The following is a 57,671-nucleotide window of genomic DNA, read 5'->3' as shown; positions in this document are numbered from 1 at the left end:
ACAGGGAAGGTCGGAATTAACGGTGGATTTTTTTATGGCAATCAGCTGTTAAGCATCGGAGTCGTAAATAGTATTCCGGTTAATAAGGAAATTGGCAATTTCGGAACGGGTAGCGAAAACGTAAAATATGCGCGAGGCACACTCGTCTGGGATGGCGCTTCTGATTCATTAAGCGTTCAGGTTGCAAGCCAAGCGTCCGAGATAAAAGTGAAGGATCACACACGTTTCTGGGCACAAGGCGGCATTAGCATGAGCTTAGGCGATGATGCGCATTGGACCCAGCAGTCGGTTAAGGAGAATGCGCCGTTCCCAGATGACAATCGCTTGCGATCGGCAGCGGTGTACGATCAAGCAGGGGCATTATATTTAATTGTTAGCGAAACGAAAAACTCGCTTGCCGTATTTAGAGAAGCGATTATATCAACCGTTGGTGATGGAAAGCTGGTTGACGGCATATTTCTAGATGGTGACGGGTCGTCCCAGCTTTTTGGCAGCAAGGCATCGTTGCCTGGGGATAACAGACCGATTGTACAAATGATTCGAATCGTAAAATGAGTTGAGATAAGATAAGGAGCAATCAGCATGAATCAACAGCAATTGCCGATTGATCAGGTATTGCCGGAACTGCTATTGGCTCTGCAAAGCGGTGTGAATGCGGTGCTGATCGCAGAGCCGGGGGCCGGAAAGACAACACGAGTTCCGCTTGCGCTGCTTGATCAGCCATGGCTGGGAAGCAAAAAAATAATAATGCTTGAGCCGCGCAGACTCGCCGCACGTTCAGCCGCTCAGTTTATGGCAAAATCACTTGGCGAGCAGGCTGGTGAAACGGTTGGTTACCGGGTGAGACTAGATTCTCGGGTTAGTTCGCAAACACGCATTGAAGTGGTGACCGAAGGTGTATTAACGCGCATGCTGCAGGAGGACCCCGCACTCGAGCAGGTTGGGGCGATCTTGTTCGACGAGTTCCATGAACGGCACTTGCATGGCGATCTTGGCTTAACGCTTTGCTTGCAATCACAGCAATTGCTGAGAGATGATTTACGCCTCGTTATTATGTCAGCAACGCTGGATGCAGAGCCGATTGCCGAGCTGCTTGAGGGTGCACCAATTATTAGAAGTGAAGGCCGGGTTTTCCCTGTTGAGACACAATACATGAGAGCAAGGCTTACGGGACCTATAGAGCCCCACATGGCACGAACAATTATGGAAGCGCTCCGTTCGTTTGATGGAGATGTATTAGCGTTTTTGCCAGGTGTTGCTGAGATACGCCGCACAGCCAGATGGCTGATGGAGAGCGGCGTATCTTCATTTGCTCGAGTAGAGGAACTGCATGGCAGCTTGCCGCTCGAGCAACAAGATGCGGCTGTTGCTCCATGTGCTGAGGGCGAACGCAAGGTTGTGCTTGCGACTTCCATTGCAGAATCAAGTCTGACCGTTGAAGGAGTTAAGGTTGTGGTAGACAGCGGCTTAATGCGAGTTCCCCGGTTTTCTCCAAGAACAGGCATGACTCGGCTGGAAACATTGCCGGTTTCGATCGCTTCTGCGGATCAGCGCCGAGGGAGAGCTGGACGGTTGGCTAAAGGTGCTTGTTATCGGTTATGGACAGAGCAAGAGCAAGTTTATTTGCCGAAACAGAGTACACCCGAGCTGCTTGAGGCAGATCTTGCTGCCCTTGCCCTTGAGCTAGCCATTTGGGGAATAAAAGATCCGCTGGAGCTTAATTGGTTGACGCCGCCGCCTGCAGCTGCTTATGAGCAAGCGGTTGCTTTGCTGAAAGAGCTAAACGCAATAGATGGTTACAGTAAACCAACAGCCGCGGGAGTGAAAATGGCACAGTTTGGTTTGCATCCGCGGCTCGGTTCCATGATTTTGCAGGCTTCAGAGCTAGGTTCTGCACGACTCGCATGTGATGCAGCAGCTTTGCTAAGCGAACGTGATTTACTTCCACAGGAGCGCAATGTAGATGTGCAGCTACGGTTGGATTTGTTATATCAGCTGTCCGGAAAAGATGGCAAACTGCTGATGGGCGGCAGCTCCGAGCATCCCAGCAGAGGCGCAGTACGGCGAATTATCGCGCAAGCGGATCAATGGGAGCGGAAATTGTCAGCGCAAACCGCTGCCGAGACAGCTTCTGAGAAGAAAGCTCAGCACAAGTCGCCTATTCCGATTGGCATTTTGCTGGCATTTGCGTATCCGGACCGAATCGCTCAAAGGCGCAGCGATGGCCGATACTTATTAGCTAACGGCAGAGGAGCTGTATTGCCTGAACTTCAGCCGCTATCGCGTTCAGCTTATCTTGCTGCTTGCGAGCTCGATGATACAGGCTCCGAAAGCCGGATACGGTTAGCGGCTGAACTTCATCTAAGCGATATCGAGCATTATCTAAGTGGCTATATAACAGCTGAAGAGGTCGTAGAGTGGGATGCTGCTGCACAAGCTGTTCGTGCAAGGAAACGATTGCGACTTGGCAGTATTGTGATGAAAGAAAGCATTCTTCAGAAACCGGATGAACAACTTGTTGCGGATGCTTTGATTTCTGCGATTCAGGAAACTGGATTTGTAATGCTGCCAATGAGCAAGCAAGCGCAGCAGTTGAAAGCAAGGATGAAGCTGATGGCGCAGGCTGGCGATGATTGGCCCGATGCTTCAGATGAAGAGCTTCTCGGCACGCTTGATGAGTGGCTGAAGCCGCATCTATTCGGGATGAAGAGCCGTGCTGATTTACAAAAGCTCTCCATGCATCAGCTGCTTGAAGGCAAGCTTAGCTGGAAGCAAAAACAGGAGCTTGATGAGCAGGTTCCTACCCATATCGTTGTACCTAGCGGTTCTCGTATACCGATAGACTACAGTGATCCGGAGTCGCCAGTGCTTGCCGTAAGGTTACAGGAGCTATTCGGTCTAACGGATACACCACGACTAGCAAGGGGCAGATTGCCGGTTACACTGCATCTTTTATCTCCGTCGCAGCGACCGGTTCAAGTGACGCGTGATTTGCGCAGCTTTTGGGAGAATACGTATTTCGAAGTAAAGAAGGATTTGAAAGGACGTTATCCGAAGCATTATTGGCCGGATGATCCTTACACAGCGATGCCGACGAATCGAGCGAAGCCGAGAAACACATAAGGGACTCAGCTGTTTCTGCCTAAGCATGAGAAATCTCCCTATTCTGAGAGGATGTGTGCCAAAGCAATGATCATTTATTTAGTCATACTATATTTGCTGTTTATAAATATTTACACGTTTGCGCTTATGGGCTTTGATAAGAAAAGCGCTAAGAAGCAGCGCAGGCGTGTTCCCGAAAAACGATTGTTTTTGCTGAGTGCTATTGGCGGTGCAGGCGGAACATGGCTTGCGATGAAAAAATGGCGTCATAAAACAAAACATCGCTCGTTTACAGTAGGAATTCCTTTTCTGTTTGTCTTAAATATATTGCTCATTCTAGGAGCTGCCAAGCTTATTGGAATGACTGTAAACTCTTGATTGCTTTGAGAAGCCTTCCTATGGTATATTGGGGCTTCTCTTTTTTTTCTTGCACACCACAAACTTAGGAGGTAACTGACATGACCGTTCAAAGTGCCTATCAAGAAGAGCAGGATCGATTAACCGAGTCGCTGAATGATATTGTAAATCAGCTTCAAGAAATTGGTCCACGCTACAAAGGCGATGATTTCACAGAGCAAATGCTCGATTTACAGCAAGAGGAACGTAGACTTAGACTTGAAATATCGAAGCGTGAGCCTTATTTCGGCCGCATTGATTTTCAAGAGTTGCCAGTGGGCGAAACAAAGCCCTTATATATTGGAAAAGCCGGCGTGGCAAAGCAAGGCAGCAATGAGCTGCTTGTCATCGATTGGCGTGCGCCAGCAGCAAGCTTGTTTTATTCCTTCACAGGCGGAGAAGCGCCAGCTTCCTATCAATCGCCTGACGGAGAAATTGAAGGATATGTCCATTTAAAGCGAAATTTCATGATCCGCCAGGGAGAAATCATTCGTCTGGTTGATAGTTATGTACGCGGCCAAGAAGAAGGCTCGGTAACGGATGAATTCCTTTTGTATCGCTTAGGAGAGAACAAGGATAATAAGCTGCGTGATATCGTTTCTACGATTCAAGGCGAGCAAGACCGTATTATTCGTGCGGATCGTAACAAAGCGTTGTTTATACAGGGCGTCGCGGGAAGCGGTAAAACGACCGTTGCGCTGCATAGACTTGCTTTCTTGCTTTATCAGTACGCCGATCGGATGCGAGCGGAGCGAATGATCATCTTTGCGCCTAACCGAATGTTCCTAGACTACATATCCGGTGTATTGCCAGAGCTAGGTGTGGGTGATATTCAGCAAACGACATTCAGTGACTGGTCTCTTGAGCTGCTGGAAAAAGCAGTAACCGTCAGCGATCCTTCCGATACGATGGCTTATTGGTTCGAAGAACGCAGAACCGCTTCAGAAGTGGAGAATGCATCCGGGCGCTTTAAAGGGAATCTCGATTTTAAAGCCATTATAGATGAGCGGATCGCTAACTTTGAGCAACGAATTGTGCCAACGACATCTTTTATGCCAATTGATGGGCTTGAGCTGTCGCCAGAGCAAATCCGCGAGTGGTATGATACCGATTATGGCGAAGAGACGCTCATGAAGAAACGGGATCGACTTGTTAGTCGGATTCGTCGCTGGATGGAGTCCGAGCTGAAGATGAAGCGGATTGTTGATAAAAAAATAAGAGCGAAGGCGCTCACTAAGTTTAATAGCTACACCAAAAAAATTCCGGCCTATACCTCTTTACAGCTATATGCTTCGTTGTTCAGCGGAAAACTGCTTGAGAGCCGTATTCCTAAGGTTATCGCAGCTGCAACTGCCGAACGATTAAAAAAAGAAATGGCTGCTGCGGAGGATTTGGCACCGCTCGCCTATATCCAGCTTCAGCTATTTGGATTGCCGAAGCAGTTTTTCGATCATATCGTTATAGATGAAGCACAGGATTATTCTCCGTTTCAGCTGGAAGTACTTCGGCTGTGTCAAAGAACAGCATCGATGACCGTGCTAGGCGATTTGCAGCAAGGTATTCATGCCTACGCAGGCGTACAAAGCTGGACAGAGCTTACCGCTTTGTTTAATGAAGAGCAAATTGACTTTTATGAGCTCAATCGAAGCTATCGTTCGACAATGGAAATTATCGAATTTGCCAACAAAATTTTAGGAAGCATGATCGGCGAAGTCAAACCTGCAGTGCCTGTTTTCCGAAGCGGAGATGCCGTTCTTGCAGTGCCAGTTGAAAACGATAATTGGTTAGCTTCCATTGAAGGCACTATCCGTGAATGGCAATCGAAGGCGGAATATGAGACGATTTCTGTCATTGGCCGTACAGCGATTGAATGCGAAGAAATTTATAACTTCTTGATTAAGCAAGGTTTGGACGCTTCGTTAGTGCAGAGCAAGCAGCCTGCATATGGCGGCGGCCTGTCTGTCGTACCTGTCTATTTGTCCAAAGGTTTGGAATTCGATGCTGTTCTTGTAGCAGATGCGAGCGAGGAAGCTTATTCTGAGCTTGATGCGAAGCTATTGTACGTCGGATGCACGCGCGCCTTGCATAAGCTTAAGCTGTTTTATCGCGGAAAACTCACATCACTGCTGGGCGACGAAGCTTAATTTCGATATAATAGGCAGCAACATAACGTCTATCCGGAGGCTACTTATTTATGAACTGGGACGAATGGCTGCCGCCAGTATGGCTCTCTTTGAGAGTATCTATTATGGCTAGCATTATCGTTGCCATTATTGGAATGCTCGTAGCAAGCTTCATGTCACGGCATTCTTTTAAAGGCAAAAGTACTGTAGAAACCTTCTTCATGCTTCCGCTGGTCCTGCCCCCAACCGTCGTTGGGTTCATTCTTCTCATTACGCTTGGACGAGGGAGCTGGATCGGTAAAGCATACGAGTGGTTATTTGCTCAACCTATCGTTTTCTCATGGATCGCCGCGGTTATCGCGGCGGTCATTGTTGCGTTTCCGCTCGTTTATCAGACGATGAAGGTTGGTTTTCTTTCCGTCGATCGCCATCTTGAGGAGTCTGCACGTTCAGCAGGAGCCAGTGAGCTGCAGGTACTGAGATATATCACGCTGCCGCTTGCTAAACGATCACTAACTACGGCATACCTGCTAGGATTTGCTAGAGGCCTTGGCGAGTTTGGCGCAACCTTGATGATTGCAGGAAATATACCAGGTCGCACGCAGACAGTACCTACTGCTATTTACATCGCTGTTGAGACGGGTGAAATGGGAATGGCTTGGGCTTGGACGATAGCTATCATTTCGTTCTCTTTTGTCATGCTGCTGTTTACGGGACGCAAATTGGAACAATAATGTGAAGGACGAATCCGAATCCAGTTTTTCTGCGTATTACTTGCGGAGAAGGAGCGTGCCCGAAGATGTCTACTGTCATGGATTCACCAGAAAATTTGAAATCTGCTTTGCTTGAAATAGAGAAATGGGAAAAAGAACAGAAGGATTTATGGTTTTGGGAAAAGCTTGGGCGTTTGCCATTTATGCTGCTCGACAAAATTACTCCAAAGTTTATACAGGAAAAACTTGGACTTGCAGTGGATGAGATCGGAAGCTATATTCAAAATGGCGGGAAATATTTGATTTCGGAGCGTTCGGTTATTGAGAAACTGCATCATAATGCGGCTCAGAACGATGTGCTTCTTGGAGCCGATCATGAAGAGACGACCATTGACGATGTGGCTAATATGCCGTTGTCTATTTTAAACTTAACTGCTGAGCAATTGGCATCCAGTCGCTCGAAAATGGCCACGCTTCAAGGGGCAACGACAGGAATTGGCGGCATTTTTACATTAGCGATCGATATTCCAGCCATACTCGGCTTATCGCTGAAGATCATTCAAGAAATTGCGATTTGCTACGGGTTTGATCCAAAAAGCAAGGAAGAACGTGTATTTACAGTTAAAGTAATGCAATTTGCTTCTTCAGATATTGTAGGAAAAAATGCGATACTTGATGAGCTCAGTGCTTATGAGGAAGTGAACCGAAGCAATCAAATGCTGTCGCAGCTGCAGGGCTGGAGTGAAGTGGTTGCTGTTTATCGGGACAATTTTGGCTGGAAGAAGCTATTTCAAATGATACCTGTGGCAGGCATGTTATTCGGAGCGTTCATTAATCGGGGCATGTTGAATGATGTTGCAGAAGCAGCAACCATGCTGTACCGGAAACGCAGAGTATTAATAAAGCTGGGGGAAAACGAGGCGAAAGCATAATGACGACGAGCAGCATGAGAAAGACCATAGCCGAGCAAGCGATTGCTTTTCTAGGTGAAGCGTATTATGAGCTTGGAAAAACCGAAGAAGAAGCGAAGCGGCGAATTGATGAAGTGCTGAAGCAATTAGAGGATACTGGTTATTATATACATACGTATGAAGAGCTAAGGCATGGTGCAAAGATGGCGTGGCGGAACAATAACCGCTGTATCGGTCGATTGTTTTGGCAGACGCTGGAAGTATTCGACGCACGCGATATAGTGGATGAGCTAGATGCTGCAAAACGAATCTTCCAACATATGAGCTATGCAACAAATGGAGGCAGGATTAGGCCAGCTATTACGATTTTTCCGGCCAGCCACTCCCAAAATAACGTAAGAATTTGGAATCATCAGCTCGTACGTTATGCAGGTTACAGCGAGGGGGAAGCTATTATTGGCGACCCTGCCTCCGCAGCCTTTACAGCTGTTTGTGAGAAGCTGGGCTGGAAGGGTGAAGGTACTCGATTTGACGTGCTTCCGCTAGTCATTTCACTTTCAGGGAAATCGCCTAAATGGTATGAGCTGCCTAAGGAGAACGTGCTAGAGGTTGCGTTGACGCATCCTGAGAATCAGGAGTTCGAGCAGCTCGCATTGCAGTGGTACGCCGTTCCTTTTATATCTGATATGGAGCTTGAAATAGGTGGAATTTTGTATAAGGCTGCTCCTTTTAATGGATGGTACATGGGTACTGAAATCGGAGCGAGAAACCTATCGGACACCAGTCGCTATAATCAGCTGCCGAATGTTGCAAAGCTTTTTCAATTTGATATGTCAACGAATACTTCGTTATGGAAGGACCGTGCTTTAACGGAGCTAAATGTAGCTGTACTGTATTCATTTAAAAAGCAGGGCGTCAGCATTGTTGACCATCATACAGCATCGGAGCAGTTTCTACGTTTTGAGAAGCAAGAGCAGGAGCAGGGGAGAGCAGTGACCGGTCGTTGGTCATGGCTTATTCCCCCGATGTCACCCGCTACCACAGGCATATGGCATCGCAGCTTTGATGATACGGAACGAACGCCTGCTTATCGAGCGCAAGCTGCTCCATATTAAGCAAATAATGTATGAAATGTAGTAAGATAAATAGAGGAATGTTAGTTCATGAATTGGGCTAATCTCCTCTATTTTTTTATTTTAAGCATGTGATGTCGAATTTTGAGATGAACTGGCTTTTGCAGAGAAAATGATGAAAGCCTGATTGTTTTAATAGGAGACAAAAAAATAAGGAGGCTCTTTATGGGAAAATTTATTAGCCATGTACAGATTCCAGTGAAAAACTTGGAGGATGCAGCTTTATGGTATATTACCAATCTCGATTGTACGTTACATGCTAATTTCGGTGAATTTGCTATTATAGGCTTTAAGGAAGATAAAACACATATCTTTTTATGGAAGTCTTCAGATAAGGAATCATCAACGTTTACAGTTAACGGCGAACCGTTTCCGAGCATTGGTTTTCAGGTAGAGGATATGGATGAGCTTTGCAGAAAGCTATCTGAAGCTGGCGTTAAGGTACATGGTGACCCAAAAGCACCGCCAGGTGAGGAAGGAAGAAGGTTTTTGAAATTTTTTGATCCTGATGGCAATATGTTGGTCGCACATACTATCTAGGAATGTTAATTTTGGTAAACTGTAATCAACTGATAGACTTTTATTAGCTGACGTTAAATGATATTTGAATCATACATTTGGATGAGCAGGCGCTAATCAGCCTGCTCTTTTTATTGGCCATAACGATTTCTAATAAGAACTTTCATCTAGCAAATCTTTGCAGGAGATCCTCAAAAATCAAGCAACATAAAATTATTAATATACGTCGAAGTAGATGTGTGTACTTTTAATTTGACTGTTAGAGAGGCAGGGGTTCTTGTGCAAAAGCTTTTCTGCTTGGTATTGTTTATTGCGGTTTGTCTATCTGGTTGTTCCACAAAGTCTGATCCCGCAGCGTCAGACCGAACTTCCGAAAATACTGTACTTGAAGAAAATTTGCCATTTGCACAATTGCCAGTGAATGAAATAAAGGAAATTGTTATCTTAAAACCTGATGGCATAGATTTAGAGCCATTGCCTAAACCATTAGCGACTCTTACCGAGAAAAATGAATTTCAAGCATTTTCAGATGCAATAAAAGATGCGGTTAGAGCTACAGGGGAGGTTGTTGCTATCGGACCAAACTACGACATTATCGTAAAATATGCATCCTCTGAGCAACGATTTCGATACTGGAATAGCAAACCTCTAAAAATGATTACAGATCTTGAAGTACAAAAGTCATATTTCTTAAGTGAAGAAGCGATCAATCAAATTGATGAGTTAATCAACAAGCGGCTGACAAACGGTGTAAAGGATTAGGCTGATAATGATCTGAACAATTAACTGAACGAGGCAGCCGGTAGGATGACAGCCTTGCCGTGCTACTTTGAGGTTTAGTTCGATTTATTTTAAGGGGAAGATGGAGGCATTACAAAGGTGAGGAAAAATATAAATATCGTACTAATCGGTATGTCAGGAGCGGGTAAAAGCACTGTAGGTGTGCTGCTTGCAAAAGCTTTAGGAATGGATTTCATCGATACAGATCTTGTTATTCAACAACAAGAAGGTAGGTTGCTGCAAGAAATAATTGATCATGAGGGTATCGACAAATTTATGGAAATCGAAGAGAAAATAGTTTCTGTACTGGAACTGGAAAATTGTATTATTTCTACAGGTGGAAGTGTTATCTATTCAAATAAAGCTATGAATGCCTTGAAACAGGTTGGGCATATCGTTTATTTGCATGTCCCATATGAAGAGATTCAAAGGCGACTCATAAACATAGCAACTAGAGGGATTGTAATGAAGAAAGGAAATAGCCTGAAGGACGTTTATGAGGAAAGAGTGCCGCTATACATGAAGTATAGTGATAGAACTTTTGATTGCTCAAATAAGGATATCGAACATTGTGTTAGTGAAATTTTAGAGAGCATGCAGAAATAAAGGAACGAAATCTCGCACCCAATGTTTACTAAATATTACATAAATATTCGTGCAAGGGGAATAAAACAGCTAGAGGCCGTACAGGAGAATTGTATGCATCTCATTTCGGGCCATGCTGAAGAAGATTGCTATATCGTATTTTTAAGCTCTTTCGCCTGTATATCCAGCTGCCGCGCCGCTTCTCCGATGCTCATGAATTCATCGACAGCACGTTGAATGCGCTGCTGGCTTTCCGCAACGACTTCCTGTGAGAGCTTGGTGCCGTTTACGACCTCTTGAACATGGTTTACGATATCTTCTACATACCCATTTACTTCTTTGGTTGCTTCATGGACTTGACCAGCCAGCTTGCGGACCTCTATCGCGACCACATTGAAGCCCCGGCCATGCTCACCGGCATGTGCAGCTTCGATTGCCGCATTTAATGATAAAATATTGGTTTGCGATGCAATATCGCGAATGGTACGAACGATTTTACGAATAAAGCTTGTTTGTTGTTCCAGCAGGTGGAGGACAGTCATATTATCGCTTGCACCTACAGCCACTCTTTCAATTGCCGCTTCCACTTCTTGGCTGTGTGATATCCCTTCTTGGGCACGGCCGAGCAGCTCCTCGGACATTTTTAGCAAATTTTCTGTCATCTGAGAAGTAGCCTGCTCGCGGGCATTAATATCGGTTGCCATTTTTAAAATTGCAATGACTCTGCCTTCTTCGTCTCTGACCGGCATGTAAGTGGCCTCCAGCCAAATTGCATTTCCGGTTTTTGTAGTCCGCAAAATTTTATTCTGAAAGGGTAGTCCATTGCGCAAGTCTTCCCAGAGTTTGGCATACGCAGTGCTATTCACAAATTGTTGCGAACAAAATTGCTTATGCTGCATGCCTGGCATCTCTGTGTAGTGATATCCCATGGCTTGCGCAAAATTTTCGTTTGCCCATAAAACCTTTCCTTGAACATCGAATTCAATCATGGCGAGCGACTGCTCAATAGCTGTAAGAACAGCTCTCTTGTCCAATACCTGGGTAGTCATATGTAGCACGGTGTTCGATTCTGTCATGTAGAGATTCTCCTTCATTCGTTCGAATGCTTATAGTAAGCAAAAATAGCCTTCACAACATTCTACAAACATTATACAAGTTGTGCAAGATATTATTATCAAGGGTTTGAAACGCATTTGGAACATGTTTGAAATTCTATCAGATTCATTTGAGAGATTAATGTGATTGGTTCTCTCATCTGATGTCGAGAAGGGGCGAGATATGCTATTCTAAGTAGATGACATCAGCTTGTTTGGAGGAATTATAAACGTGGATTTTAATATGCAATATTTATCCTTTTTCGTTATTCATACCGATGGTGAAGAGAGTGCCACATCATCAGGAAAACGGTTTAAACATTATCAAACTTTAGAAGAAGACACATATGAAGATAGTGAAATTCAAAGGTTTTTGGATGATGAATTTAAACGGATCGTCAAAAGAAAAGTAGAGCGCAATCCTAACTCAGCAAGCGCGCCAACGAAGATTGGACGATTTATGGTCGAGCCCGGTTATGAACTCGGCAGCAATCAGAACTACAATTTATTTCAGCGGCTGCGTGACGCGGATTCCAAGGAGCGCTTTATCGGCATTGCCGACGAGCTCGTTCGAATCTACATGGATACGAGTGCAGTAAGGGGAGGCGCATTTATTATTGCGTTATCCAAGCTTAATACGTATTTCGATGAGCCGTTTTTATTTTTGCTGAAATGTGATTTTGAGCCTAAGATTGCTCGTATTTCGGATGAAAAAAGCTTAATCTCCCAGGTGGAGATGGCGATATCTGCTCGCAGCATCAAATCGATTCAGTATCCGCATATGCCGGAGGAGGGCATGCTAGAGCATTGGGAGCTAAAAATTCATCAGGCGTCGCACGCTCGATATTTTGAAGATTTCTTAAAATATGTTTCTTATGAGAAGCCTTTGCCTGAGGTCATGGGAGAGCAAGTGGTGGAGATGGTTCATCAATATATTGCGGATAAGTGGCAAGAGGATGAAAGCTCGGAGCGCCGCGAGGAAGAAAATGCGGTCGAGGTGTGGGCGGCAAGTGAGAAGCGCGACCTTCAGGAGTGGTGGACGCCGGAGCAGGTAGAAGTTGCAGCTGCGGCATTAGTTGAGCAGAAGCCGGATTTACCTTTTACATTTAAACTAGGCGACGTTACAGTAAAAGGTCTGCTTGCTGACTTTGGCGACAGCATCCATTTTGCCAAGCATAACGGACGTTACGTCGTCGTAATTGAAGGGGATTCCTTTCAATTCGACAAGGGCATGTCGCCGGTTGAGCTCGTCCAGCCGCTTGATCTGGTTAATGTTATGCCGCGTATCGGAAGCAAGAAGCCTGCTGAGGATGCGGATTCCGGATATAGCTACACCCCTACTGGAGAAGGCACTGGCAATAACGATGATGTTCCATGGTAAGTCATCTAGTACGTATGAAATTTCACTTTGAAGGAGAGGATATTTAAGTGGACAACTTATTTTTTATAGAAATAGGCATGGGATGCGATCTACACGGTCAAAATATTACAAAGGCATCGGTGCGCGCGGTACAAAACGCGATTCATCATAACTCGATGCCCGGACTGCGATCCGTACTGCCAGGAGGAACGCTTGATAACATGAAGGTGCGGGTAAGGCTTGCACTTCCTTGTGATCATGAGCTTCTTGACGTTGAGCAGGTAAAAGCAGTGCTGCCGTATGGACAAGTGACTGTAGAAGTCATACACGGCGGCATGCTGACGACTAGCGGTGTAGTACTGCCGGACAAAGATGATAAAAACGATTTGATTTACATCGTTAATGCATCGGTTGAGGTGGGCTACTAGTAGCATCTCCATTGCAAAAGGGAGAAGACGATGGTTTTAAAGCTTGCACTATTCGTATTATTGCTCGTATTTACAGCTTTTTTTGTCGCGACTGAATTTGCAATTATTCGCATGCGATCAAGCCGCGTCAATCAGATGGTAGCAGAGGGCATGAAAAATGCTAGAGCGGTTGAGCAGGTAACGAGCAAGCTTGACGGTTATTTATCTGCCTGCCAGCTCGGCATTACGATTACGGCGCTTGGCCTCGGATGGTTGGGAGAACCAACGATTGAGCTTATATTGCACCCGTTATTTGATCGGATACATATCGAGGGCGAGCTAAGCTCGGTGCTTTCGTTTGTCATTTCCTTCATCATTGTAACGTACTTGCATGTCGTCCTAGGAGAACTTGCTCCCAAAACGTTAGCCATCATTAAATCGGAAGAAGTCAGTCAGTTTACAGCTCCAATTATCATCGTTTTTTATAAGGTGATGTATCCGTTTATTTGGCTTCTCAACGGATCTGCGAACTCCTTGGTAAGATTGCTGGGCTTAAAGCCAGCGAATGAGCATGAGGCTCATTCCGAAGAGGAAATCCGCATTATTTTGTCGGAAAGCTATGAGAGCGGGAAAATTAATAAAAGCGAGTATGGCTATGTCAACCGGATTTTTGCGTTTGATGAGCGGCTTGCGAGAGAAATTATGGTTCCTCGGACGGATATGGCCTGCTTGTATGTGGATCATACGCGCGCGGAGAACCTCGAAATTATAATAAGAGAGCAATACACGCGTTTCCCTGTGGCCAAAGGAAGCAAAGACAACATCATTGGGATATTAAATACAAAGCAATTTTTTCTCCGCTATGAAACAAACCGAGATATCGACGTAACATCTCTGCTTCAGCCCGTTATGTCGGTTCCTGAAGTCATGCCGATCAATAAGCTGCTCCGCAAAATGCAGCAGGAACGCGTTCAAATTGCAATTCTGTTGGACGAGTATGGTGGAACGGCGGRGCTAATCACCATCGAAGACATCATAGAAGAAATTGTAGGGGAAATCCGTGATGAGTTCGATGAGGATGAAGTGAAAGAAATCGAATATATTGAGCAGCAGCGTTATTTGGTTAACGGCAAGGCACTGATCAGTGATTGGAATGAGATTGCAGGAACTGATCTTGAAAGTGAAGAAGTAGATTCTGTAGGCGGTTGGCTCTTTAATCAGAGGCCCGAACTTCCTATCGGAGAGCCGTGGACCTATGGGAATATGACCTTTATTATTCGTGAACGTGACGACAATCGAATCCGGAAAATCGAAATTCATACCGATTTGATCGAAAATGAAATGGGAACCTACGGACATGCATAGGCTTGTATAGAGTGAGTAATTTTCAGTCTATTTCTAGGAGGAGATTGGGCGTTGGGTGATCTAATTAATGCGATTATTATGGGTATCGTGGAGGGCCTTACTGAGTTTTTACCAGTTTCATCAACGGGTCATTTGATTTTAACAGCGGAGCTGTTGAATTTCACAGGTGATCGAGCGAAAACCTTTGAGGTGGTCATTCAATTTGGCGCTGTGCTTGCTGTGCTTGTGTTATACCGAAATCGGTTTGCGAGTTTACTTAATTTCAAGGTAGGCAAAAATTCGGGTTTGAATGCTCTTCACATCATTATTGCAATGGCACCGGCGGGAGCTTGTGCTGTTTTGCTTCATTCGTTTATAAAAGGCGAGTTGTTCGTTGCTGAGAAGGTGCTGATTGGTCTTGTGGCGGGCGGAATTCTGATGATTATCGCCGATCGTGTACGAAAGAAGCCGACTGCAGAGGAGCTTGATGACATTACCTACAAACAGGCCTTTGCTGTTGGATGTTTTCAAATACTCGCATTATGGCCGGGCTTCTCGCGTTCAGGCTCGACGATATCTGGCGGCATGCTGTTTGGTGTAAGCCAGAAGGCTGCGGCCGAATTTACTTTTTTAGTATCCGTTCCGATTATGGCTGGAGCGAGCGGAATAGACCTACTTAAAAGCCGAGAGTTTCTCACGATGTCGGATTTGCCTCTGTTTCTAATTGGACTAATAGCTGCATTTGTTGTAGGGATGATTGCGGTCGTAACGTTCATAAACATGATGAAAAAAATTAGGCTTTCATGGTTTGCCTATTATCGTTTTGTGCTCGCAGCACTATTTTATTTTATTATTTTATAAATGGAGAGAACACTGATTTTCGACAAAATTATCGAGAATGATTTTCAACTACATATAATGTAGCAAAAATTCGCTTGGATCAACTATCATTAATTTATATCCAATCGATCATTTTTTCTAATATATCCGAGATAATCAGGGCAAATTGCCCTGATTTCTTTGTTTTGTGGATGAATAACGATCTTTTTCCATAAAATTGTAATTTAGGAGCGTGAAATCATCGTTGATGGATTTGTCTGATTATGTTAGGTTAATAATTATTGAAGCACTTCTGAAGCACTAATTTTAAGTTAACTATGAAAACTAATGATGATTTTATGTTTATGAGAGGTGGATATTGTTGCAACTTCAGGTAACGAACAGTCCTTTTAATCAAGAGCAAGTTGACCTTCTGAATCGCCTTGTACCATCACTAACGGAGTCTCAGCAAATTTGGCTGACAGGTTATTTGTTCGCTCGTCAAGCATCAGCAGGTCCGTTAACGATAAGTGCGGATGTGCAGGCTGTCTCCGAGGGAGCAGCAGTTGCGGAAGTTATTTCGGCTATCAGTCAACCAGCGGTTTCCCGTGAGGTAACTGTATTGTTTGGCTCTCAAACCGGCAATTGCCAGCGGGTAGCTACCAGCTTATCGCGCAAGCTGGAAGAACAGGGTCTGCAAGTAACACTTGCGCCAATGAATAAGTTTAAGACGAACAATTTGAAAAAAGTCGAAAACCTTTTTTTGGTTGTCAGTACTCATGGTGAAGGGGAACCGCCGGATAATGCGAAGAGCTTCCACGAGTTCCTTTACAGCAAGCGAGCTCCACAGCTAGAAAATGTAAGCTTTTCTGTCTTGTCGCTTGGCGATACGTCGTATGAATTTTTCTGTCAAACGGGTAAAGACTTTGATCAACGTCTTGAAGAGCTTGGCGCAAAACGTCTTGTTCCTCGTGTAGATTGTGACCTCGATTATGATGAGGCTGTTGCTGGCTGGTCAGCAGAGGTTATCAGCTCATTAAATGATCGTTTGAATGCTGCCTCGGGAACGACTGCAGCTATAGCGCAAACTAGCAGCGAAACAACACCAGAACAATCCGCCTATTCGCGAAACAACCCTTTTAAGGCTGAAGTTCTTGCGAATATTAACTTGAATGGCCGCGGCTCTGATCGGGAAACTCGTCATTTGGAGCTGTCGCTTGAAGGCTCTAATTTACAATATGAGCCAGGGGATAGCCTGGGGATTTATCCGGAAAATCATCCAGAGCTAGTGGATGCGATTATTAAGCAAATGAATTGGAACGCTGAAGAAGTTGTTCCGATCAATAAGAGCGGTGAGCAAGGCTCATTGCGTGAAGCTCTACTTAAGTATTATGAAATTACAGCTCTAACGAAACCGCTGATCACGCAAGCAGCCGAACTGACTTCGAACCCAGCACTTCGTGAACTGCTAGCTCAAGGGCAAGAGCAAGCGCTTAGAAGCTACATTAACGGTCGGGATCTGCTTGATTTATTGCAGGATTTTGAGCCTTGGCAAGGAAGCGCAAAACAATTTGTTGCTATCTTGCGTAAGCTGCCAGCAAGACTTTATTCCATTGCCAGCAGTTTTAAAGCGAATGAGGATGAGGTTCATCTTACCGTGAGAGCTGTTCGTTATGAGTCTCATGGTCGTGAGCGTTATGGGGTATGCTCCGTACATTGTGCAGAGCGTGTACAACCAGGCGACAGTCTGCCGATCTATATCCAACAAAATCCGAATTTCAAGCTGCCTGCGGATACGAATACTCCAATTATTATGATTGGTCCAGGTACTGGTGTTGCTCCATTCCGTGCATTCCTTGAAGAGCGCGAGGAAATTGGAGCAGAAGGAAAATCATGGCTGTTTTATGGTGATCGCCACTTTGTTACGGATTTCCTATATCAGACCGATTGGCAAAGAATGCTTAAAGACGGCGTCTTGACCAAACTTGATGTGGCTTTCTCCCGCGATACGGAAGAGAAGGTATATGTACAGCATCGTTTGCTGCAGAAGAGCCGTGAGCTATTCGAATGGCTTCAAGCCGGCGCTTATGTTTATATTTGCGGTRATGAGAAACATATGGCACATGATGTGCATACGGCTCTATTAACTGTCATTGAGCAAGAGGGCGGATTAAGCGCTGAGCAAGCGGCAGCTTATTTGAATGATATGCAGGATCAACAGCGCTACCAACGTGATGTTTATTAATAAATAGATAACAACAAGAGTACTTGAATGATTGCGAGAGGAGACAGCAACAATGGCGAAAGAGCAGTTGGTAAAACCTATCGGTGGACCGCCAAGTGAAGTTGAGCATATCAAAAGCGAAAGCAACTATTTGCGCGGCGCATTAGTAGAAACGATGAGCAATCCGATTACAGGCGGTTTGCCTGAGGATGACAATCGGTTGTTGAAGTTTCATGGAAGTTATATGCAGGATGACAGGGATTTGCGCAACGAGCGTGAAAAGCAGAAGCTGGAGCCTGCATTTCAATTCATGATCCGGGTAGTACTGCCAAGCGGTGTAGCAACCTCTGATCAATGGCTTGCCATGGATGAATTAGCTCACAAGTACGGCAACGGGACTTTGCGTCTCACGACACGTCAAACGTTCCAAATGCATGGCATTTTGAAATGGAATTTGAAGCCTACGCTTCAAAAAATCAATAGCGAGCTGATGACTACACTTGCTGCCTGCGGTGACGTTAATCGAAACGTTATGTGCAGTCCTAATCCTTTTCAATCGAACCATCATGAGGAAGTAAGCTACTGGGCACGTCAAGTGAATGATCATTTGGCGCCGCGTACTCGCGCTTATCATGAAATTTGGTTGGACGGAGAAAAAGTAATCGATGGTAAAGAGGATGGAGCGGAAGTAGAGCCTATTTACGGACCTGTATATTTGCCGCGTAAGTTCAAAATTGGATTTGCGATTCCGCCATTTAATGATGTAGATGTATTCTCTCAAGACATCGGCTACATTGCAATCGTGGAAGATGGCAAGCTGAAGGGCTTTAACATTTCCGTTGGCGGCGGTATGGGGATGACACACGGCGATACAACGACTTATCCGCAGCTTGGTAAAGTGATTGGCTTCTGTCCGCCCGAGCGTGTTGTGGAGCTTGCCGAGAAGACCGTTATGATTCAACGTGACTATGGCAACCGTTCGGTTCGCAAAAACGCTCGGTTTAAGTATACGATTGACCGTCATGGGATTGAATGGTTCAAAACCGAGCTGCAAAACCGTCTTGGCTGGCAGCTTGAAGAGGTACGCCCTTATCAATTCCAAAATAACGGAGACCGTTATGGCTGGTTGAAGGGAAGCAACGGCAAATGGAATTTGACGTTGTTTATCCAGAGCGGACGTATTGAGGATCAAGAAGGCAACCCGCAAATGACGGGTTTGCGCGAAATCGCCAAAGTTCATACAGGCGACTTCCGCATTACTCCGAATCAGAATCTTATTATCGGTAATGTCAGCAGCCAGAAGAAACGCAAAATTACGGAGCTAGCAGAGCAATACGGACTTACGGACGGTACGCAGCACTCTGCGCTGCGCCGAAGCTCATTATCTTGTGTTTCGTTGCCGACTTGCGGTCTTGCTATGGCGGAAGCAGAACGTTACCTTCCAACACTGATCGATAAGCTGGAGCCGATTATTAATGAAGCAGGACTGCGTGACCAGGAGATCAACATTAGGATGACTGGATGCCCGAACGGCTGCGCAAGACCAGCGCTTGGAGAAATCTCATTTATCGGCAAGGCACTCGGCAAATACAATATGTATATGGGCGCAGGCTATGCAGGTGATAGACTAAACAAGCTTTACCGTGAAAATATCGATGAGACCGAAATTCTCGATACTTTAAAACCGATTATTAATCAGTATGCAAAGGAACGGGAAACGGGCGAGCATTTCGGAGATTTCGTAATCCGCGCGGGTTATGTAAAGGCTGTTCATGATGGTCAACAATTCCATAACTAATTTAAGTATAATTTAAGCAAAAGAAGACTAGGGCGATTTGCCTTAGTCTTCTTTGTTATGAAGAGCACATTGAATCATCGATGAAATAAGATTGACCCTATTCATGAAATGTGTTAATTTGGTAAAAATCATCGGAGTGGAGCGTGCTTATGCCAAAATCAGCGATATTAATTAAACCAACGATCGAATACCGCGACGCGTATATATCCTTTTATGAGGACTGGATAAAGAGCGGTGAAGATATGGTACCGTGGGTCATTGAGAGAGAACCGGAAGATTTTAATGCCATGATAGATTTTTTGTATGCTGAAGATACGGAATCCAAAATATCAAGCAGTGATCGTGTTCCTCATACCACTTATTGGCTCCTAAGTGAGGACAACTTAATTGTAGGAGCGGTTAATATACGGCATCGATTGAATGAAAAATTGCTCAATCAAGGCGGCCATATCGGATATGGCGTTCGTCCATCGGAGAGAAGAAAAGGGTATGCCAATATCATTTTATCAAATACGTTGGAGCTGTTAAAAGATTGGGGCCATCAAAAAGTTCTAGTTGTTTGTGATAAAGGGAATATCGGCTCAGAAAAAACAATTTTAAAAAATGGTGGCGTATTGGAATCAGAATTCGTAGAGGAAAATGGCAATATTATTAAGAGATTTTGGATAGACCTATAATCAATGCAGCTAACTATTCTTGTCAGAAGAAAATAAAGTTCTAGACTGAGAAAATAAAGTGTTAGACTGACGATGCTTCATGAAGCGAACGGGCAGGATAGTGCAAATTAGTGAGTATGTTTACGTTTATTAAAGGAAGAGCCTAAAAAAAAGGGGGTGTGTAATGAAGCGGAAAATTACTGTTGTACTTACTGCATTTGCAATAATTCTAAGTGTATTCTCTATTTGGTACTTGATACCTAAGCAGTACTCAGAGACCATCAATGGTGTATATTATCAATTAGGAACGGAAGGAATAACCGAACGTATAAAAGTACATCTTGATGGGAAATTGCAAAATCATATAAATGGAAAAAGAAGCTTTAAAGGTGAAATTGACTTTGAAGGAAGTAAGGTTCCTCACATTCCTAAAGATAGAACAAAATTAGAGTTGCATTACGATGGTCATAATTTTACAACCATTTTTTCCGCTTTTCGAATCATAGATGATAAAGGTAGAATAGAGCCTAATATTTTTACTTACGGTTGGGTATATACTGATGATAAATTCTCTGAATTTACAATTAAAGTTATGAATGATGATGGCCAGTGGTCCTCATCAAACGGATATATGATTACAGCACCAGCGAAAGACAGCCAGGAAGCAATGAAAAGGTCCCAAGGGTTAATCAAGGAGTTTGAAGAAGAAAGTAGGAAATGATTGAACTAACGAAGAACGATAGTGGAATAACGCAAATGATGAGCAGGCGCTACGGTGGCTGCTCTTCTTATTATGCTAACGGGCAGTTTAGCGTCGTGGAACAAAGCCATATTTTCAGTCAAAGTAGTTTAATTCTTATCTCGAGTTGATATAATTACTCCATGAGGGAGGGATGTAAAATGATTCGGGAAAAATTTAAGTTATGGGTGGAATCTAACAAGAGTGAACTGGCGAGTTTATCCATTTCTACGGAATTTGTGAAGCACGATCTTCCTGAAAGCAGTGTTCCCGACCCTTCTACCGGCATAATTAATGAATCTGATCGATGCATTGGTCAAGTTACTGTCTGGGAATCTAAGCAGATGGAGTATGAGGTTGTTCACATTGGATCGGAAGAAATGATTTTATGGAGATATATTGAGAAGTTACCTGTCGAACCCAATTTTGACGAAATATTAGCTGAGTATTTTCATGTCCTGCAAACAGGATTGAAGCCTGAAGTCCAAAATCGTTAAGTTAACGGGACACGATAGTTGAACAATACATGGATGAGCAGGAGTTGCATAGCTTGATCTTCTTATTAAATAAAATAAGCAGTATTACGCAACAAACTAACTTTCTATAACGTATAGGATTGTGACATGGTATTATTTGTTAATTAGATACCAGTCCACAACTTGTATTGAATATATGCACGAAGTGTGGAGTGTTGAATGGAATAAGGGTTAAACACGCTTTCTATCAGTATAAGGAGGTTATTATGATTAAAAAACTGACTTTGACTTTATTGGCTTCTGCGATACTGATTCTTCTCTCAGTACCAACCCTAGGGTTCGCGGACGAAAAAGATGAGGTTATTGAAAATGGCCAATTGAAAAACAACCGAGTGCTTATACCTTTAAGAGCCGTATCTCAACATATGGGCGCAGCTGTAAACTGGAATCAGGAGCACAAAATAATCACGATCAACAAAGACGATACTGAAATACTGCTTGCCGTCAACTTCACAAAAGTGCGAGTCAATCAGTTGAATGTTGATTTGGATGCTCCGCCCGAGCTAATCAAAAGCACCACCTATGTGCCGTTGCGATTTGTCTCCCAGACGCTCGGAGCCGAGGTAAAGTGGAACCAGCAGGTTAAGCAAGCAACTATTAAGTTGAATGGAAAGAAAATCGTTATAAACATGGAACAACCTTCCATTAAGATTTCAGCCTCCCAAACGTTAACAGGCGCCCRCCTAAAACTTCTGTCCAATATATTAAATGAAGCGAACGATGTGTCTTCCATAAAGCAAATTCAAACTCATTTCAAACCTTACTTTACTGAGAATTTCATCATTTCATCGATTATTCCAAACAAAGGATTGAAAGAAAAACTTTATTTTGAAGAACATACAGGCTCTACTTACTATACAAGCAAAACAACTGCAAGTTTTACACAATCGATCGTCGTTGGATCTGATATATATGCAGATGGAAGAGAACTTTACGTGGTTGATCGGCTAACTAAACTTATTTATACCGATGGGGTATGGAAGGTTGATAATGTAAGATATTCATTAAGAAGTGGATTTCCAAATATATGGATATAATTTGTATTAATCTCACTCATAATGGTTTAGCGTATACCCGCATCTAAAATAACTAATATATATTCGATTCTTCATTAAGCTAATGAGGAACGATAGTTGAACAAACATGGAGTAGATTGCTTCGGCAGCTGCTTCCTTTCTTTGTTAAACTAACGGACTGGTTAGCGTGGCGATGGGTTACATGAGTTTCATAAGCGTGGTAGAATATTCCATATAAACCGAATTGAGAGGGGATTTGGAATGAGCACAAACAACATCCATGAAACCCAGCTCGAAAAGGAACATTCGTACAGTGACGATAATTATGTTGATGAGAACCTTCGCTCTATTCAAAGTATTGAGGGTGGAGGACCAATGAAAAAAATAGATCTAAATTCAATGCCGGGTCCTCTAAAGATCTTCAGCTACTTTGTATTTTCAATTTTAGTGTTAATGGGTGCGGTGGTAGTCTTGATTAGTTTTATTCGTTAAATTTAACAACATCACCACGCTGCTCAACTAACGGGGAATTATAGCTTAACATTCACTATGACGAGGCTGCCGGTATGAATCGGCAGCCTCGTTGAGCTAACGGGAAGTTTTCATCAATCCGCAAGTTTTATTTAAAACAATTTGATAAATGATCGGAAGTGACTAATGAACATTCGTTTGTTGAATGGCTCTGATGCCCAAATGTATAGAGAAGTAAGGTTGCGTGCATTGAAAAATGAACCCGATGCATTTGGATCAACATATGAGCAAGAAGAAACTAAACCATTGGGGCACATTATAGAAAGGATACACCATACAAAAGATCAATTTACATTGGGATGTTTTGACGACAGTAACATATTAGTTGGCATTGTCAATTTTTCACGTGAAAACAGGCTTAAGACGGCACATAAAGGAAACATTTATGGTATGTATGTAGAGCCTCTATTTCGAGGACGGGGGGTAGGTAAAGCCCTTCTATTAGCCTTGATTGAAAGAGCAACAAAAGAATGTGAAGGGTTGGAACAGATTCATTTGACGGTTGTGTCTAATAACAAATCAGCAAAACGCTTATATGTCTCGCTGGGGTTTGAAGTTTACGGTATAGAACCACATGCATTAAAGTTTGATGAACAGTATTTCGATGAAGACCTAATGATATTAAGATTGCGACTTTTAAACTAAAGGGCACGATAGCTCAATGAACCGCCTTTTTAGCAAGGTGGTTTCTTATGGTTAAATTTCAACATTAGAATTAAACATAGCCTTATTAATAAGCTAACGGTCAGGTTAATGGAACGGTTATGTAGAATAAATGGTATTCAAAGCTATGGAAGGTAGTTTCAGATAGGAGATGAGATTGACACTGTGACTCTATTTTATTATATTGCTGCAAGCCGTGAGCTTCCAACAGGCTCGTTTGGACAGAAAAAAACAGTTATGACGATTAATGATTACGTAACGAATGTGAACCCTGCCGCTAAGGATCAACTCAATATGCAAATACTACTGGAGAAATACCCAAAAGGGGACAAACTTATGGATCTCTACTATACTGAAGAGGATGCAGCAGGATTATATATAACCGGTCCCGTAACCAGACAATCCTCGCATCTTTTCCGTCATCCATTTGTTTACCAAGTGAACCCCGAAGGAGGTTCCTTCGAGATCAATGACAAAATTAAACATTCTCACCCCATTTTATACCAGACAAGCAAAAAGTGCTTAGTAGAGCTTTTCGAATATTTACGCCGTAATATGGAAATAGGTGAAGACTTAGAACTGTATTGCTGTTGGGCGCACGGACAGGAGAGATTTTTGGATGCTCCTAAAAAAGAACTCGATCTCGTGATTGAACTATCCACATTTCGATTGGGGAATGAGTTCGAGTGGAAAGAACGTCAGTATATAAGCGTTAAGTAGTGAGCCTAGGTACAGTTTTCCATTAAGCTATCGGGTAACGTTAGTTTAATGACAACAGTGGCAGTCTAAGACTTTATTTATCAAGTCTTGGTCTGCCGCTGCTTTATATTAATGGTGCAGTCTAAATCAAATTTTTCAAAAGCTGACGATTCTTCAATTCAAAAACTCTGCTAAACCAACAACTCCAGTCTAATACTTTATCTTCAACGAAAAATTCTGCTAGCATTTGCAAATCATCAGCTGGTTTCCGTCAGGGTCTTTAAAGCTGAAAAAGTGACCATGTTCAATTTCGCTTACAAGCTCTACATTCTTATCACGCATGAACTGAAAAGCAGCATGGATGTCATCCGTATTAAAATGAAAAATAGGTGTTCTTGAATAAGTATCTTCTGTATAAATTTTACTGTCTAAAACAAGGTTTTGGCCGTTGTTATCTAAAGGAATACAGCATAAATGACCTGCAATGATATCATAGGTTGGCTCCAATTCAAGAATGGAGCAATACCATTCACGAGCTTTTTCAATATCGCTAACCGTAACAAAGATTGCTCCTACTCTATTCATAATAATACCCATCATGAAACACTCTCCTTTAATTTTACATTTATTCTATCATGCTTTGAGGGCTAGCTCACATCATTTCTTCCATTATTATCAAAAAGAGGTTATTCCAATTGCTCGGAATAACCTCTTTAACTTATTGATCGCGAAGCAGCTTCTTATCAAGAATAAATGTGCCAAACGGAAGGAAAGCTGCGATAAACGCTGCTGCTGCCTTGAGAATCGACCAGCGGTGTTTAATCCATACATGGAAGACAGCAAGGATATAAAGAACGAATAAGAGGCCATGAAGTCCGCCTACAACAGTCACGGGTTCTGGAATATCAGCCCAGTATTTGAGGGGCATTGCTATTAAAAGCAGTAATAGAAAAGATAACCCTTCGATGAAACCAACGACCCGCAGACGACCCATTGCGGTTTTAAGCATTAAATAACCTCCAATTAATAAGATGGCGAGCGAGGCTCTAATCCTGCCCACAATAGTTCTACGATTTCGAACGCGGCTTGTTCCACTGTTTTTTCATTATTAATGATTTCTTTACGGTTTCGTACCGTTAACATAGCTGTAAAGACATGAGCAAGCAGCATCGAATCACCCCGTTTGATTTCGCTCTCGTCCATTGCCTTCTGAAATACACTCCCAATTAATTCGTGTATCGCTTGCTCGCTCGTACGAATGCTCGTAATTTGCTCCTCAGTCAAACCGCTGGAAGCTTCCCGCATCATCGTTTCAAACTCAACATGAGCATTGTTCATATGGCGTTCAGCAACAACAAGCATTCTTTCCTTCAGCGACCCGGTGCTGCTAACAATTTTTGAAGTTTGATCATAAGCCATCTTTAGAACAAATTGAAGACATTCCGTGAACAAAACGCTTTTATTATTAAAATAATAATAAACGCTTGCTTTAGTAACCCCGCATGCTTGGGCTACACTTTCTAATGAAACTTTTTCGAAACCTTGCTCCATAAATAAAAAGGCTGCTGTGCGCAAAATTTGCTGCATCGTCTGAATTGAACCTGTGCCTTTGGGCCGGCCTGGTTTGCGTTTTATTTGGTCCTCGCTCATCGACATGCCCTCCATTCATCAAATTGTAATAAATATGAATTGATTAATTAACCTTTCGGTATATATAATTAAATTATCGCTTGAGTTAATTTTAAACGATATTAGTCGTAATGTGAAATGGAGGATTTGTCAAATGATCGAAAGATTAGCAGGAATGGTCGCTGGACGACGTACTAGGTGGATAACATTAGTTGCGTGGATTGTATTAGCCGGGCTGCTAACTGTATTTCTGCCAGCTGTGGGCGACAAAGAAGTAAGCAATGCTCCAAACCTAGAGGCTGACAGCCCGTCCGTTGTCGCTGATCAATTAATAAAGGATAAGTTTCCAAGCTCCTCTGGCATTCCAGCATTGGTGGTCTGGCATCGAGAAGGCGGCTTAACAGAAGCGGATTATGCGCTTATTCAAAAAACGACGCAGAAGATTGTTGAAAATCCGTTGAAAGAGCAAGGCGAGGTTATACCTCTTCATCAAATGCCTTTACCTGCTTTGCAAAAATTTGCTTCAGAAGACGGAACGACACTCGTTCAGCCGATTCAGTTCGGTGAAGCAACAGAAACTGAAGTTTTGAAGGAAAATATTGAGTCCATAAAAGCTATCATCGGAGAAGCATCAGGTAAAGAACCTTTCTCCGTACCTATCCATGATGCAGCTGAATTAAGCGTGCGCGTCAGCGGTCCTGTTGGGATTTCGGTTGATGCAACCGATTTATTCAAAGGAGCGGATGTATCACTGATGATAGCAACGGTACTTATCGTACTAGTCTTGCTGCTCCTTATCTACCGTTCGCCGATTCTTGCCATCATTCCACTCATTGGTGTTGGATTTGCTTATGCTGTTACGGGGCCATTGCTTGGCTTTATGGCAGGTGAAGGATGGATAACGGTAGATGGTCAAGCTGTATCCATTATGACTGTGCTCTTATTCGGAGCAGGTACTGATTATTGTTTATTTTTTATCTCGCATTTCCGTCAAGAACTTACTCGTGAAAGCGACAAAATGAAAGCACTAAAACGATCGTTCAAAGACGCATCGGGTGCTATTGCAATGAGCGGCTTTACGGTAGTTCTTTCTTTGCTTGCTTTGCTTGCGGCTAAGTACGGTGCTTATGATCGGTTCGCAGTTCCATTCAGCTTATCGATCCTTATTATGGGAATCGCAAGTTTGACGCTGGTTCCGGCATTGCTTTCAATTATTGGAAGAGCCTCATTTTACCCGTTTATTCCGCGTACAGATGCAATGGCGCATGCACATGCGGACAAAAAAGGAAAAGTGTACCGTAAGCCGAACACGGAGAAGAAGCTCGGCTCCAAAATTGGAAATCTCGTAATAACGAAGCCGTGGATGGTCGTTATCACCTCTGTATTGATACTAGGAATTTTCGCAAGCTTCTCCAGTCAAATTAAATTTACCTATGATCTGCTGTCTTCTTTTCCAGAGGATATGCCTTCAAGAGAAGGGTTTGAAGTGATTTCGAAGTCATTTACGCCAGGAGATTTAGCACCGATTACAGTGGTTGCTGCGACGGATGGTGCAGTACCTGAGTTAGCAGAAAAGCTTGCTGCTGTACCGCTTGTAGATCATGTTCAGGAGCCGCAGCCGAGCGTTAATGACCCTAATTTACTATCGTATACGGTCATCTTGAATACGAATCCATATTCCCAGGAAGCAATGGAGACGATTCCGTTACTCCGAGCTGCAGCAGAAGCTGCGCTTACGAATGGAAACGTTACTGAGGCTGATCAAAAAGTATGGATCGCTGGCCAGACAGCTACGCAATATGATTCTAAGGTGCTGACGGATCATGATAATAATGTCATTATTCCTTTAGTTATCGGACTCATCATGATTCTGCTGTTTGCTTATTTAAGATCCATTACTGCAACATTATACTTAATCGGCACTGTATTGCTGTCGTATGCAGCCGCACTAGGCTTAGGCTGGGTGATCCTGCATTACATCATGGGCGTTGATGCCATTCAAGGTGCAATTCCGCTTTATGCATTCGTTTTCCTCATTGCGCTTGGCGAAGATTACAATATATTTATGATCTCAAGCATTTGGAAAAAGAGCAAAACGCTGCCGCTGAAGCAAGCCATCAAAGAAGGGGTAAGCGAAACGGGCGGTGTTATCACTTCAGCAGGACTTATTCTTGCAGCTACGTTTGCCGTGCTTGCGACGCTTCCTATCCAAGTGCTTGTCCAGTTTGGCCTCATAACAGCGATTGGGGTGTTAATGGATACCTTTATCGTTCGTCCATTCCTCGTACCAGCTATTACGACTTTACTAGGCAAGAGAGCGTTCTGGCCAGCAAAAGTATCGCTAGTAGAGGAATCCAAGCAAAAGGCAAAAGGATAACAACTAAAAAAGCTGTTTCGATCGTAGCTTTCACTACGGGAGAAACAGCTTTTTTATTGCTATAAATGAAACATTTTCCCAAAAGAAACCGTCTTAACCTAAAGGCATAAATGCCTGCTATAGAGAAAAGGTTGGGGGAGTAGATATGATCAATAAAAAACAGAGACTTTCAGTTGGATTCATTTTCATATTTTTTATTAGCAGCTTATTGATTATGCCATCGAATGTCCAAGCCTGTTCTTGCGTACAACCAGGTACGGTGGAGGAGAGCAAAATCAAAAGTGACGCAGTGTTTGAAGGAACGGCAACTTCTGTTAAAACATCCTCACAATCCTTGTTTCGTTCCTCTGAGAGAGCGGTCAAAGCCAGCTTCCAAGTCAATGAAGTGTGGAAAGGACATGTTGCTCCAACGCTTGAAGTGAAAACGGCTGAAAGCGAAGACAGCTGCGGCTATACGTTTAAAGAAGGAGAACGTTATTTGGTTTACGCAAAAACAACTGGAAAATCGCTACAAGCACTCTGCAGCGCAACATTATTGCATAGTGAAGCAAATGAACATATCAAGCTGCTTGGTATAGGTTCATTGCCGCCGCAGCCGGAGATCCCCTTGCATAAAACGGAAAGCTCATTAACACAAGGCTGGTACATAGGACTTGGCGGTGTTGCTGTTATTTCACTCATCTCCGTATTTTATCGTCAACGAAAACGATCTAAATCAAGAACATAGCAACGATCGTTGTCACAGAGAGACCGATGAGCACTGGCTTTAAATTGCGACGTGCGAGTTCAAAAGGATCTACTCCGCAAATAGCTGCAGCAGGAATGAGCGCCCATGGTATGATTGTACCGCCGCCTACCCAGATTGCAGCAACTTGACCAAGAGCCGTCAAAGTGGCAATCCCGGAGCCTATAGCGTGGCCAAATAGCTGTGCGATCGAGCCTGCAAGCGAAATGCCGGAGAAGCCTGAGCCATCAAGCCCTGTTACTGCTCCGACTACTGTTAATGTAATCGAGCCAACAACACCATTAACGGGAACGACGTGAGCTAGGGCAATACCGAGGTCATTAACTATTCCGTGCGACGCTTCAGGAAGCTTGTCGCCGAACATGGCTAGAAATCCAGAGTCGCCCAAGTAAAAGAAAGCCGCAATCGGTATAACCGGTCCAAATACTTTGAAGCCGAATAGGAAGCCTTCAATTAAATAACTAGTCGTTTTCTCGAACCCTTTGCCGCGGTGTGTCAGCATTGTAATGAACAGCATAATGAGTATGGCTGTTCCGCCAATCAGCGCAGTGGCATCACCGCCTTGAAGCTTAAGCACGAACATGGCTGCCACATCAAGTGCGAATAACAAAGGAATAAGTGCTGCGAGCCAGCGCTTTGTACTCAGTGACAGAGCATTGCGGTCGGCATCGAAGCTTGGGTCGTTTGATGGATCTGGCCCTGCGGCTGAAAGGACAAGTCCATCACGCCATGTACCAAGTTTCTGATCACGTCGCATTATCCAGTAGGCAGCGACGGTTGTGACAACCCCCATGACAATAACTAACGGAATGCTGGCCTGCATGACGGAGCTGACAGGAATACCAGCAGCATCCGCAGTAAGCTTGGGTGCGCCTTGGATGATATAATCACCAGACAAGGCGATGCCATGTCCGAATAAATTCATCGCGACTGCCGCTCCGAGTGCAGGCAGCCCAACACGTAAAGCTACAGGGAGTAAGACGGCACCGATGAGTGCAACCGCTGGCGAAGGCCAGAAGAAAAATGAGGTTACCATCATAATTAAGCCGATTCCCCAGAAGGCGAGCGCGGGTGTTCTAAGAAAACGGGTAAACGGAGATATCATAATCTCGTTTATACCGGTTCGAATAAGGATACGACTCATGGCAACGATGATGGATATAATTAAAATCGTTCCCAGCAATTCTTTTATGGCAAAGATAAAGCTGTTAAAAATACCGCTTACAGAACCGCTTGCCGATGTGGTTGCTAGTATTCCAATTCCTAAGATTCCGGCAATACAAATAAGCGTTGTATCGCGTCGCATCAGCATAAATCCAATGATTGCGATAATAAAGGTCAAATAAACCCAGTGAATCGCCGATAAATGAATATCCATCTCGATCATCTCCTTGTGACATACACGAAACCAGCATGAGCTGTTAATCGTACAGTAATGTATGCATCAACTCGAATAGGCGTTCATCTCGGTAGTAGGATGATTATGACAAGGAGGTTGCTTATGATTAAACGGGGCGTTTCGATAATATTGCTCTCCATAATGCTAATGACATCTGGGTGTGGTATTATTGATCAAGTAGGTCAAACGGTAAATTTTGCAACAGAAACGACGGATTACTTACAAACGTTAACGGATTTCGGACAAGATATGAATACACTTGCAGAGCAAGCAGTGACGGATTTGGACAAAAGAACGGATTTAAAGGAGAAGCTTCTTGCTTTGAAGGAACAGGTTGTCCATTATGAAGGACTGCAGGTACCTGATTACGCAAAAGATATCCATCAATCGATTGCCGATTACAACGCGACACTGCAGCAGGGTATCGATCAAGCTCTAACGAATATTGAGCAGGGTAGAGCTGCTTTTGAATCGACGGGTATTCCAGATACGATCAACAAAATTAACGAGCTGTTAAAACAAATCAATCAGCTCGCACCGTAATGAACGATGAGAAAGGAAGAACAGAAGTGATTAACATCAATGTATTACAGGCCACTATGACGTATTCGAAAGAAGACGGTTACGTAGGCAATGTTCAATTCGGGGTAGAAGGGCATAAGAATGAGTATGAAATTGCACTGCACAGCAAGCGAGGCAAAGAGTGGGGTTATGGCTTGTTTTTCCTTCATGAATCAGGCAAGGAAGAAGAACTGCTGGCACTTGAGGATTTGTTAGAGGAAGATGACGAGCTGTTTGATTTCTTCATCGATACAGCCAAGGAAAAGCTAGTTAAGGAAGAAAAACAGGAATAAAAAATGATTAGAAAAGCTCATGCTAGCACACCGACAGGTGCACTTGCATGAGCTTTATTTGTTAATGACCGCCAGATGTAGTTAAGCCCAAATGACGTATAATTAATTTGCTTTCCTCATTGAGCCCCGTAAATGAAACTTTCTTGTTCAGTTGCTCATATTTGCTTTTAACCTTCGCTATGGCGGTCACAGCAGTTTGATCCCATACATGCGAGCCGCTAAAGTTAATAGTCACATGTGTTGGATCGTCTTTATAATTAAAAAGAGTCACAAAACGACTGGTTGTCCCAAAAAACAACTGTCCGCTTACATGATACGTAAGATTCTTCGAGCGTTCACCTGCGATGGAAACACGGATTTTCGCCATTTTACCAACGAATACAAATGCACTTAGCACAACTCCAGCAAATACGCCTTTGGACAAGTCATGTGTGATAAGAACAATAACTACTGTAACAATCATGATTAGCGCATCGGTACGTGGAACTTTATGAATATGAAATACTGATTTCCAATCAAACGTGCTAATAGACACCATAATCATGACGCCGACTAAAGCAGCCATCGGAATTTTATTGACGACATCACTTAATACCATAATAAGAAAGAGCAGGAACGAGCCAGCTACGAAGGTGGAAAGCCTAGTTCGGCCGCCTGATTTCACATTGATAACCGATTGACCAATTAATGCACAGCCTGCCATTCCGCCAAAGAAGCCTGTCACCATGTTTGCAAGGCCTTGACCGCGTACCTCTTTGTTTTTGTTGCTTGTGGTATCTGTCATTTCATCAAGGACCGAAGCTGTTAAAAGCGACTCCAAAATTCCTACGATGGAAAGTGAGAAGGAATACGGCAATATGATCCACAACGTATGAAGCGAAAATAACGTATCCGGAATATGGAACAGCGGCAATGTACTTTCGATTAAACCTCTGTCGCCAACGGTTTTGAGATCCGCGCCAATGGCAACGGCTATAATGGAAACGATAATAATTGCCGCCAGCGGTGAAGGTATAACCTTTGTGAATTTAGGCAGTGTATAGATAATGACTAATGTTAATGCAACGAGAGCATACATAATCCAAGTAGCACCCACAAAATGAACAAGCTGGGTAGTGAAGATGAGGATGCCTAATGCATTGACAAAGCCGAGCATGACGGATTGCGGAATGAATTGAATAAGCTGCCCTAGCTTGAGCACGCCCATAATATACTGCAATACACCCGCCAAAATTGTAGCAGCGAACAAATACTCGATGCCATGATCTTTAACTAGAGAGACCATCAGTAACGCCATCGCTCCTGTCGCAGCGGAAATCATTCCGGGCCTGCCGCCAACAATGGAAATAATGACAGCGATGCAGAAGGAGGCGTACAATCCAACCATTGGCCCAACACCTACCATTAAAGAAAAAGAGATAGACTCCGGTATGAGCGCTAACGCCACTGTAATGCCCGCCAAAATATCACCACGTACATTTGAAAACCATGATTTTTTTAGTTGTTCAAGCAAAGCAAATAAACCTCCCAAATTGCAGTCATTTGTCTAATTTTACTGACACCAAGAACATAACAAGGACATTGATTGACTTTCCTCTCGCAGAAAAGTCGGGGCCGTTGCACACTGTTCGTTATTATACAACAAATAAAGTGAAAACAACGGGACTCAATGTCTTGAGAAAGCGATTACATCCAGTGAATTCGCCAGTTATCTTGCAATATCTAATTTTCAGGCATTAAGCTAGGAATAGAAAAGAACCACCGCGGCTTGCGATGGTTCTTAAATCACTAACGGCTACATTGGCCGTTCGATATGATCCTTTTGTTGTTTGCTTTTATAATATTTATAAATGATAAAACCAACAACGATGACAATGATGGCATAAATGACCCATATTAAGTATTTGTAAATATGATCAGAGAGGTCTTGTACTTGATCTCCTACGAACGTACCGATAATAAAGTAGATGAGTGTCCATACAAATGCGGATGGGTAAGCGAAGATTGCGAATCTTTTGTAAGGCATGCGATTCATCCCCATAACATAAGGCGTGACATGTCTTAAAAAAGGAAGGCAAAGGCTAAGGCTGATGGCGTAGCCGCCGTACTTTTCACTTAACTGTTCGGATTTAGCGACAAATTTACTTATGTTTTTCTTCTGGCTGAACCAGTTGGACAACTTGCTTCCTGCAAATCTACCGATGCTGTATCCAAAGGTCATCGCGGAGCAAATACCAAGACATGTCATAATAAAAGCGGGTATTGGCGATAACACACCAGATTCCGCTAAGGCTCCGCCAGTCATCACGACTGCTTCATTAGGTATAGGCAATCCGATTAAGCCGAGACATAAAACGAGGAATAAAGCGAAATAACCAAAATCATCTATTATGTTCAATAATAAATCATACACTCGGCAACATCCTAACCTACCAAAAAATAGAATTTTTATTATTCCACTTCAAACATGTTAACATATCCGAATCCGAAAGGATACCATACATACGATTGGTGAGAGGAAAGGATTCAAATTTAACCATTTCGTAACTAATTGCTTTTCAGGAACAGTTACAATAGGGAATAGGTTTTATGTGTATGAAGGGGCGACTATTCTCATGCTGGATTTCCAAAAAAAGGTGGATGCGTTACGGCGATATGAATCGCTATGTTTTACGGTATGCGTCACAATCTTAATAGAAGAACATGCTTCATATAAAACAGCTGAACAGGCTTTATGTCAGCTTTTTGGCGATCATGAATTTTGGCGTACAGCTGAAGTTGATCGATCACAATATATATTGCGGGTTTGTACTAAATTATGCATGCAAAAGAAGGAGATTCGTTTATCGCGAACGTCTTGATTGAAATAAATACGTTGATATTTCATGCTTCCAGCGACCATAATAGAAAGGTCGTGTGAATACTTTTTTTATTTATCATGTTATTCACAGAAAGGATGAACAATGAACGCTAATCAGACTCGGAAAAAAGTAACCATTGCATTATTCGTCGCCACATTTCTTGCTGCCATCGAGGGGACGATCGTTAGTACAGCCATGCCTAGCATTACGGGAGAACTTCAAGGAATCCAGCAGTACAGCTGGATTATTTCGATCTATTTGCTCGCAACTGTTATTACTACGCCTGTTTACGGCAAACTATCTGATCTTTACGGTCGAAAGAAAATTTTTATTATCGGGGCATTGATTTTTCTTGCCGGCTCCATGCTATCTGGCGTAGCGCAATCAATGAATCAGCTTATTATGTTTCGTGCTTTGCAAGGACTCGGAGCAGGTGCGCTCACGACGATACCTTATACGATCATTGGTGATTTATATCCCTATGAACAACGAGCGAAGGTACAGGGCTGGATGTCAAGCATATGGGGGATAGCGGGTATTTCAGGCCCATTGTTTGGCGGTCTGTTGGTCGATTACATATCCTGGCGGGCCATCTTCTATATGAATTTGCCGTTTGGAATCGTTGCTATTTATTTACTCTCCACTTCACTGCGGGAGACATTGGAGAAGAAAAAGAGACATATCGATTATCCTGGCATCATTACCTTTACGATCGCTATGTTCAGCTTCTTGTATGCGATGACGCTAATTCGCGATGCCGATGGTGGCAACGGCGGAAAACTAACGATTAGCGTATTATTCGGTATAGCAGTACTATTTTTCGTCATTTTTGCTCGTATCGAAAAACGTTCTCCAGAACCGATCATTCCATTCCAGCTATTTCGGAATCCGATTATTAGCATGGCGAATCTTAGCAGTTTCTTATTGTGTGTGATCAATGTCGTCATAATATTTTATTTGCCTTTATGGATACAAGGCGTATACGGCAAACCGGCTACCTATTCTGGACTTGCCATGATTCCACTATCCGTAGCATGGCCGCTGGGCTCAATATTAGCAGGAAACTGGATAGCCAAAAAAGGATTGCGCTTCATTAGTGTCGCGGGCTCTTGCTTCTTGTTCGTCAGCAGCATTGGTTTCGCTTTTATGACAGCTTCTACATCCATTGTATTATTTATCATTTATACGTTTTTGGCAGGGCTTTCGTTTGGCCTTTCTCTTACATCCATAACGGTAGCTGTATCTTCAGCTGTCGGCTGGGAGCTTCGTGGATCTGCTGTGGCCAGCAACAATTTCATTCGTACACTCGGCCAGACAATTGGGATTACTGTGTTTGGTTTGCTGCTTCATACCGGTCAAGCTGATCGAATTGAAGCAACGGTTCTTGCAGGAAGCTTGCATACGATATTCATATGGGTAGCAGTATTATCTGTTTTTGTTGTATTTGTATCCATTGGCATGCCTAAGATTAAGCAGCCTGAACAGCAGCAAAGAAATGCTTCTTAGAAAGGTCGATTAAACAGATGAATCCGATAGATTTGGAAGCAAGTAACAACCTGTTAACCGAATGGAAAATGAAATCTGTTATCGTGCTTCAAGGACAAAAGCTGCTTGGCGAATGGTATGAGAGCGGACAGGATTCAATCGGTCCGCTCTATTCTTGTACAAAAAGCATCTTATCCGCGTTGATTGGAATCGCGATTGATAAACATTTCCTTAAGAGTGTGGACGAGCCTATTACGAATTATTTGGGCCATCCGCGGGAAATAAGCGAAGCGCTTAGCCAAATCTCAATCAAGCATTTGCTTACCATGACGCCTGGGTTTGATTGGCCTGACTTTGACAAGCCATATAAAGCCTTGAAAGCAGCGAAAGATCCCATACAATTTGTATTCAATCAGCCGCTGATTTCTGAGCCTGGAACAGCTTTTGCTTATAACTCGGGTGGATCCCATCTGTTGTCTGCGATATTGACTTCAGCGACTGGGATGCCTGCTCTTTCGTTTGCCAAAGATTATTTGTTTGGTCCGCTTGGCTTTCGCAGTGCGAGATGGATGGAACGGGCAGGTATTAATGAAGGCGGAACCGGACTTCAACTGTATGGCAGAGATCTTGCGAAGATAGGCAGTTTATTTGTAGGCAGTGGACAGTTTGACAACGAGCAGCTGCTGTCAGCTTCATGGATAGCAGAATCGACGCAGCTCCATCATCGCGGATTGATGCAGTATGAACCGCCGATCTATGGCGGCTATGGCTATCACTGGTGGTACTCGCCGGAGAGTCACAACGGCCAATGCGATTGTTATTTTGCTTTTGGCCATGGCGGTCAATATTTGCTCATCGCGCCAGAGCATGAGCTTGTGATCGTCGTTCGAAAACAAATAACGAAACGAAATGAGGCAATATGGTCAAGACGCCTTATATTTGAACATATTATTCCGTCTTGTTTAGGAACAAATAAACAATAAACGGTATGTGAATAAATCAAAAGCCGCTCCAAACGCGATTTTTTCGTGCTTGGAGCGGTTTTTGTTCTTTTTGCTGAATTGAATTTTTTAGATGGAACAATAATGTCACATTAATGTTAAGTAGTTCCACGAATTCGTAGTAAAGCATATAAATATTTAAAGAAACGTATTGCCTAACGATCAAATCTGCATTATTATGTTAGATAACCTTACACAAAGAAAGTAAATGCCTGCATTGTCTTTCCGTTTGTAGGATGACGGTGATGCTGCAATTTATAAAGGCAGAATATTTGGTAAATTTAACATACTAGCACTTGAGGCATGAGGGGGAATTTTTGAATGACAACTATACTTATTCGGAACGCAGTAGTTATGACTATGAACCACGACAATCAGATTTTCACAGGTGATGTCTTAATAGAGGGAAGCCGAATTGCCCAAATGGGCGAACGGTTGGACACACAGAATGTTGATCGTGTTATTGAAGCAGGCGGAAAAGTGCTGCTGCCCGGGTTTGTACAAACGCATATCCATTTATGCCAAACGCTGTTTCGAGGGAGGGCTGATGATTTATCGCTCATTGAATGGTTGAAGGAAAAAATCTGGCCACTTGAGGCTGCTCATAGTGAGGATTCTGTTTACTACTCAGCCATGCTCGGGATTGGCGAACTGATTCGCAGCGGTACAACGACTATTCTGGATATGGAGACGGTTCATTATACAGAATCGGCTTTCCAAGCCATTAAAGAAAGCGGCATTCGAGCACTCTCTGGAAAAGTGATGATGGATCATGGTACGGAGGTGCCGCTTGCTCTGCAGGAAAATACTCAAAAATCGCTGCAGGACAGTGTGGATCTTCTCGAAAAATGGCATGGTGCTGAAAATGGGAGAATTCAATATGCCTTTTGCCCGCGTTTTGTTGTTTCATGTACCGAGGAATTGCTTATTGGGGTTCGTGACTTGTCTGCCAAGTATGGTGTAATGGTGCACACGCATGCATCGGAAAACCAAGGCGAAATTGCAATGGTTGAGGCGGAACGCGGAATGAGAAATGTCGTCTATCTCGATCATATTGGGCTTGCGAAGCCGAATCTCATTTTGGCACATAGCGTTTGGTTAGATGAGGAGGAAAAAAGAATTATACGGGAGAGGGGAGTCAAGATTACTCATTGTCCGGGCTCTAATATGAAGCTTGCGTCAGGCGTTGCAGAAATTCCGCATCTTCTTGAGCAAGGGATTGATATTGGCATTGGTGCGGATGGCGCGCCTTGCAACAATAATTTGGATATGTTTCAGGAGATGCGCTTAACCGCTTATATGCAAAAGGTGAAGCATGGTCCTACGATTATGAATGCAAAAACGGTGCTGCGGATGGCGACGATGGGCGGAGCGAAGGTGCTTGGCTTAGAAAATGAGATTGGCAGTATTGAGATTGGTAAACTCGCAGATTTGCAGCTGCTTGATTTGGAGGATTTCCATGTGTATCCATCATTTGATGCGGATTGGTATTCAAGAGTTGTTTATGCGGCGACAAGAGGCGATGTTGATACCGTTCTTATTGATGGGCAAGTGGTCATGAAAAACAAGATCGTGAGAACGGTTGATAAAAAAGTTGTCTTAAAGGAAGCGGATCGCTCGCTCAAAAAATTGATCGCTCGATTGTAGCTGATAGGTTGAAGGCTAAGCTAATGATTACGCTGCGAGGGTTAAATGCACTAATGCTAATGGAGGGATAGCGGATGGATATGCATGATGTATTGGAATCGTTGAAGGCAAGCGACGAGCCGAGTGTGCTCGCTACCATTGTATGTGTTGAGGGTCATTCCTATCGTAAGACCGGAGCGTCGATGTTGTTCAGCTTCAGCGGTGATCAGATTGGATCGGTTAGTCCTGGCTGCTTGGAGCAAGATTTGTTGGAAAGGGCGGCGGGGGTATGGGATTCCGGTCAATTCATTTGTGTCGATTATAATATGAAGCCTGAAGAGGATGCTATATGGGGTGGGAGTGTGGGCTGCGGCGGCGAGATTCGCATGTTGCTGGAGCCTGTGGAAGGACGATTTCGGGCGATTTTGCTTGAAGCGAAAGCAAAAAATGATGCCGGTATTTCCGTTAAGCTAATGCGAAGCTGGGATGAGAAAGAAATCAGCTACGCGCTTATTGATAACCTTGGCGATCACTCACTGGTGGACTATGAAGATGAACTGAACAACAATTCCAATCAAATGACGCTCGTAATTACGCCTAGACCTCGTTTGGTGTTATTCGGGCTAGGAAAAGACGCTGAAGCTATCTATTCGTTAGCGATACAAATTGGCTTTCGTGTTATAGCAGCTGATTGGCGGCTGGCGTTATGTACGAAGGAAAGGTTTCCACACGCCGAATGTGTGATTGGATCTCCCGTACAAATAATGGAGCAGGTGCAACTCCGTCCAGATGATTATTTAATCGTATGCAGCCATAATTTGTCTCAGGATAAGGACATGATTAGGCTTGCATTGCCTCTAAAGCTTGTTTACATCGGCGTTCTTGGTTCAAAGAAGCGGATACGGATGCTGTTTGAGACCTTTCTCATTCCATCCAATGTACACGCTCCGATAGGTCTCTCGATTCATGCAGATGGACCGTATGAAATAGCTGTCAGCGTTGCGGCTGAATTAATTGCCATACGTGCAGCAAGGAAAGGGAGCCTGAGCCAGGAGGGGAGCAAACATGCGAATATCAGCCCTTTATTTAGCAGCAGGACAGAGCATGCGTATGGGAGTTCGAAAGCAATCGCTCGAGCTGTCGAAGAACAAGCCGCTGGCACGGATGGGGCTGCTGGCTCTGTTGTCCAGCGATCTTCATGAGATCAAGGTTGTTGTTAATCCCGAAGATTCAAATGATTGGATCGGGGCAGAGGACAGTGCTGTGAGTGCTGCTCATCATTTTCAGTCTAGCGGCGTCACTATGATTGAATGTGTTGATGCGCAGAAGGGAATGTCCTATTCGATCCGCTGCGGCCTTGAAGCGCTTCTGAGAGAGGGAGCTGCGCTTGATGCAGTTGTGGTTGTACTCGCTGATCAACCCTTTATTACTTCCGGAATGATTAATAGGCTTATCCGCTGCTGGAGTGAGCGTCCGGAGCTGGACTTTGTCGCAACCGCTGTGCATGAAGCGAATGAAGGGGAAATTGTTCTAATGCCTCCGGCGATATTATCCCGCTCCATGTTCGATTCTTTATTCCAATTAAAGGGCGATGCTGGAGCTCGTAAGCTGTTCAGATCAACTGATTTTCAAGGCTATGGGCTGCTGGCGTTAGATCGTGAGACATTATTTGACGTAGATACGCCAGCTGATTTTGCTTTAGCTAAAAAACGATATTTGGGTTTGTCAAAAGAGTGTTAGAAGTAAATATGTGAGTATATATAACATTAAATTCATTAGAATTGTGCGAATTGCACAAAAAGAGATGAATAAACCCGATTAAAAAATATATGTTATATATATTGACACGTAGTTAACGTGGACATATATTGAAATTACGTTATTAATCTCAACTGTAACGAGCGAAAGTGACAGCAGCTGATCATGGCAGGCATCACAGAACATTTCGCAGCAAGAGGCGGTAAATACAGAAGCAATAAGGCACCTTGTCCTCTTTTTTTAAAAAAATAGAGAGTCGGGGAGGAACAGTATGAAATCGTCTAAAAAAGCATTTTTCTCAAGTTTAGCACTTTTTTTAACGCTCGTATTGATCATTAGTGGCTGTTCAAGCAACAAAACAAACAAGGTTGATGAAGGTGCAGGGAAAGCGACGGAAGCGCCAAAGAGTGATGCAGCAACGGATGAACCTGCTAAGCTGCCACGGGTTGCATTCGTATATATCGGCCCCCCTGGTGATGGCGGTTGGACGTTCGAGCATGACAAGGGAAGATTGTACATGGAGGAAAAGCTTGGCATAAAAGCAGATACGGTTGAGAACGTACCTGAGAGTGCAGATGCGGAACGAATCATTACAGAGCTGGCGCAAAACCATGATGTCATCTTCACGACTAGCTTCGGTTATATGGATTACACCTTAAATGTAGCGAAGAAATTTCCGAACGTGAAGTTCCTTCATACCGCAGGCTACAAAACCAATGACAATATGGGCACATTTTTCGGTAAAAATTTTGATGCGAGTTACTTAAGTGGCATTGCAGCCGGCAAAATGACGAAAAAAAATGTAATCGGATATGTTGGCGCATTCCCGATTCCAGAGGTCATTTATAACATAAACGCCTTCACGCTTGGCGTACAAAGCGTAAATCCAGATGCTAAAGTAAGCGTTGTGTGGACGAATACTTGGTTTGATCCAACAACGGAGCGTCAAGCAGCAGTAAGTCTCCTTGATAAAGGCGCAGATGTGCTGCTCGCATATCAAGATTCGCCGGCAACACTGCAAGCAGCAGCAGAACGTGGTGCAATGGCTGGTGGTAATGACTCTGATATGACAAGGTTTGCGCCTGAAGCGTATTTGACGAACCCGATATGGAACTGGGGACCTTATTATACAAAAACGGTTCAATCGATTATCGACGGTACTTGGAAAAGCGAGCAATATTCTGGATCATTATCTGACGGAATGGTCGATATAGCGCCACTTGGTCCTAGTGTGCCAGAGGATGTTAAAACGTTAGTAAGTGATGCGAAAGCAAAGCTGATAAGCGGAGAGCTTAATGTATTTACAGGACCGATTACGGATGCTTCCGGTGCAGTGAAGGTTGAAGCTGGAAAGACGCTGACGCTTGAAGACATTTTGGTTATGGATTGGTTCGTAAAAGGCGTCGACGGCACGATCCCGAAATAAACATCTTTGCAAATATAGAGAAGTCAACAAATCCCTGAATTAAGGGATTTGTTGATTTATTCAACGCATTTCAAGTTTGCTTCACAAACGTTGAAGGAAGTGATGTTATGCATAAGAAGTATTCGGTGGAGATGCGCCAAATCGTGAAGCATTTTGGTACGGTCGTTGCAAATGATGGAGTTGATTTCCGTGCAAAGCCCGGACAAATTCATGCGCTCTTAGGTGAGAACGGTGCGGGCAAAAGCACGATGATGTGTATGCTCTCGGGGGTATACAGGCCGACCAGCGGAGAAATCTTCTTAAATGGGGAGCTCACGAGAATTCGTTCCCCTAAGGATGCGATGAAGCTTGGCATAGGCATGGTCTTTCAAAACTTTCGACTTGTTCAAAACTTGACTGCGGCTGAAAATATCGTGCTGGGCGAGAAGTCATCGTTTTGGAGAGGCGCTAAATGGTTGAACGCAAAACAGCAAGAAATTGAAGCGATTGCTGCACAATTTGGATTGTCATTTCCGGTCAATCGTCCAATCTGGCAGCTATCCGTTGGCGAGCAGCAAAGAGTCGAAATCGTTAAGACGCTTTATCGCGGCGCGAACCTTATTATTTTGGATGAGCCAACCTCAGTGCTTACGCCTGGTGAAGCGGAGCAGCTGTTCGCAACGCTGCAGCATATGAAGGCTGAAGGCAAAACGGTCATACTGACAACGCACAAACTGAAGGAGGTTATGGCTGCTTCCGACCATATATCCGTTATGCGCAAAGGAAAGCTTATTCATTCGATGGAGAAATCCGCGACGAATGAACACGATCTTGCGAAGCTTATGGTCGGCAAAGATATCCGCGAAAGCCGTCCATTCCTTCCTAGGCCGCAAGGGAAACGATTGCTTGACCTGCAGCAGGTTGACGTATACGCAGATCATGGAAAAAAGGTGCTTGATCATATTAAGCTGCATGTTAATGAAGGAGAAATCGTCGGAGTGGCTGGCGTAGCTGGTAATGGTCAGAAGGAACTCGCCGAAGTGCTTAGCGGTCTTCGAGCGTGGAAGCGTGGAATGATCCATTTTAACGGTAAAGAATTGCAAAATGGTTCAGTAAGGGGAGCTATTGAGTCGGGTATCGCTCATGTTCCGGAGAACCGAATGAAGAGCGGCTTAGCCGGAAGCCTTGGCATCGTTGATAATTTGCTGTTCAAATCGTATCGAACCAAGGAGCGTTCCCGATTCGGATTTCTGCGAATTGGTGTGAATCGAAAGTGGTCGCAAGATTTGGTCGAGCAATTTGATGTTAAAACGCCTGGACTCGATACGCCGGTTCAGCATTTGTCAGGCGGCAATCAGCAAAAACTGTTATTTGCACGAGAGGTACATCAGCAGCCACTGCTTATGGTAGCTGTCCATCCAACGCAAGGACTCGACGTTGGCGCAACAGAAGGCGTTCATCGACTGTTGACTGAAATGCGCGATGATGGCAAAAGTGTGTTGCTCATTTCAGAGGATTTAGATGAGGTTATGCAGCTTTCTGATCGTATTCTCGTCATTTACAACGGACAGATCATTGGTGAAATGGCGCGTGCTGAAGCGGATCGAGAGAAAATCGGCATGTATATGGCGGGGCTCCTGAGTGCAGAGGAGGAAGCGGGGTGAGCAAACAAAAAACAAGTTTACTCAAAGACGGAACGCTTGCTGTTGAAGCTGTTCGGGAGCCAAACCGCTGGAGCTTGCAATCATATCGCATTGAAATTGACAGCACCAAAAAAGGCGGCTCGTGGTGGATACCACTCGTGTCGGTGCTGCTTGCTTTAGTCGTATGCGGCATATTCATTGCAGCAAATGGGATAAACCCGCTTCCTGTCTACAAAAAAATGTTCACAGGCGCTTTCGGCACCTCTTACGGTTTGACAGAAACGCTTGTCAAAACGATTCCGCTGCTGCTATGCGGGCTTGGCGTAGCGATAGCTTACCGAATATCCGTGTGGAATATCGGTGCAGAAGGACAGTTTGCTGCAGGGGCAATGGCCGCTACTGCGGTGACGATTTATTTTCCGAATATGCCAAGTATTCTCGTTATTCCCGTTATGATCGTATTCAGTATCATTGCCGGCGGTATTTGGGGGTTGTTAACCGCTATTCCTCGGACTTTTTTTCAAGTGAATGAATTGGTCACTTCGCTAATGCTCAATTACGTTGCGCTGCTTGCTATGGATTATTTTGTGTTTGGACCTTGGAAAGATCCGAAGGGCATGAATTTCCCAGGAACGCCGATGTTTACAGAAGCACAGTCGCTGCCAGTTCTAGGTGATACAAGGCTGCATCTCGGTTTATTGTTTGGCATAATCGCTATTGTGCTGTATGGCTTCTTCATTAAATATACACGCTGGGGCTACGAGCTTAGGCTAATTGGTGCTAATCCCGAAGCTGCTAAAAATGCGGGCATTAAACTCAGCAGACATATTTTGCTCGTCATGCTTATAAGCGGTGGACTGGCTGGACTTGCTGGAATGGCCGAGGTCTCAGGAGTAACGCATCGCCTTATGTATGGCATTTCGCCTGGTTATGGCTATACCGCAATTATCGTGGCATGGCTTGCTAAATTACATCCCATTGGTCTTGTCGTCTCCGCGTTTTTGTTTGGAGGGCTTATTGTAGGGGGGTACAGCGTGCAAACGATTGGACTTCCTTCCTCGATATCCGAAATGCTGCAGGGCGCTATCTTGTTTTTTCTCATTGCAGGGGGCACAATCAGTAAATTTCGCCTACGAAAAATCCGCTGAAAAGGAGAGTCTGAGCCATGGAAATTGTATATCAAATGCTGCTTGCCGCCATTTCCTCCGGTACTCCGTTACTATTTGCGACACTAGGCGGCATCTTGATTGAGAGATCGGGCATTATTCAGCTAGGTGCCGAGGGGCTCATGCTGATGGGCGCTGTTACGGCCTGTCTGACCTTTCTGCAAACGGGCAGTTTAACGATCACGCTGCTCGCCGTATGCGGAATTAGTATTTTGTTAGGCGGCATTCATGCCTTTCTTAGTGTATCCCTTCGGGCAAATCAAATTGTATGCGGCCTTGCAATGACCTTGTTTGGAGCGGGGTTAAGCGCTTATCTAGGCAAATCGGTTAGTGGACTTCCTGTACCAAGAGCAGTGCCAAAGCTGGATATGGCGTGGCTAGAAGGTGTTCCGTTTATTGGCCGTATCTTTGCTCATCTTGATCTGTTGACATGGTTTAGCTTCCTGCTCGTCATTGTACTGCATCTCTTTATTCATCGTACCTCATGGGGATTGCATCTGCGGGCGATGGGGGATAATCCGGCAACGGCGGATGTCATGGGTATTCAAGTTCAGGCCTTTCGATATGGCTATATTATCGCAGGCTCTGTATTGATCGGCTTGGCGGGAGCAGATTTGCTCCTTGTTTATTCGCCAACATGGACCGAGGGGATGACGACGGGACGTGGCTGGATCGCAGTAGCTTTAGTTATTTTTGCGAGATGGAATCCAATAAGGGCTCTCTTATGTGCTTATTTCTTCGGTGCGTTAGACATGTTAGGCTTCCGCATCCAATTAATCGGCAGTGAAATACCATCCTATTTTCTTAAAATGATTCCTTATGTCGTTACGATACTTATTCTTATGTTTCTTGGCTGGCGCAATCGTAATAAACCATCAGGCTCACCCGAAGCACTGGGTGTTCCTTACATTCGGGAGCAACGATTCTAACGATAATTGGGGGGAGAACAATGAACATGAAGGCTCAGGAGATCATGTCGTCTCCTCTTGTATGGCATCCTCAGTCAGCCGCGGAGGCATGGCTGCTTAAACAAAGCTATGGGCTTGAAGGAATATATATTTCAGGTGGAACCTTACTTCGAACACAGTGGGAATCAGGGGTTTCCGCTATCCCGAAACATTTGATCGATTTAAGTGCTATTCGTGGATTAAATGAGGTTAAAATCGGCGAATCTGGCGTCATTATTGGCGGCCAAGTGACTTTGCAGGCTTGTCGGACGAATGCATTCCTGCAGCGTAATTTCCCGCTAGTCACCGATGCAGTACGCACAATAGCAGCGCCGTCCATACGGCATTTAGCAACGATTGGCGGCAATGTATCCTCCTTCATTGGTGACGCTATTCCCGCGCTCCTTGCCTATGACGCTGAAGTGATTTGGTTTAACGGTGAACTAGAGCAGCGAGTTTCTTTATCCAGTTATCTGCTTCAAGCCAACGATCCGAACCAAGGACATGAGAGATTGCTCCTCAGCATCGTCCTACCGTTCACGCAATTAAGGGAAGAGAGCTCAGCGTGTATGGATGAAGAGGAAAATGCCATTTCGACAATCAAGCGTTTTGGCGCTTACCATAAAGTAGGACGTCGTGAAGCATTTACTCCTTCTATTGTAACAGCAGCAATATTGGGTGCAATTTCGCCTGCTGGCGTGCTCACGGAACTTGTGATCGCGCTTGGAGGAGGACAAACGGTTCCGCAAAGACTAGAACGATTAGAAGAAGAAATCATAGGAGCGGCCGTGGAACATCAGCTTCTTCAGCAAGCCTATGATCGTATTTTGCAAGAGTACGAACCAAGGGAAGATTTGTTCGCAACCGCGTCGTATCGGAAGATTACAGCAGCTAACGTAATTACAGCGGAGCTTTGGAAGGCAACCAGAGATTAAGGAGTGACAGGAAGGAGTGAGCGTATGCTCTTAAACCGCACAAGCAGTGGAGGAAGATGGCGAATTCGTCCTGATGGTCCAGGTAAAGTAACTGGCAGTCTTGCTTATTTAACCGATATGACAAGGGAGCATATGCTTTTTGGCCTTGTACTACGAAGTGAATATCCTCATGCGCGTATTCTGTCCATTCATACCGATAAAGCCAAGCAATTGTCAGGCGTTCACGCCGTTCTTACCTATGAAGATGTCCCCGGATTAAATGCTTTTGGTATTGCACACCCTGACCAGCCCGTTTTATGTGAGGAGCGGGTGAGATATGTGGGAGATGCAATAGCGACAGTAGCTGCTGAATCCCTTGCCATTGCACAAAGAGCTATTGAACTTATTGAAGTTGAATATGAAGTTTTGCAAGTTGTGGATGATCCTGAGCAAGCGCTGCTGAGTGATGCACCTTTGCTTCATCCAAAAGGAAATGCGATGCACCGGGCATCCTTTTATAGAGGGAATGCAGCGGCTGGATTCGAGCAATGTGCTTATATCGTAGAGGAAACCTATTACACGCCGCGCCAAATGCACACGTATATGGAAACGGAAGGCGGCATGTTCGTGCCGGAGGCGAATCATCGATTAACGGTGTATTCACCAACGCAGCATGGCTTTATGGATCGTATGCAATTATCACGTATTTTAGCTATACCACAAGAGGATATTCGAATCGTATCCAGCCCCATTGGAGGCTCATTTGGCGGCAAGGACGAGTTGAATGTACAGCCTTACGGGGCATTACTCGCCACCTACACAGGAAAACCTGTCAAGATGCATAATTCCAGGCAGGAATCGGTTCGTGCAGGCTTAAAGCGGCATCCGATGAAAATTACGATGAAAACAGGTGCTGACGCAGCGGGGAAATTAATCGCCCACCAAGTCAGGCTCATTTCTGATACTGGTCCCTATTCAACACTTGGAGCGGAGGTGCTCAATTTTGCAGTAGAGCATGTTGTTGGCCCTTATAAATACGAGCATTTGGACGTTGAGGGCGTATCCGTATTTACGAACAATGGCATGTCTGGTGAATTCCGAGGTTTTGGCGGCAATCAAGCTATCTTCGCGCTTGAGGGACAATTGGATCGACTATCTGAGCAGCTTGGCATTGAGCCTTGGGCTTTTCGTAAATTAAATATGCGCCAAATGGATGATCTAGGACCATTTGATCAACCGATCGCGACGTCTGAAGGTGCTGAGCGAGTATGGAGCGCTATAGTAAAAAGCGATTTAATGCAGGAGAAGTTACAAAACAAGTCACTAAGCAAAAATGGTGCAGAACCTTGGGTGAAAACGGGAATCGGAGCAGCTTTTACGATGCATGGCGCAGGACTTGGGGTTGGTATTCCTGACCCTGCAGGCGGTCGCTTAGAGCTTGCGAAAGACGGGAAGATTGAAGCCGTATTCGGTTATGAGGAGTTTGGGCAAGGTCTCATTGCATCGCTGGAGCAGATGCTCATCGAGCAGTTCAAGTTAGGAGCAGATGATTTGAGGATCATTATCGGCGATACCGATGTCGTGCCAAACAGCGGTTCAACTACGGCTTCACGTGCAACAGCAATGATGTGGAAATCACTTCAAAAGTTAAAGCAGCCATTTACAGAGCAGTTGCTAAAACGAGCTGAAGCAGCGTTAAGACAGCCTGCTCAGGAGCTGCAATTGGGTGAAGGCGGCATAAGAGAGACGTCGAGCAACGCACTGCTGCTTACCTACCAAGAGCTTGCCGAAACTTGCGATTCCCCAATTCGCTGTGAAACTTCGTTTTCATTTCCAACCTCACCTACAGAACGTGTAGGCGCACATTTTATGTATACCTATTCGGCCGTAGTTGTAAAGGTTGAGATTAATACCCTGACAGGGCGAGTCAAGGTGCTGCGGCAGTATCATGCGGTAGCAGCAGGACCTGTCATAAATCCGCAAGGCTTCCTCGGTCAAATCGAAGGAGGCAGCAGTATGGCTCTTGGTTTTACACTTATGGAAGATGCGATTATGGAAAAAGGACAATATATTACGCGAAATTTGGATACGTATCTTGTTCCGACGATCATCGACCAAAAAGGGTTAGTAGAAGTGGAAGCCATTGAGCATTTGCCTGAGGGGGATGATTATGGGCCACGCGGTATTGGCGAGGTCGGTTCGGTTACTCTAGCACCAGCTATCGCAGCTGCTATAAGGCAAGCTTGCGGGAAATGGGTGACTAAACTGCCGGTAGATCCTGCTTTTTTGCAAGAAAAGCCATTTTTTCTTATGAAGGGGTGAACAGAGATGACCGATCATACTGCAAAAGTCCAATCACCGTTTGCACTCCAATGCTTCATTAATGAAAAGGAGTTTAGGATTGAAACGGCAGCTTCCACCAGATTGCTGAACATTTTGCGAGATGATTTGGAGCTTACTGGGACGAAGCGTTCATGTGATATCGGCAGATGCGGCGCATGTATGGTTCTGATTGATGGTCAGGCTGTCAATTCTTGTTTAACGATGGCTTATCAATGCACTGGCAAGCAGATTACGACGATAGAAGGTGTTTCTGCAGAGGGGATCGATCCGATCGGGCAAGCCTTTCTAGAGGAAGGCGGCTTTCAATGCGGCTATTGCACACCGGGAATGATTGTATCCGTTAAGGCGCTGCTCGACTCCCAGCCAGAGCCGTCAGATGATGAAATTGCAGAAGCTTTGTCTGGTAATTTGTGTCGCTGCACTGGATATGGCGGAATATGGAGAGCTGTGAAACGAGCCATAGAAAGGAGGCGTCAAGCGATATGAGGGATAGGCATAATCATATCTATTATTTGTTAGAAAGTATTGAAGTATCTAAGAAAGCGAGAGCATCCGGCAATACACCGTTTGGAGCTATTCTAGTCAATATGGAAGGCGAGATTGTCCTAGAGCAAGGCAATGTGGAAATCACACAATCCAACTGTACAGGTCACGCTGAACGAACGTTGATGGAGGCAGCTTCCAAACAATTTCATAAAGATGAGCTTTGGCATTATACCCTTTATACGACGGTAGAACCTTGTGCGATGTGTGCAGGTTCGATCTATTGGGGGAATGTTGGAACTGTCGTATTTGGCATTTCTGAGAAACGTTTGGCTGAGCTGACCGGGGATGATGAACAAAACTTAACGCTGGATTTACCTTGCCGTGTCGTATTCGCACAGGGACGCAAGCCTATTCAGGTCTTTGGTCCTTTCCCGGAGGTAGAGGATGCAGTGATTACGATTCACGAGGGGTACTGGAAATGAAAATAAATATGGATGAAATCAATGAATGCTCCCGCGAGCAGTTCATAACATGGCTTGGAACGATATTTGAGCATTCGCCTTGGGTGGCCGCTTCGGCAAGTGCAGCGCGTCCGTTTGCTTCGGTCGAAGCGCTTCATGACGCGATGATGAACGTTGTGCGGGAATCAAGGGTAGAGACGATTATTGATTTGTTCCGCGCCCATCCCGATCTTGGAACAAGGCTTGCGGTTGCCGAGTATTCCGCGATGGAGCAGCAAGGTGCTGGTTTGGATCAATTGACGGCAGATGAATACGAGCTCTTCCTCGGATTAAATCAAACGTATGTAAAATCTTTTGGGTTTCCCTTTATTTTCGCAGTAAGAGGAAAACAGAAAGAGGATATACTCGCAGCGATGGAAGCTAGATTATGGCATTCTGCTGCTGAAGAAATAGAGCAAGCATTGCGAGAAATTGAGAAAATATCCGGATTTCGATTAAGAGATCTCATCATGGAGTAGAGAAAGGAACGATCATTATGCTAAAATTACGCAGCGGACGAACATTATATTATGGCAAAGGCGATGTGCTGAGCTACCGGACATACGCAATACCGCTTTCTGTTAAATCGATACCTCAATCAACTTATACGGGTGATCCTAATATTATTTTTGCTCATAACATAACCTTCTCCGTGAGCAGCGAGGTGCTGCTTACCTCCTTTACGGAGGGTGACAATGCTCAGGTCGTAGCTACTGACTCGATGAAAAATTTTATATTACGGCAAACTGCTCATTATGAAGGAAGTACAACTGAGGGACTGCTAGCTTTCATAAGCGAGCGATTTATGGAGCGTTATTCGCATATCGATGCGATTGAGATTCGAGCGGATCGGCTGCCTTTTAACTCCGTCACGATTGCCGAAGGCAGCAGCTGGAACGATAGCCAGCTTGTGTTTCGTAGATCGCACAACGAGCATGCGAGCGCTTCGCAAAAATGGATTCGTACAGCCAATAGCTTGCAACTCGCTGAGCAAGAGAGTGCTTTGTCCCACATTCAGCTCATTAAGGTGAGGGGCAGCTCGTTTTATGGATTCGTTCGCGATGAATATACAACTTTGCCTGAAAGTTATGATCGTCCTTTATTTATTTTCCTTCATATCTTTTGGACTTATGAGCATGCAGAGGATGCATTGGACAGTCGGCACGGCAATTATGTTCCATCCGAGCAGATTCATGATTTAGCCCACACGTTGTTCCATGTTGCAAACTCACCTTCCATTCAGTATTTAATCTATCAAATTGGAAAAAGCATTCTTACAACCTTCCCACAGCTGTCTGAGGTTCGATTCGAGTCGAACAATCGGACATGGGAAACGGTAATGGAGCCTGAGCATTCCGCAGCAGCAGGCGTGTTTACTGAACCACGTCCGCCTTATGGTTTCCAAGGATTCACTCTTACAAGAGCTGACCTGATTGAGGGGGAGTGATCCGGAGTGAACGGAAAAGTTACGACGCATGTTCTTGATCTTGCTGGAGGCAAACCGGTTGTTGGCATAACCATAGAGCTATGGTATTTGGGTGAGGAGAGTGCGGAAGCCGCAAAGCAGCCTAGGCTCATTGGTTCTTATCAGACCAATGAAGATGGACGCGTTGATGAGCCATTGCTTCTGGGTGAAAATATTCAGTGCGGAACCTATGAGATCGTTTTTGCAGCAGGAGAATTTTTTCGGCGATCGGAACATTTGTCAGCGATAGAAGAGAGCATATTTGATGAAATTCCGATTAGGTTCCGCATTCGCGATAAAAACTCGCATTATCACGTTCCATTATTAGTTGCTCCTGGCGGCTACAGCACCTATCGTGGAAGCTAGCCCATTCTGCGTTCATGTATACAAACTATCAGGATAGTGTATGAATATACCGAAAGGGGATTTGACGATGGCGTTAATGAATGAAAAAACTGCAGCTATGACAACGTTATTGTCGCAGCTGCCTAAGGTTGATTTGCATGTGCATTTGGATGGGAGTGTAAAGCCGGAGACCATTAGAGAGCTTGCTATCGAGCAAGGAAATCCTTTACAAATAGACTCGGAAAAGGAGCTTCTGTCTCATATGCAGGTTGGAGAAACTTGCGAGAGCTTAAAGGAGTATTTAGACAGGTTTGGTTTTGTCTTGCCATACTTGCAAACGGGATCAGCGTTAGAGAGAGTTGCTTATGAGCTTGTTGAGCAGGCTGCAATCGATAAGGTAAGCTATATTGAGGTTCGCTTTGCTCCTCAGCTGCATCGCACACAAGGCTTAAGCATTCAGGATGTCATCCAGCATGTGATAATTGGCTTAAAGCGCGGTGAGCAAGCATTTGGCACGGTAGCTAGAGCCATCATTATTTGTATGAGGCATCATTCCTATGCGCTTAATAAGGACGTTGTTGAAGAAGCAGCGCGATTTTATCATAAAGGAGTCGTTGCCGTCGATTTGGCTGGTGACGAGGCAGGATTTCCCGCCAAGTTGTTCATTCAGCTCTTTGAAGAAGCACAGCAGCTAGGGCTGCCGATTACGATCCACGCGGGAGAAGCGGCAGGTGCGGAAAACGTCCGAGTCGCTGTCACGGGCTTAGGTGCTGTACGTATCGGCCACGGCATTCGGATGCAGGAAGACCCGGAGGTCGTTGCTCTCGTGAGGGAACGACAAATACCTTTGGAGATGTGCCCGCTCAGCAACATCCAGACAAAAGCTGTTCCAAACTGGGACGCGTATCCGATCCGCCGTTATTTGGAGGATGGGATCATTGTTACAGTAAATACAGACAACCGAACGGTTTCGAATACGACGATTCAGAAGGAATATGAGCAGCTGGCTGAGCATTGCGGCTTAACGATGAATGATATCGCCAAAATCGTGCTAAACGGCGCAAAGGCTGCTTTCTTAGAGGAAGCAGAGAAACAATTATTGATTGCTAAGCTGGAAAATGAATGGGCAGCAAAAGGATTTAAGGTTTAACAAAATATAAGATAAAAGGCTTCACGTCGGATATTGACGTGGAGCCTTTGTTTTTGCTCCTAAATCCTTGAATTTATTGAAAATGTTTCATCTGAGCATTGACAGATAGACATTACTCCCAATCGCAACCATTTTCTGCTATATCCTGTGCACCTTGGGCTTTGTAATCCCTTACATCATGAACTAAGATGGAAAAAGTTATTAATTGTGTTTCGGGAGGGATTCACATTAGTCCAGTTAAACGATATTTACTATGGGCAAAACCTTATTGGTGGTCGATAGGACTTATCATTTTGTTAGGTATGGTTCAATTCGTTGCACCTCTATCAACACCCATCTACACGCAAATTTTGCTCGACGATGTACTTGCAGGCAAAGGGAACTGGGGGCTTTATCAAATTGTAGGCATCATGGCTATTATTTTATTTTTTGGTGTTATTGTCAGCTTTTTAAGAAATTATTTCTCAGCGATGCTTGGCAATCGGATGATGAAGGATCTTCGCGAGCAGCTGTATCATCATCTGCAAAAGATGCCTGTCAGCTTCTATGATCAAAGGCAAGTGGGAGGAATATCCTCTAGAGTCATTCATGACATCGGAGGGGCTCAAAACTTGATTGGCGGGGGCATCATTAACCTTGTTCTCGATTTGTTTATGGTGCTTTTTGCGGGGTTTCTGTTATTTCGGATGAATGTGTACTTAGCATCGCTTTCACTTATTATTTTGCCTTTTTATTACTTGTCATTTACGAACATGAATGTGCATATTCGGCTTGCATGGCGTTCCGTTCATCGGCAGATGGAGCGGATCTCAGGCACTCTCGTCGAGCGTATGGCGGGAATACGGATCGTGCAAGCATTCAACGGCGAAAGACAGGAGAGGGCCCGGTTTGGCAAGCAGACAAAGCAGCATTATAACCATACGGTGTACGCTCATTTATTCTCAAATGTGCTTGGCAGGCTTAGTGAATCGTTTGCCCATATTGGCGGCATTATCATTTGGCTCGGCGGAGGCAGCTTAGTGCTTGCCGGTAAAATGACAGCAGGTGAAATCATCGCTTTTCAATTGCTGCTGGGCAATCTTTATGGACCGATACAGCGATTCGCAGATGTTAATGTCACCATTCAAAATTCGATTACAAATATCGAACGAGTGTTTGAAATGCTGGATGAGAAACCTTCGATTAAGGAGTCAGAGGATGCGCTTCCTATGCCAACGTGTGAGGGGCATGTCGTTTTCGTTAATGTTACCTATAACTATAAGACACGAAATGTAATACCTGCACAAACCGTTAACGGTACTGAAGACACGGATATCATCGAACGTGAGAAGGCGACGAAACGGTTTTATTGGAAACCAACGAATGTACATCCATTCCCGCCGGAAGTTACAATTGAAGAAAGACAGGGCATAAAGGACATTACGTTTGAAGCGCGCTCCGGCGAAGTGATTGCGCTTGTGGGGCCAAGCGGCGCAGGCAAATCGACGTTAATCAACCTTATTCCGCGATTTTATGAGCCTGTAGAGGGTACGGTGTTTATTGACGGCGTCGATGTGCGTGAATACAATCTGGATGATTTGCGAAAGCATATTGCATTGGTTTTACAGGAAAACATTCTTTTCTCGGGCACGATCAGGGATAATCTGGTTTATGGTCGACCCGATGCTACGGATGACGAGGTTGTCGCAGCTGCCAAAGCAGCAAATGCCCATGATTTCATTATCGCGTTTAAGGACGGTTATGAAGCTGTCATTGGCGAACGAGGCATGCGATTGTCGGGCGGACAAAAGCAAAGGCTGGCCATTGCGAGAGCGATTTTGAAGGATCCAAAAATATTAATTTTGGACGAAGCGACATCTGCTCTTGATTCCGAATCGGAAGCTATGGTGACAGAAGCGCTTGAACGCCTCATGGTTGGAAGGACAACATTTGTCATTGCGCATCGTTTAGCTACTGTTGTTCGCGCCAATCAGATATTGGTTATCGATGATGGAGAAATTGTACAAAGAGGAAGCCATCGCACGCTGCTTCGGGAAGGCGGGCTTTATCGCAAATTGTATGAACAGCAATTGAAGGCAATGAAGCCTGAAGAGATGACAGGACTGGCGCAATAAAGAACATAAGAAGAGGCTGCCTTTCAAGGTCTAGATCTACATTGACCTTGAGGGACAGCCTTTTTTGTTACGAGGCATTTATTGTACTCATTCGAGGTTTGAAAGCAATTGGCTCAGAGCAGCCTAAATTATTTCAAAAGCCATAGCGAAGGAACATTGGAAGGTTCCCAGCCTACAAGCGAGGTATGAGATTGACGACACTCGTATGTGGAGCCATTGTACGAAACAAGTGTACCTGTTGTGTATGCTGTATTGGCTGCCCAAGGTGCAGCCGAGGAAGCGGCAGCGGTTGTTCCAGTAACCGTGCTTGCAGCGGAAACATTGCCGGCAGCATCGATCGCTTGAACATTAAATGTATAAGCTGTGCTTGCGCTAAGTCCTGTAACCGTGTAAAAAGTTGCAGTGCCGGCTACTGTTGTAACTAACGTTGTTCCGTTATAAATGCGGTAACCTGATACCCCTACATTATCAGTCGATGGATTCCACATAAGCATTATGCTGCTGGATGTTGGCGCACCCATTACATGAAGGGCGYCTGGTGCAGTTGGCGCTTGTGTATCATTGCCGACTGGAGCGTTTGTTGTAACTGACAGCGAGTTGCTTGCACTCGATTCATTGCCAGCATTGTCGATTGCTTTGACGCTGAATGTATAAGCTGTATTCGCAGCTAATCCCGTTACATTGTAAGCAAGAGTTGTTCCGGAAACGGAACCAGTTAAAGTGCTGCCGTTATATATCCGGTATCCGGTAACGCTTACATTGTCCGTCGAAGCATTCCATGCCAAGGACACGCTGTTCGTTGTTTTCGCTGTAGTCGTTAAAGCGGAAGGTGCTGTAGGTGCTTGCGTATCAACAGGGTTGCTGCCGCTGAAGTTTGCATCAATGACATTGTAGAAAGCGTTCGGTGTGTCAGCGACTTCCCAAACCGCCAAAATGATATGATATCCGCTGCGTTCAGGTACGTTGCAGCTGTTCGAATAGGAGAATGGAGGCTGCGTGCCGCCATAATTTACAGAACAGAATGGCGTTAAATCAAAGGAGTCCCGAGTTAGTGCAGCATTTGGATTCCAATTTGGTTTCGTTATATAGTATTTCCAGCTAGCTGTTGCATGATTAGCAGTCAGCTTCCAAGTAAATGTATTTGGACCGGAAGACATATTCACTTTCGACCAGCGAGTAGCGGATTGCTCATCAAGTTTAGGGAAAGCGCCATTAGCGCTAGCTATTTTACCGTCAGCAGGACCTGCTGCGGGGAAACCCTTAGGTGCTTCAAGGCTTTGAGGCTCATAAACGATTGGACCACAATCAGTATTTTGACCAGATTTACAAAGTGCAGCACGGCTGGCAGGCCCTTCAACATAACCATGTGCAAAAAGCTGTTGTGAGAACAGCGTCAATCCTAGAGCAGTAATAAGCAGAATGCCAATGTAAGTACGAAGATGTTTTACCTTAAAATGTGATGAACGAATAGTTGACAATGCAGTAGCCTCCTTCAAATTTGGGGAAGATGGAATTGCCGTCACGTCTAAGAGCTGGAATGACCAACGCTTATTCGTTTCGTGTTGCATTTGAGCAAACGTGCGGGAACAAACCTCCTGTTCATAGAGATTGTATATATAAACTCTGAAGAGTTCATATCCAGTTTAGTTTGTGTATTCTGCGCTGTTCAAAAGGGCAATTGGCTCTAGATTGATGAATGGCTAAATCATTTTAGGAGGTCATTACGAGTGTTTAGGGGGGACAAATGTATAATGTCTTTGTCGCTGAACTCAGTGTACTACATTTTCGCGACAATTATGAGTGTATTTTGGAGCATTTAATCAAACTTTTGATTGAATATCACAAATAAAGGATTAAAACGATTATAAAATGACGCTTATGCCGCATGGATAAAGGCTTTTTCGTTGAATGGTGTAAGGTATTATTATCATTTTTACATTGATTTTGGAAGAAATTCTAGGACTTTGGATAGGAGAAAAATCTCTTTTTACTGAAAAACCCAGCAAAGACAGCCAAATTGCAAAAAAAGTGATTTAACTATGAATACGATTGAAACAGCTTACATATAGAAAAGCATAAAAAAGGCGAACTTTCATTCCTAATAGAATGGAAATTCGCCTTTATCACTTTAGATATATTTTAAAATATCAGTAGATTATTTCATTGCAGCAGCTGCGCTGTAAACTACAGGGAAGTGCTCGCCTGATAAAATATCTCCCTCATTAACCGTTACATAAGGCACCATGGGATGATTGCTTGTTGGCGAATAAATGGTGTGGCCAGGCATGTAATGAACAGCGATTGCTCTACGTTTAAGCTCGGAACGGTTGTGCGGGCTGCCATGCCAAGTGAGGCTGTGATGGTAGCCGACCTGCCCTTTCTTAATCTCGAACGGTACAGCTTCAACGACTGCGCCTTCAGGCAGTAATTCGGGTTTGCGGTGAAAAGGCATAAAGTCAGGCGTACTTGCGAGATATTTCTGATGATCGCCCCATCTATGACTGCCGGGTACCATCCACATGCAGCCGTTTTCGATGACTGCATCGTCAAGGGCAACCCATGCACTGACGAGGTCAGCTGGCTGAATAACCGGCCACAACGGATGATCCTGATGCCATGGCGTCGGTCCTCCCGTTACTGGTGGTTTATACTGGATCTGATCATGCCAGACACGAAGGGTATCGGTTTTGCATAATTGTGCGATCTCTTCGCAAATAACAGAATGTCCGGCATGCTGCAAATAAGCATCGCTAGCCATCCATATATTTACGATTTGGACTACCTTTTCACTGACGCTCATCTTCATGCCCTTGTATAAGGAGTCAGCCTCTTCCTCACGCATATTGTGGTTAAGAATGGGTTTCTTGACCGCTTTTCCTTCCATAACCAAATCTAGTTCCTCGCGTAAACGTTCAACCTCAGCATCGTTTAAGACCACATCGCCTTTCAAAAAACCATTTTTCTCGAATTCAGCTAACTGTGCAGCATTCAACATACTCTTGCACCTCTCCTCAAGCTTGATTATGATTGTTGATAACCTAATCATAATGAAAGCGTGAAGCATTGTATTTTCCTAAATCAATGAATCATTTGTGTTTTTCTTATAATGTGGAGAAAAGGAGCGCATATGTCTACTATCGAGCTTGAGAAAATAGCACCAACAGTCAACTTCGCCGTTAGACAAACGGCGGAAGCAGGGGAGAATTGGGGAGTTCGAGTCATTCCCGACTGCCAAATCATGAACGTCATTACGGGCTGTGCCGAGCTATATATCAATAATCAGACCTATACGATCGGACCTGGAGAATGC

General features: G+C 44.3%; 55 protein-coding genes (2 of these 55 running past the window's edge). 46 read left to right on the top strand and 9 right to left on the bottom strand.

All coding sequences use genetic code 11. The annotated features are described in order from the left end of the window. The 10 genes from AB4Z45_RS02950 to AB4Z45_RS02905 all read left to right on the top strand — a co-directional run. Nucleotides 1-555: the 3' portion of a hypothetical protein gene (locus AB4Z45_RS02950; protein WP_441907815.1), read on the top strand. Its footprint begins 270 nt before the window's first position; only the last 555 of its 825 coding nucleotides appear in the window; its start codon lies off the left edge, out of view; its stop codon occupies nucleotides 553-555. A gap of 27 nt (nucleotides 556-582) precedes the next feature. Then, nucleotides 583-3,123: an ATP-dependent helicase HrpB gene (gene hrpB / locus AB4Z45_RS02945; protein ID WP_441907814.1), complete on the top strand. Its 2,541-nt coding sequence runs from the start codon at nucleotides 583-585 to the stop codon at nucleotides 3,121-3,123. Nucleotides 3,124-3,189: 66 nt separating this feature from the next. Beyond that, nucleotides 3,190-3,480: a DUF1294 domain-containing protein gene (locus AB4Z45_RS02940; RefSeq protein ID WP_339209079.1), complete on the top strand. Its 291-nt coding sequence runs from the start codon at nucleotides 3,190-3,192 to the stop codon at nucleotides 3,478-3,480. 80 nt (nucleotides 3,481-3,560) lie between these two features. After that, nucleotides 3,561-5,642 (top strand): HelD family protein, encoded by a 2,082-nt coding sequence (locus AB4Z45_RS02935; RefSeq protein WP_441907813.1) that lies wholly within the window; start codon nucleotides 3,561-3,563, stop codon nucleotides 5,640-5,642. Between the two features lie 50 nt (nucleotides 5,643-5,692). Beyond that, nucleotides 5,693-6,355: a molybdate ABC transporter permease subunit gene (gene modB, locus AB4Z45_RS02930; protein WP_441907812.1), complete on the top strand. Its 663-nt coding sequence runs from the start codon at nucleotides 5,693-5,695 to the stop codon at nucleotides 6,353-6,355. Nucleotides 6,356-6,420: 65 nt separating this feature from the next. Continuing rightward, complete coding sequence (locus AB4Z45_RS02925) at nucleotides 6,421-7,266, top strand: EcsC family protein (RefSeq protein ID WP_441907811.1); 846 nt, start codon at nucleotides 6,421-6,423, stop codon at nucleotides 7,264-7,266. Continuing rightward, nucleotides 7,266-8,360, top strand: coding sequence for a nitric oxide synthase oxygenase (locus AB4Z45_RS02920; protein ID WP_441907810.1), 1,095 nt, complete (start codon nucleotides 7,266-7,268; stop codon nucleotides 8,358-8,360). Before AB4Z45_RS02925 ends, AB4Z45_RS02920 begins: the two co-directional genes overlap by 1 nt. 183 nt (nucleotides 8,361-8,543) lie before the next feature. Then, nucleotides 8,544-8,918 carry a VOC family protein gene (locus AB4Z45_RS02915; protein ID WP_441907809.1) on the top strand — a complete coding sequence of 125 codons (375 nt, stop codon included), beginning with the start codon at nucleotides 8,544-8,546 and terminating at the stop codon, nucleotides 8,916-8,918. A gap of 258 nt (nucleotides 8,919-9,176) precedes the next feature. After that, nucleotides 9,177-9,659 carry a hypothetical protein gene (locus AB4Z45_RS02910; RefSeq protein ID WP_441907808.1) on the top strand — a complete coding sequence of 161 codons (483 nt, stop codon included), beginning with the start codon at nucleotides 9,177-9,179 and terminating at the stop codon, nucleotides 9,657-9,659. A gap of 117 nt (nucleotides 9,660-9,776) precedes the next feature. Next, nucleotides 9,777-10,283, top strand: a complete 507-nt coding sequence (locus AB4Z45_RS02905; RefSeq protein WP_441907807.1) for a shikimate kinase — start codon at nucleotides 9,777-9,779, stop codon at nucleotides 10,281-10,283. Between the two features lie 128 nt (nucleotides 10,284-10,411). Here the strand turns inward: AB4Z45_RS02905 and AB4Z45_RS02900 are convergent, their stop codons facing one another. After that, complete coding sequence (locus tag AB4Z45_RS02900) at nucleotides 10,412-11,338, bottom strand: methyl-accepting chemotaxis protein (protein WP_441907806.1); 927 nt, start codon at nucleotides 11,336-11,338, stop codon at nucleotides 10,412-10,414. A gap of 250 nt (nucleotides 11,339-11,588) precedes the next feature. On the opposite strand from AB4Z45_RS02900, the gene AB4Z45_RS02895 reads away from it, so the two are divergent. The 13 genes from AB4Z45_RS02895 to AB4Z45_RS02835 all read left to right on the top strand — a co-directional run bounded on the left by AB4Z45_RS02895 (nucleotide 11,589) and on the right by AB4Z45_RS02835 (nucleotide 24,169). Next, nucleotides 11,589-12,737: a DUF3900 domain-containing protein gene (locus tag AB4Z45_RS02895; RefSeq protein ID WP_441907805.1), complete on the top strand. Its 1,149-nt coding sequence runs from the start codon at nucleotides 11,589-11,591 to the stop codon at nucleotides 12,735-12,737. A 47-nt stretch (nucleotides 12,738-12,784) separates the two neighbouring features. Further along, nucleotides 12,785-13,144, top strand: coding sequence for a Lin0512 family protein (locus tag AB4Z45_RS02890; RefSeq protein ID WP_076269289.1), 360 nt, complete (start codon nucleotides 12,785-12,787; stop codon nucleotides 13,142-13,144). A gap of 30 nt (nucleotides 13,145-13,174) precedes the next feature. Beyond that, complete coding sequence (locus AB4Z45_RS02885; protein ID WP_441907803.1) at nucleotides 13,175-14,488, top strand: hemolysin family protein; 1,314 nt, start codon at nucleotides 13,175-13,177, stop codon at nucleotides 14,486-14,488. A gap of 51 nt (nucleotides 14,489-14,539) precedes the next feature. Next, nucleotides 14,540-15,328, top strand: a complete 789-nt coding sequence (locus AB4Z45_RS02880; protein ID WP_441907802.1) for an undecaprenyl-diphosphate phosphatase — start codon at nucleotides 14,540-14,542, stop codon at nucleotides 15,326-15,328. A gap of 340 nt (nucleotides 15,329-15,668) precedes the next feature. Further along, nucleotides 15,669-17,531 carry an assimilatory sulfite reductase (NADPH) flavoprotein subunit gene (locus AB4Z45_RS02875; RefSeq protein ID WP_441907860.1) on the top strand — a complete coding sequence of 621 codons (1,863 nt, stop codon included), beginning with the start codon at nucleotides 15,669-15,671 and terminating at the stop codon, nucleotides 17,529-17,531. A gap of 52 nt (nucleotides 17,532-17,583) precedes the next feature. Next, nucleotides 17,584-19,308 carry an assimilatory sulfite reductase (NADPH) hemoprotein subunit gene (gene cysI / locus AB4Z45_RS02870; protein WP_441907801.1) on the top strand — a complete coding sequence of 575 codons (1,725 nt, stop codon included), beginning with the start codon at nucleotides 17,584-17,586 and terminating at the stop codon, nucleotides 19,306-19,308. Between the two features lie 149 nt (nucleotides 19,309-19,457). Further along, the gene (locus AB4Z45_RS02865) at nucleotides 19,458-19,985 is read left to right on the top strand and encodes a GNAT family N-acetyltransferase (RefSeq protein WP_441907800.1); all 528 of its coding nucleotides are present in this window, start codon (nucleotides 19,458-19,460) and stop codon (nucleotides 19,983-19,985) included. 163 nt (nucleotides 19,986-20,148) lie between these two features. Then, nucleotides 20,149-20,685 carry a hypothetical protein gene (locus AB4Z45_RS02860; protein WP_441907799.1) on the top strand — a complete coding sequence of 179 codons (537 nt, stop codon included), beginning with the start codon at nucleotides 20,149-20,151 and terminating at the stop codon, nucleotides 20,683-20,685. 179 nt (nucleotides 20,686-20,864) lie between these two features. Further along, nucleotides 20,865-21,200 (top strand): immunity protein TriTu family protein, encoded by a 336-nt coding sequence (locus AB4Z45_RS02855; RefSeq protein ID WP_441907798.1) that lies wholly within the window; start codon nucleotides 20,865-20,867, stop codon nucleotides 21,198-21,200. A 245-nt stretch (nucleotides 21,201-21,445) separates the two neighbouring features. After that, nucleotides 21,446-22,276, top strand: coding sequence for a copper amine oxidase N-terminal domain-containing protein (locus AB4Z45_RS02850; protein ID WP_441907797.1), 831 nt, complete (start codon nucleotides 21,446-21,448; stop codon nucleotides 22,274-22,276). Between the two features lie 240 nt (nucleotides 22,277-22,516). Next, complete coding sequence (locus AB4Z45_RS02845; protein WP_441907796.1) at nucleotides 22,517-22,747, top strand: hypothetical protein; 231 nt, start codon at nucleotides 22,517-22,519, stop codon at nucleotides 22,745-22,747. A 165-nt stretch (nucleotides 22,748-22,912) separates the two neighbouring features. Beyond that, nucleotides 22,913-23,431: a GNAT family N-acetyltransferase gene (locus tag AB4Z45_RS02840; RefSeq protein WP_441907795.1), complete on the top strand. Its 519-nt coding sequence runs from the start codon at nucleotides 22,913-22,915 to the stop codon at nucleotides 23,429-23,431. Nucleotides 23,432-23,614: 183 nt separating this feature from the next. Continuing rightward, nucleotides 23,615-24,169, top strand: a complete 555-nt coding sequence (locus AB4Z45_RS02835; protein WP_441907794.1) for a hypothetical protein — start codon at nucleotides 23,615-23,617, stop codon at nucleotides 24,167-24,169. Nucleotides 24,170-24,388: 219 nt separating this feature from the next. On the opposite strand, the gene AB4Z45_RS02830 is transcribed toward AB4Z45_RS02835, so the two are convergent. From AB4Z45_RS02830 to AB4Z45_RS02820, 3 genes are all read right to left on the bottom strand, one after another. Next, a complete protein-coding gene (locus AB4Z45_RS02830; RefSeq protein WP_441907793.1) occupies nucleotides 24,389-24,748 on the bottom strand; it encodes a VOC family protein in 360 nt (119 codons plus the stop codon). A 118-nt stretch (nucleotides 24,749-24,866) separates the two neighbouring features. Continuing rightward, complete coding sequence (locus tag AB4Z45_RS02825) at nucleotides 24,867-25,157, bottom strand: DUF3817 domain-containing protein (protein WP_441907792.1); 291 nt, start codon at nucleotides 25,155-25,157, stop codon at nucleotides 24,867-24,869. A gap of 14 nt (nucleotides 25,158-25,171) precedes the next feature. After that, nucleotides 25,172-25,798: a TetR/AcrR family transcriptional regulator gene (locus AB4Z45_RS02820; RefSeq protein ID WP_441907791.1), complete on the bottom strand. Its 627-nt coding sequence runs from the start codon at nucleotides 25,796-25,798 to the stop codon at nucleotides 25,172-25,174. 133 nt (nucleotides 25,799-25,931) lie between these two features. Between AB4Z45_RS02820 and AB4Z45_RS02815 the strand changes: the two genes are divergently transcribed. Then, nucleotides 25,932-28,154, top strand: coding sequence for an MMPL family transporter (locus tag AB4Z45_RS02815; RefSeq protein ID WP_441907790.1), 2,223 nt, complete (start codon nucleotides 25,932-25,934; stop codon nucleotides 28,152-28,154). Nucleotides 28,155-28,299: 145 nt separating this feature from the next. Continuing rightward, on the top strand, nucleotides 28,300-28,881 hold the full coding sequence (locus AB4Z45_RS02810; RefSeq protein WP_441907789.1) for a hypothetical protein: 582 nt from the start codon (nucleotides 28,300-28,302) through the stop codon (nucleotides 28,879-28,881). Here AB4Z45_RS02810 and AB4Z45_RS02805 read toward each other — a convergent pair. After that, nucleotides 28,865-30,277, bottom strand: a complete 1,413-nt coding sequence (locus AB4Z45_RS02805; RefSeq protein WP_441907788.1) for a hypothetical protein — start codon at nucleotides 30,275-30,277, stop codon at nucleotides 28,865-28,867. The two genes, AB4Z45_RS02810 and AB4Z45_RS02805, sit on opposite strands and share 17 nt — an antisense overlap. Nucleotides 30,278-30,400: 123 nt before the next feature. Here AB4Z45_RS02805 and AB4Z45_RS02800 point away from each other — a divergent pair, with 123 nt between their 5' ends. Then, nucleotides 30,401-30,841: a DUF6376 family protein gene (locus AB4Z45_RS02800; protein ID WP_441907787.1), complete on the top strand. Its 441-nt coding sequence runs from the start codon at nucleotides 30,401-30,403 to the stop codon at nucleotides 30,839-30,841. Nucleotides 30,842-30,867: 26 nt separating this feature from the next. Further along, the gene (locus tag AB4Z45_RS02795; RefSeq protein WP_430054745.1) at nucleotides 30,868-31,152 is read left to right on the top strand and encodes a hypothetical protein; all 285 of its coding nucleotides are present in this window, start codon (nucleotides 30,868-30,870) and stop codon (nucleotides 31,150-31,152) included. Nucleotides 31,153-31,213: 61 nt separating this feature from the next. On the opposite strand, the gene AB4Z45_RS02790 is transcribed toward AB4Z45_RS02795, so the two are convergent. Next, a complete protein-coding gene (locus AB4Z45_RS02790; protein WP_441907786.1) occupies nucleotides 31,214-32,665 on the bottom strand; it encodes a SulP family inorganic anion transporter in 1,452 nt (483 codons plus the stop codon). 282 nt (nucleotides 32,666-32,947) lie between these two features. Further along, nucleotides 32,948-33,565: a DedA family protein gene (locus AB4Z45_RS02785; RefSeq protein ID WP_076269307.1), complete on the bottom strand. Its 618-nt coding sequence runs from the start codon at nucleotides 33,563-33,565 to the stop codon at nucleotides 32,948-32,950. Between the two features lie 550 nt (nucleotides 33,566-34,115). Between AB4Z45_RS02785 and AB4Z45_RS02780 the strand changes: the two genes are divergently transcribed. From AB4Z45_RS02780 to AB4Z45_RS02695, 18 genes are all read left to right on the top strand, one after another. Then, nucleotides 34,116-35,519: an MDR family MFS transporter gene (locus AB4Z45_RS02780; RefSeq protein ID WP_441885825.1), complete on the top strand. Its 1,404-nt coding sequence runs from the start codon at nucleotides 34,116-34,118 to the stop codon at nucleotides 35,517-35,519. A gap of 17 nt (nucleotides 35,520-35,536) precedes the next feature. After that, nucleotides 35,537-36,481: a serine hydrolase domain-containing protein gene (locus tag AB4Z45_RS02775; protein WP_441907785.1), complete on the top strand. Its 945-nt coding sequence runs from the start codon at nucleotides 35,537-35,539 to the stop codon at nucleotides 36,479-36,481. Nucleotides 36,482-36,820: 339 nt separating this feature from the next. Next, on the top strand, nucleotides 36,821-38,146 hold the full coding sequence (locus AB4Z45_RS02770) for a 5'-deoxyadenosine deaminase (RefSeq protein WP_441907784.1): 1,326 nt from the start codon (nucleotides 36,821-36,823) through the stop codon (nucleotides 38,144-38,146). Between the two features lie 74 nt (nucleotides 38,147-38,220). Then, nucleotides 38,221-39,327, top strand: a complete 1,107-nt coding sequence (locus AB4Z45_RS02765) for an XdhC family protein (protein ID WP_441907783.1) — start codon at nucleotides 38,221-38,223, stop codon at nucleotides 39,325-39,327. Next, complete coding sequence (locus AB4Z45_RS02760; RefSeq protein ID WP_441907782.1) at nucleotides 39,230-39,865, top strand: nucleotidyltransferase family protein; 636 nt, start codon at nucleotides 39,230-39,232, stop codon at nucleotides 39,863-39,865. The genes AB4Z45_RS02765 and AB4Z45_RS02760 overlap by 98 nt, the downstream gene beginning before the upstream one ends. 289 nt (nucleotides 39,866-40,154) lie before the next feature. After that, nucleotides 40,155-41,309 (top strand): BMP family ABC transporter substrate-binding protein, encoded by a 1,155-nt coding sequence (locus tag AB4Z45_RS02755; protein ID WP_441907781.1) that lies wholly within the window; start codon nucleotides 40,155-40,157, stop codon nucleotides 41,307-41,309. A gap of 107 nt (nucleotides 41,310-41,416) precedes the next feature. Continuing rightward, nucleotides 41,417-42,952 carry an ABC transporter ATP-binding protein gene (locus tag AB4Z45_RS02750; protein ID WP_441907780.1) on the top strand — a complete coding sequence of 512 codons (1,536 nt, stop codon included), beginning with the start codon at nucleotides 41,417-41,419 and terminating at the stop codon, nucleotides 42,950-42,952. Nucleotides 42,953-43,026: 74 nt separating this feature from the next. After that, on the top strand, nucleotides 43,027-44,079 hold the full coding sequence (locus tag AB4Z45_RS02745) for an ABC transporter permease (protein WP_441907859.1): 1,053 nt from the start codon (nucleotides 43,027-43,029) through the stop codon (nucleotides 44,077-44,079). 17 nt (nucleotides 44,080-44,096) lie between these two features. Beyond that, nucleotides 44,097-45,026 carry an ABC transporter permease gene (locus tag AB4Z45_RS02740; protein ID WP_441907779.1) on the top strand — a complete coding sequence of 310 codons (930 nt, stop codon included), beginning with the start codon at nucleotides 44,097-44,099 and terminating at the stop codon, nucleotides 45,024-45,026. Nucleotides 45,027-45,046: 20 nt separating this feature from the next. Then, complete coding sequence (locus AB4Z45_RS02735) at nucleotides 45,047-45,979, top strand: FAD binding domain-containing protein (protein WP_441907778.1); 933 nt, start codon at nucleotides 45,047-45,049, stop codon at nucleotides 45,977-45,979. A 24-nt stretch (nucleotides 45,980-46,003) separates the two neighbouring features. Continuing rightward, nucleotides 46,004-48,280, top strand: a complete 2,277-nt coding sequence (gene pucD / locus AB4Z45_RS02730) for a xanthine dehydrogenase subunit D (protein WP_441907777.1) — start codon at nucleotides 46,004-46,006, stop codon at nucleotides 48,278-48,280. A 6-nt stretch (nucleotides 48,281-48,286) separates the two neighbouring features. Continuing rightward, the gene (locus AB4Z45_RS02725) at nucleotides 48,287-48,787 is read left to right on the top strand and encodes a (2Fe-2S)-binding protein (RefSeq protein WP_441907776.1); all 501 of its coding nucleotides are present in this window, start codon (nucleotides 48,287-48,289) and stop codon (nucleotides 48,785-48,787) included. Next, nucleotides 48,784-49,269: a nucleoside deaminase gene (locus AB4Z45_RS02720; protein ID WP_441907775.1), complete on the top strand. Its 486-nt coding sequence runs from the start codon at nucleotides 48,784-48,786 to the stop codon at nucleotides 49,267-49,269. The genes AB4Z45_RS02725 and AB4Z45_RS02720 overlap by 4 nt, the downstream gene beginning before the upstream one ends. Further along, on the top strand, nucleotides 49,266-49,766 hold the full coding sequence (gene uraD / locus AB4Z45_RS02715; protein WP_441907774.1) for a 2-oxo-4-hydroxy-4-carboxy-5-ureidoimidazoline decarboxylase: 501 nt from the start codon (nucleotides 49,266-49,268) through the stop codon (nucleotides 49,764-49,766). The genes AB4Z45_RS02720 and uraD overlap by 4 nt, the downstream gene beginning before the upstream one ends. Nucleotides 49,767-49,783: 17 nt before the next feature. Next, entirely contained in the window at nucleotides 49,784-50,734 is a 951-nt protein-coding gene (gene pucL / locus AB4Z45_RS02710; RefSeq protein ID WP_441907773.1) for a factor-independent urate hydroxylase, read from the top strand. 6 nt (nucleotides 50,735-50,740) lie between these two features. Continuing rightward, nucleotides 50,741-51,118, top strand: coding sequence for a hydroxyisourate hydrolase (gene uraH / locus AB4Z45_RS02705; protein ID WP_441907772.1), 378 nt, complete (start codon nucleotides 50,741-50,743; stop codon nucleotides 51,116-51,118). Nucleotides 51,119-51,185: 67 nt separating this feature from the next. Continuing rightward, the gene (gene add, locus AB4Z45_RS02700; protein WP_441907771.1) at nucleotides 51,186-52,247 is read left to right on the top strand and encodes an adenosine deaminase; all 1,062 of its coding nucleotides are present in this window, start codon (nucleotides 51,186-51,188) and stop codon (nucleotides 52,245-52,247) included. Between the two features lie 188 nt (nucleotides 52,248-52,435). Next, the gene (locus AB4Z45_RS02695; RefSeq protein ID WP_441907770.1) at nucleotides 52,436-54,361 is read left to right on the top strand and encodes an ABC transporter ATP-binding protein; all 1,926 of its coding nucleotides are present in this window, start codon (nucleotides 52,436-52,438) and stop codon (nucleotides 54,359-54,361) included. A 128-nt stretch (nucleotides 54,362-54,489) separates the two neighbouring features. On the opposite strand, the gene AB4Z45_RS02690 is transcribed toward AB4Z45_RS02695, so the two are convergent. After that, complete coding sequence (locus AB4Z45_RS02690) at nucleotides 54,490-55,839, bottom strand: lytic polysaccharide monooxygenase (protein ID WP_441907769.1); 1,350 nt, start codon at nucleotides 55,837-55,839, stop codon at nucleotides 54,490-54,492. 677 nt (nucleotides 55,840-56,516) lie between these two features. Next, nucleotides 56,517-57,356, bottom strand: coding sequence for a phytanoyl-CoA dioxygenase family protein (locus tag AB4Z45_RS02685; protein WP_076269320.1), 840 nt, complete (start codon nucleotides 57,354-57,356; stop codon nucleotides 56,517-56,519). Between the two features lie 132 nt (nucleotides 57,357-57,488). Here AB4Z45_RS02685 and AB4Z45_RS02680 point away from each other — a divergent pair, with 132 nt between their 5' ends. Next, on the top strand, nucleotides 57,489-57,671 hold the start of the coding sequence (locus AB4Z45_RS02680) for an AraC family transcriptional regulator (RefSeq protein ID WP_441907768.1). Its footprint extends 714 nt past the window's final position; the window shows 183 of its 897 coding nt (coding positions 1-183); the start codon lies at nucleotides 57,489-57,491; the stop codon falls past the right edge of the window.

Origin of the sequence: Paenibacillus sp. MCAF9, from assembly GCF_052114265.1 — a bacterium.
Classification (GTDB): domain Bacteria; phylum Bacillota; class Bacilli; order Paenibacillales; family Paenibacillaceae; genus Pristimantibacillus.
This window is presented reverse-complemented; position numbering and strand designations above follow the sequence as displayed.

Excerpts from the sequence above, each read along its gene's own strand:
- hrpB (WP_441907814.1), top strand. The coding sequence starts at position 583 with ATGAATCAACAGCAATTGCCGATTGATCAGGTATTGCCGGAACTGCTA.
- AB4Z45_RS02940 (WP_339209079.1), top strand. The coding sequence starts at position 3,190 with ATGATCATTTATTTAGTCATACTATATTTGCTGTTTATAAATATTTAC.
- AB4Z45_RS02935 (WP_441907813.1), top strand. The coding sequence starts at position 3,561 with ATGACCGTTCAAAGTGCCTATCAAGAAGAGCAGGATCGATTAACCGAG.
- modB (WP_441907812.1), top strand. The coding sequence starts at position 5,693 with ATGAACTGGGACGAATGGCTGCCGCCAGTATGGCTCTCTTTGAGAGTA.
- AB4Z45_RS02925 (WP_441907811.1), top strand. The coding sequence starts at position 6,421 with ATGTCTACTGTCATGGATTCACCAGAAAATTTGAAATCTGCTTTGCTT.
- AB4Z45_RS02920 (WP_441907810.1), top strand. The coding sequence starts at position 7,266 with ATGACGACGAGCAGCATGAGAAAGACCATAGCCGAGCAAGCGATTGCT.
- AB4Z45_RS02915 (WP_441907809.1), top strand. The coding sequence starts at position 8,544 with ATGGGAAAATTTATTAGCCATGTACAGATTCCAGTGAAAAACTTGGAG.
- AB4Z45_RS02900 (WP_441907806.1), bottom strand. The coding sequence starts at position 11,338 with ATGACAGAATCGAACACCGTGCTACATATGACTACCCAGGTATTGGAC.
- cysI (WP_441907801.1), top strand. The coding sequence starts at position 17,584 with ATGGCGAAAGAGCAGTTGGTAAAACCTATCGGTGGACCGCCAAGTGAA.
- AB4Z45_RS02865 (WP_441907800.1), top strand. The coding sequence starts at position 19,458 with ATGCCAAAATCAGCGATATTAATTAAACCAACGATCGAATACCGCGAC.
- AB4Z45_RS02860 (WP_441907799.1), top strand. The coding sequence starts at position 20,149 with ATGAAGCGGAAAATTACTGTTGTACTTACTGCATTTGCAATAATTCTA.
- AB4Z45_RS02855 (WP_441907798.1), top strand. The coding sequence starts at position 20,865 with ATGATTCGGGAAAAATTTAAGTTATGGGTGGAATCTAACAAGAGTGAA.
- AB4Z45_RS02845 (WP_441907796.1), top strand. The coding sequence starts at position 22,517 with ATGAGCACAAACAACATCCATGAAACCCAGCTCGAAAAGGAACATTCG.
- AB4Z45_RS02840 (WP_441907795.1), top strand. The coding sequence starts at position 22,913 with ATGAACATTCGTTTGTTGAATGGCTCTGATGCCCAAATGTATAGAGAA.
- AB4Z45_RS02830 (WP_441907793.1), bottom strand. The coding sequence starts at position 24,748 with ATGATGGGTATTATTATGAATAGAGTAGGAGCAATCTTTGTTACGGTT.
- AB4Z45_RS02825 (WP_441907792.1), bottom strand. The coding sequence starts at position 25,157 with ATGCTTAAAACCGCAATGGGTCGTCTGCGGGTCGTTGGTTTCATCGAA.
- AB4Z45_RS02820 (WP_441907791.1), bottom strand. The coding sequence starts at position 25,798 with ATGAGCGAGGACCAAATAAAACGCAAACCAGGCCGGCCCAAAGGCACA.
- AB4Z45_RS02815 (WP_441907790.1), top strand. The coding sequence starts at position 25,932 with ATGATCGAAAGATTAGCAGGAATGGTCGCTGGACGACGTACTAGGTGG.
- AB4Z45_RS02810 (WP_441907789.1), top strand. The coding sequence starts at position 28,300 with ATGATCAATAAAAAACAGAGACTTTCAGTTGGATTCATTTTCATATTT.
- AB4Z45_RS02805 (WP_441907788.1), bottom strand. The coding sequence starts at position 30,277 with ATGGATATTCATTTATCGGCGATTCACTGGGTTTATTTGACCTTTATT.
- AB4Z45_RS02800 (WP_441907787.1), top strand. The coding sequence starts at position 30,401 with ATGATTAAACGGGGCGTTTCGATAATATTGCTCTCCATAATGCTAATG.
- AB4Z45_RS02780 (WP_441885825.1), top strand. The coding sequence starts at position 34,116 with ATGAACGCTAATCAGACTCGGAAAAAAGTAACCATTGCATTATTCGTC.
- AB4Z45_RS02775 (WP_441907785.1), top strand. The coding sequence starts at position 35,537 with ATGAATCCGATAGATTTGGAAGCAAGTAACAACCTGTTAACCGAATGG.
- AB4Z45_RS02770 (WP_441907784.1), top strand. The coding sequence starts at position 36,821 with ATGACAACTATACTTATTCGGAACGCAGTAGTTATGACTATGAACCAC.
- AB4Z45_RS02765 (WP_441907783.1), top strand. The coding sequence starts at position 38,221 with ATGGATATGCATGATGTATTGGAATCGTTGAAGGCAAGCGACGAGCCG.
- AB4Z45_RS02760 (WP_441907782.1), top strand. The coding sequence starts at position 39,230 with ATGCGTATGGGAGTTCGAAAGCAATCGCTCGAGCTGTCGAAGAACAAG.
- AB4Z45_RS02755 (WP_441907781.1), top strand. The coding sequence starts at position 40,155 with ATGAAATCGTCTAAAAAAGCATTTTTCTCAAGTTTAGCACTTTTTTTA.
- AB4Z45_RS02750 (WP_441907780.1), top strand. The coding sequence starts at position 41,417 with ATGCATAAGAAGTATTCGGTGGAGATGCGCCAAATCGTGAAGCATTTT.
- AB4Z45_RS02740 (WP_441907779.1), top strand. The coding sequence starts at position 44,097 with ATGGAAATTGTATATCAAATGCTGCTTGCCGCCATTTCCTCCGGTACT.
- AB4Z45_RS02735 (WP_441907778.1), top strand. The coding sequence starts at position 45,047 with ATGAACATGAAGGCTCAGGAGATCATGTCGTCTCCTCTTGTATGGCAT.
- pucD (WP_441907777.1), top strand. The coding sequence starts at position 46,004 with ATGCTCTTAAACCGCACAAGCAGTGGAGGAAGATGGCGAATTCGTCCT.
- AB4Z45_RS02725 (WP_441907776.1), top strand. The coding sequence starts at position 48,287 with ATGACCGATCATACTGCAAAAGTCCAATCACCGTTTGCACTCCAATGC.
- AB4Z45_RS02720 (WP_441907775.1), top strand. The coding sequence starts at position 48,784 with ATGAGGGATAGGCATAATCATATCTATTATTTGTTAGAAAGTATTGAA.
- uraD (WP_441907774.1), top strand. The coding sequence starts at position 49,266 with ATGAAAATAAATATGGATGAAATCAATGAATGCTCCCGCGAGCAGTTC.
- pucL (WP_441907773.1), top strand. The coding sequence starts at position 49,784 with ATGCTAAAATTACGCAGCGGACGAACATTATATTATGGCAAAGGCGAT.
- add (WP_441907771.1), top strand. The coding sequence starts at position 51,186 with ATGGCGTTAATGAATGAAAAAACTGCAGCTATGACAACGTTATTGTCG.
- AB4Z45_RS02695 (WP_441907770.1), top strand. The coding sequence starts at position 52,436 with ATGGAAAAAGTTATTAATTGTGTTTCGGGAGGGATTCACATTAGTCCA.
- AB4Z45_RS02685 (WP_076269320.1), bottom strand. The coding sequence starts at position 57,356 with ATGTTGAATGCTGCACAGTTAGCTGAATTCGAGAAAAATGGTTTTTTG.